The sequence below is a fragment of the Pantoea sp. S61 genome (assembly GCF_016625145.1).
Classification (GTDB): Bacteria; Pseudomonadota; Gammaproteobacteria; order Enterobacterales; family Enterobacteriaceae; genus Pantoea; species Pantoea rwandensis_B.
In genome coordinates, this window is record NZ_JACVUO010000012.1 from 57672 (window position 1) to 114880 (window position 57209).

The window sequence follows — 57209 nt, forward strand, 5'->3', positions numbered from 1 at the left end:
CCGGTCAGCATCTCGGCGGCGACGATCACCAGCCAGGCGATGCCCATCGACAGGCGCATGCCGGTGAGCACGGCGGGCAATACCGCCGGGAACAGGATGCGCCGCATCACCGTCCATTCGTTGAGTTGCAGCACGCGGGCGACGTTAAGGTAATCCTGCGGAATACGCTGCACGCCCTCGGCGGTGTTGATCACCATCGGCCAGATCGAGCAGATGAAAATGGTCCAGCTGGAAGCGGGTTCCGCACGCTGTAATAGCAGCAGACCAATTGGCAGCCATGCCAGTGGGCTGACCGGACGCAGCAGCGCGATGATTGGATTAAACATGCGCGCCACAAAGGTGAAACGGCCAATCAGGAAACCGGCAGGAATACCCACCAGCGCCGCCAGACCAAAGCCCACCGCCACGCGTTGTAGTGAGGCCACCACGTTCCAGCCAATACCCTGATCGTTAGGACCGTTGTTATAGAAGGGATCGGCGAACAACGTCACGGCCGCCTGCCAGGTGGCAAAAGGCGTTGGGAAGCCTTTGCTCGACATCGATGCCAGTTGCCAGACAAACAGCAGCAGAATGACGCCGCAACTCGCCGGGATCAGTCGCTGTAGCAGCGGCCGCAGCCAGCGCTGACGTGCGCGCGGTTTCTGTGGCACGTTAAGCGCAATCACCTGCGCCGGTTGAGCGACGACTGGCGTCGCGGCGTTCAGCGTACGAGCTTCAGATTTCATGCTGACCTCACTTAACTACGTTTGATGGTGAAACTGTCGGCATAGGCGGCAGGGTTGCTGCCATCCCACACTTTGCCGTCGATAAGCGTGCTGCTGCGCATTTCGCTGGCGGGAACAGAAATACCGCCGACTGCCGTGGCAGCCTGCTTATAGATATCGATACGGTTGATTTGACGGGCAACAGCAGCGTAGTCCGGTGCGGTTTTCACCATGCCCCAGCGCTTCATTTGCGTCAGGAACCACATGCCGTCAGACAGCCACGGGTAGCTCACTTCGCCATCGTGGAAGAAACGCATGGCATGGGCATCCTGCCATTGCTGGCCCAGTCCGTTTTCGTACTGGCCGAGCATGCGCCCTTCTAAGGTTTCAACTTTGGTGTTGATCCATGCCCGCCCGGCTAACACAGCAGCGGTCTCTTTACGGTTTTCATCAGAAGCATCGATCCAGCGCGCCGCTTCCAGTACCGCTGCCGTCACCGCACGCGCGGTATTGGGGTTTTCTTTGACCCATTGCGCACGGGTGGCGAGAATTTTTTCCGGATGATCGGGCCAGATTTGCTGGGTGGTGGTGGCGGTAAAACCGATGTTGTCGCTGATGGCACGCTGATTCCATGGCTCGCCCACGCAGAATCCGCTCATGTTGCCCATCTTCATGTTCATCACCATCTGCGGCGGTGGCACCACAACGGTGCGCACATCTTCAAACGGATCGATGCCGGCATTTGCCAGCCAGTAATAGAGCCACATCGCGTGGGTGCTGGTGGGGAAAGTGTGCGCAAAGGTGTAAGTGCCTTTGGCCTGGCTGGCGATCAGCTTTTGCAAGCTGGCAGCATCTGTAATCTTCTGCTCTTTCAATTGATTAGCGAGCGTGATGGCCTGACCGTTGTTATTCAGCGTCATCAGGTTGGCCATGTCGTGTTGTGGCCCTGCCACACCCAACTGTAAGCCGTAGATCATGCCGTAAAGCGCGTGCGCGGCATCCAGTTCACCGGCCGTGAGTTTGTCACGCACCGCCGCCCAGCTGGCTTCTTTACTCGGTTGTAACGTCAGCCCGTATTTTTTGTCGAAACCTTTAACCGACGCCATCACCACCGGAGCACAGTCAGTGAGTGGAATAAAGCCGACGCGCACGCTGCTCTTTTCGGGCGCATCTGAACCGGCGGCCCACACCGCATTACGTAAGCCTGGCAGTAAATAACTGCTCCCCACCACCGCGCTACCCAGCAGGAACTGACGACGTGAGACTGCAAACCGCGTTTTACTCATCATGCGCTTCCTGAAAAAAAGAAATAAAAAAAGGCGTCCTCCCGCATGTCGTTAAAACATGGGGCCGGACGCCTTTATCCAAAGCACTCGCTTCACCGCCGTTGGCGAAACAAATGCGCAATGTCTATGAATTAGTGCAAAGCCTGTGCCAGAAAATTTTTCACTGAAAAATCAATATTACCGCGGGCATGACGCAGGAATCTGACCACGCTTTGCACTGCCCTGACGCACAATACGCACAAGGTTTGTGCAACTACCTCCTTTGGGTTATGGCTTCAGCGTCGCCGCCACGGCGAGGATCGCCTGCGCAATATCCAGCATGCGTTTGTTCTGATTCATGGGCACTTTTACGCAGCGCTTGCCAGGCATCTTGCTCGCTAAAACCGTGCTGCTGCATCAGCCATGCTTTGGCCTGATCGATGATTTTGCGTTCATCCAGAGAAGCACGCATGGTGGCAAGTTCATCCGCCTGCGCCTGTAAACGCTGCGCCTGCTCACGGATCAGCGACAACACCGAGCGGCCGAGTTGAGGGGCAAGGCCGTTACTGTCCAGCGTTGCTTCCTGCTCGCCCAGCCAGCTGGCGCCTGCGACATACAAGGAGAAGCTCGCGTCCTGATTGGTCGCGAGGTGTTGCGGTTCAGCTTGTTCGCTGGTGGCAATGGCGCGCTGGCAACACGCCATTAATGTGCTGCATAACCCATCCTCGATCTGTTTCATTTGATCGAGACGTTGGCTCAGCAGCGTGAACCATTGCAACACACCATTTTCACCGCACTGCGCACCGGTGCAGGCAATGCGACGCAGACGCTCAATCTGGCTGTCCGCATCCGCCATCAACAGCCATTGCTGCTGATTTTGCGCATCCGCGAACTGACTAAAGGTTGCGAAGCTTTGCTCCTGGGCGGCGATCAACATTTGAATCCGCTGACGCTGTTCGGGAGTAAACTGCCCGGCAGCAAAACCGGCAGACCCCGTGGCGCGCTCCTGCCCCGCCAACTCCTTACCCTGCATAAAGCTAAAGAGCGCAATCAGTGCACGGGAAATTGCGGGCTCACTGGCGGTATCCGTAGCCTCGAAGACCAGATTCAGTAAGGTACGAATAATGTGATTAAAACCCTCCATCGCCTCTGCATGGCTGTATTGCCCCTCCCGAATATGCCGACGTAGTGATGGCAGACTCTCTAACGACTGCAGTGCTGCCGCAATCAGCATACAGAAACGGCTGTAACCCGGCTGTGCCACCGCTTCCGGCAGGACTTTTAAGGCAATTTCCTGCCGCTGCTCTACCTCACGCGCGCGCGCGTCCAGCTCATCACCAAACAGCCGTCCGGCTGAACAGATCCAGATGTTGCTGGCACCGCGTTCACGTTGCAGCACGTGAATCAACTCACTGATGGCGAGAATCTGTTCGCCTGTGCGCATTAGCCGTCGCAAGCTGGCAATTTCGCTGGCGCGGCTGGCATGCAAATACTCTAGGGCCCGGCTCATCACGTTTTCTCGCGCAAAATAGACATAACGATTTTAAGCAAAAGCCGTGCCGGACTGGCTTTAGCACTGGCGGAAATGCGCGCGGAAATTCCGAAAGTAAGAAAATTGTTTACCTGCGCAATCTTTTTTCAACCTTAAGAAAAGATTAAGATCACTTATCAATTTCGAGACATCTTTCTGCAGCTCTTCGGCTTTATCGCCTGCGTCACACGCTTACACGACTAAATAAGTAAACTCAGCTTATCTATCACTAAAGGCACAGGTTTTTTATCCCCCTGATATGCGCTATTTTCGCCCGATAGCACGGGTTTTCTCGCTATGCAATGGATTGAATTCTCAAAAGTCTTAGGTAGACTGAGCACAGCACTATCTTTCTGTAATCTGACTGTTTTTTGATGGCTTTCCCGCTGCATACTCTGCCCGCCTTAGATGCGTGTGCCACATATTAATCTGCAGCTAATCTGATGAAATTTGAGGTTCATGGTGAATAAGAGTCTGTTGCTCACTCTGCTGGCAGTATTGACGTTGGCGGGTTGTAAAGCGCCACCACCGCCGATGACTGATGACACCCTGGTCACCAGTGAGGTCAATGGCGTCAAGCTAGTCCACCGTCATGCGGTGGCAGCGCCAGGCGAATTCACGCCGGTTAATGAGAGTTTCCGCGCACTCTATGCGGCGTCGGTGATGACCACGCCAGATTATGGCGGCAAGGTTGTTCGTTATCTCGATAACGCGAAACCGTTTGAAGTACTGGGACGTGTCGACCACAGTTGGTTAGCCGTTGCCGATGAACCCAATGGACAGCTGATTGGTTACATCCCGCCGAAAGCCGGGGTTGAAAGTAGCCGTTATGACGCCACCGTGCGTAGCGACCGTCCACGTCCCCGCCGTACTAAACAGGTCTGCGTGGCCGTTGGCGGTGCCAGCAAGGCTTGCCGCACCAACGATACCGCGACCTGGATCCTAGACTGATAATGCAATATGGCGCAGATTGTTCACAGCAAGGTCGCACTCTGTGGACGCTCCCTGGCGCCATTGCCAGGAAAAAAGATATTTAATGACCCAGGATTCTGTTGTCCGCGATGGCATTGTCGCGGGCAACGATAACCTTTTGCTTAATGCCGCAGCACCGATATTGAATGCCGTTGTCCGTATACGGCAGGCTGCTACGCATGACGATCCCGCCGGTTTACGTCAGTTACTGATTGAAGAGATCCGCCAATTCGAACATCGTTGTAAGCAAGCCGGTTTGCCGTTTGAGATGATTATTGGTGCACGCTACTGCTTATGCAGCGTACTGGATGAAGCCGCCGCGCAAACCCCGTGGGGTACGCGGGGTGTGTGGTCAGGGAACGGCATGCTGGTCACTTTCCATAATGAAAGCTGGGGCGGCGAAAAAGTATTTCAGCTGCTTTCCCGCGTCTCGCAAAGCCCGCAGCAACACCTGTGGTTGCTGGAGCTGATCCATTACTGTCTGCTGCTGGGTTATGAAGGCCGTTATAGCGGTAGCGATAACGGCCGTGCACAGTGTGAAGGGATTCGTAAACGTCTCGCTCAACTGATCCAGGAAACCCGCCCGTCGACGGCTAACCCGGCCGCGCCACTGGTGGAAGTGCATCCCTTAGTCAGTCGCTTAACCCGTCCGATGGTGCCGTTATGGGCCTGTGCGATGCTAGCGGCCCTGATTGCCTGCCTGATTTACAGCGGCCTGAACTGGCGGCTGGGCAATGCGGCCGAGCCGCTGCTGCGCGCCATCTATCAAACTCCGCTGCCACAAATTATGCCCGGTCGTCGACCTACCTCTCCACAGGCGTTGCTGGATTTGCATCAGCGTTTGAATGATGTGATCGCCGCCGGTCAACTGGAAGTCAGCGATGGCGCATTTGGCAGTAAGGTGATCATTCCCGCCGATAAACTCTTCTCCCCGGACGGTACCGTGGTCAATCAGGTCGGTCGCGCGCTGCTGGCACACGTTGCCAGCGCCATGAAAACCGTTAAAGGCACGGTACTGGTGTCGGTGTATACCGATAACAGCCCGGTGGATGGGCGTTTTGCCTCAAGCTATGAATTTTCCTTTGCGCGCGCACGCGCCGTGACCCAATTGCTGAATCCGCAACTGGCTGAAGGGCAAAGTGTGAAAGCGGAAGGCCGCGGCGACAGTAATCCGTTGCTGCCCAATGACAGCAATGAAAACCGCGCGCGCAACCGGCGTGTGGAGATCACCCTGTTTGCCGCACCGGAAACCCTCGGCAATCATCCAGGAGGTGAGTGATGCGCGCATCGCTGCAACATCTGTTAACCCACCGCCTATTGTGGAGCCTGATTGGTGTCACCGCCTTAAGCTGTGTGCTGTGGATGCTCGGCCCGTTGTGGAGTTGGGGAGATACCCGTCCGCTTGAGCCGGTTTTTCCTCGTCAACTGCTGGTCGGTTTGCTGTTCTTTTGCTGGGTGCTGTTCCAGTTTATCCCGGCGATCTGGCGTGGCTGGTTTAACAGTAAACTCCTCAACCGTTTGCAGGAGATGAGTCACGAAGAGCTGTCCGATCGTCAGGCCACTGATGCGCTGCTGGCTCAGCGCTTCAGCGAAGCCGCATTGCGCCTGAAACGCACACAGTTTGGTCGTCGTCATCAACAGAACTGGCTGGCACGTTTTCAGAGCCACTATCTCTACCAACTGCCCTGGTATGTCATGATTGGGGCGCCCGGCGCAGGGAAAACTACCGCCCTGCTCAATGCCGGACTGGAGTTTCCGCTGACCGATAGCCTTGGCAAAGCGGCGATTCGCGGCGTCGGCGGCACGCGGCACTGTGACTGGTGGTTTACCGACAGCGCGGTGATGATCGATACCGCAGGGCGATATGCCCTGCAGGAGAGCCAGCGTGCACGCGACGGCGCCGAGTGGCAGAGTTTCATTAACCTGCTGAAACGCTATCGCACACGCCAGCCAATCAACGGCGTGATCATGACCATCAGCGTGGCTGACCTGCTCACCGATTCCGCGGAGGCGCGTCATGCGCAGGCCAGCGCGTTGCGAAGCCGGATGCAGGAGTTGTATCAGCAAACCGGTATTCATTTCCCGGTGTATGTGATGGTGACCAAGACCGATCTGCTGAAAGGTTTTTTAAGCTTCCACGAAGGCTTGAGCAAACCACAGCGCGACGCCATTTGGGGATTCACCTTCCCATGGGAACCCGGCAAACCGCACAAAGATGACTGGCATAACAGTTTTAGCCTGCAATATCAGCATCTAGAACAGCGCCTAAAGCAGCAACTGCCGATGGTGATGGCAAACGAACGCGATCTCACCCTACGTGCGGACTGTTTCCTGTTTCCACAGGAGTTCAGCTCCCTGCGCCCGCTGCTGAATGAGTACCTTGATGTGGTGTTCTCACGCCATGAGGATGAGATTGCCTGGTCAGCGCGCGGCTTATTCTTTACCAGCGGCACGCAGGAAGGCTTACCGTTTGACCGTATCATGGGCGAACTTAACCGTAAGCTGCAGTTGCCGCACACCGGTGAGAGTCGCTTCGCAACCTGGGATAGCGTGACTCGTAATAATCCCATCCCTGGCAACAAAGGCCAGAGCTTCTTTATCCGTGACCTGCTGAGCGATCTGGTGTTCCGCGAAAGTGGCCTGGCGGGCAGCAACCGCCACTGGGAATACCGCAACCGCCTGTTTCACTGGATTGGCTACGGTGCGCTGACCGGCGCACTGCTCTTGCTCTCCGGTTTATGGCTGGCCAGCTATTTCCAGAACCAGCAATACCTTAACCAGGTCGCCGCGCGTATTGAGCCAATGAATCGTCAGAGTCAGCAGGTGATTCATCAGCCAGCCGATAATATCTTTGATCTGCTACCCTTCTTAAATAACCTGGTGAAGTTGCCTTTGTCGGAGCGCTTTTCCCTCGACAATCCACCGCTTAGCATGCGCGCGGGCCTGTATCGTGGCAACCAGGTAAGCGATGCGGCATGGGTGCTTTATCAAAATGCGCTTAAGTCTCTGCTGTTACCGCGCGTGGCCCAGCAAATCACCAATTTGCTGCGTGATGATCCCGGTAACGACAATGAATACAGCCGCAATGCGCTGCGTGCCTATCAGATGTTGTATCAGCCGCGCAATTACGACGGCGAATTCCTGCGTGCCTGGCTGATGCAGAATCTTCAACGCAATCTGCCAGATGATGTCAGCGCCCGGGATTTGCAGCAGCTTGACTGGCATCTTAGCCAGCTTCTGGATCAGCAGATTCAGTCGTCACCTTATGCGCGGGATAACGCACTAATGATGCGCAAGCTTGCAGAAAATCTGAAAATTGCTGGTGCGAATGGCAGTTCGCTGGCGATTGCACCACAGCGGGCTTCGCAGCGATTGACCGGACACAGTGAGTAATGGTGAGGTAACCATGGCGACGCACACCGCGCCGGGTTGGTACGGCAAATTGCCGGCCACCGGCGATTTTCTGCGCCAGCGCCTGAGTGAGAATACTGTGACGCCCTGGAGCCATTGGTTTCAACAGGGGCTCATGCACTGGCATCAGCAACCCGATGCCTCCACTCAGCTGTTTCTGCGCGCACCTGTCTGGAATTTTGTTCTGCCGCTGTCGCCGCTGCGTCAGCAGGTGCAGATGGGCTGCCTGCTGCCCTCGTGCGATCGCGTAGGGCGCAGTTGGCCGCTGCTGGCCTTGCGAAGTTTTCCGCTCAGCCACTGGCACAGCGCTCAGCTGGCCATGTCGGGCGACTGGTTTCAGGAGCTGGGCACGCTGCTACTGCGCGGCGTGCGTGACCGGCTGAACCCCGATGCGCTGGAGCAGCAGATGCAACGCGTGACGCCGCTGGTGGTCCCGGATAATCAGCGCAGCGATATTATGGATGTAATTGGTTTTGATGATCTGCCCTGTACGCTGAGCTGGCGTGAAGTGGCGGATAAATTTGATCCCCAGCAGCACATTAGCTACTGGTGGAGTAATCGCAGTGACGGTTTTGCCCACGCCACACATAAACACAGTGGGCCGCTCACCGCGCAACTTTTTGCGTTACTGTTTAACCCGGCGGCAGGTGCACAGCCGGGACGCAACGGCCTCTATCCACCCATGTTTGAATGAGCCGCAGCGTTTGCCTTGTTAACAGGATGACTCATGCAATTTACCATTGTGCAGTGCAATACGGATGTGCCAGCAAAGACGGTTGCTTTTAAACCGCCTGGGGGAACCATTGGCCGCAGTCAGGATAACGATCTGGTACTGCCTGACGAATCGCGCGCCATTTCACGCTTGCAGGCGTTGGTGCATATCTCCCCGGAAGGAGAGTGCCGTCTGACCAATCAGGGCAGTGTGACCTCAGTGGTATTGAACGGCGTGGCGCTACAGCGCGGTTCACAAGTGCAATTACAGCATGGTGATGCACTGCAAATCGGCGATTATGGCCTTGAGGTGCGCGATCCTGCCTGCCAGAGCACCCAGCAGGATGACCCGCTCACGTTCTTCGCGGACAGTGCGGCCGATCCACTCGGTATGCAGCAGGCATTCGACGTGGTGCCGGAATCCACTGCGGCGCGTCCGGAGCGCCGTACTGACCCACGCCTGGGTATTGACCCACAAAGTGATGCTTCTTCGGCTCCCGCCACGTTGCCGCATGCGGATCAGGACAAGTTGATGGCCGCGCTGCTGGAAGGCATGGGGTTGAATAATGGCCATCTCACGACGATCACCGAAGAGCAGATGCGCGTGACGGGCCGCATGCTGAGCCTGTTCTCGCAAGGCACTGTTGCCCTGCTCTCTTCCCGTTCGATCCTCAAACGCGGCGTGAAAGCCGATATGACGATGATCCTCAATGAAGCCAACAATCCGTTTAAAATTTTGCCTTCGGGTAAAACGGTATTGATGCAGATTTATCAGAGTCAGATGCCCGGTTTCATGCCGCCAGAAGCGGCAGTGCGCGATGCACTGGTGGATTTGCAGGCGCATCAGTTGGGGATGATTGCGGGCATCCGCGCGATCATCGCGGCGATGCTGCAATCCTTCAATCCGCAACGGCTGGAAGAAGAAGCACGTAAAGATGGCGTGTTGCCTAAGCTACCGTTTAACGGCGGGCGTAAAGCGGCCTTGTGGGATTACTTTTCACGCCACTACCAGCGCACTGCCGGTGAAATTGAAGATGACTTCCATACCCTGTTTGGTGAAGCCTTCCTGCATGCGTATGACATGGAAGTGAATCAATATAAAGATTCCCAGACTCGGACCGAAGACGCATGAAAATGATGTTTGCCAGCCGTTGCCAGCAGGGAATGCGCGATGAAAACCAGGATCGCACCGGGGCCGAGCTGGATGAGCGCAAAGCCTGCTTTCTGGTTTGCGATGGCGTGGCCGGTTTGCCTGGCGGTGATAAAGCGGCGCAAATCGTGCGGGATACGCTGCTGACACAGTTACACAACAGCCCGACGTTCACGCCCGAAAGCACACGCGCAGCGATTGAGCACTGTCAGCAGGTGTTGCTTGAGGCGCAGGGAAAAAATCCGAAATATGCACGCATGAGCACCACGCTGGCCGCGCTGTTTATTGACCGCGAGACACAGCGCGCATGGTGGGCGCATGCAGGTGACAGCCGGGTTTATCACTTCCGTCATGGGGTGTTGAGTCAGGTGACACGTGACCATAGTCTGGCCCAGCAGCTGCGGGAAGCAGGCTATGAAAATACCGGAATTAACAGTAATTTACTCTATAATGCGCTCGGCGTTGAGCCTGCACGTCCCGCAACCTTCAGTGAAGTGATTCCCTTAACGGATGGCGATGCGTTTCTCGTCTGCACGGACGGGTTCTGGCTCAATCTGACCACTCACGAGATGGAACAAGCCCTGCGCATGGTCAATGCCTGCGAAGAGTGGCTGACTTTGATGGAACAAGCCGTTAACCGCAGTGTAAAAAGCGACAATCTCAGCGCTCTGGCCATCTGGATTGGCGAACCGCAGGAAGCGACGCTGCTTTATTCCCAGGCTGATGCGGCACGTTTTCTGCCGACACGTTATTGATCCCAAGGACCCTTATGAAAGTGTGGTTGCCGGGCTTAGCGACCCTGTTGCTGGCTCTAAATGCACAAGCTGATGATTATCGTGTGGTCTATTCGCCGAGTCTGTCGCTTGAAGTCTATATCGATAATGTGGCCAGCAATTCACCCAACGACTGGTGCAAAGAGACCTTGCCGTTGCGTATTGTTTCCGGCAAAAGCACCGATTCCAGCATTCTGACCAGCTTCTTGCCACGCGTTGGCACACTGCTGGCGAATCAATGCGGCACGCTGGACGAAATCCCATGGCAGATGACTAACAAAGACGGCAGCGTACTGGCCAACGGCAGTGCAGCAAAACTGCAGAACTGGCGGCCAATCGTGATCAACGATGCCACCGCCAGCGCCAGTGCCAGCAATGCCGCCCCGCTGGATCTCTCGCGACCGGCAGATAACAGCCCTTTGCAACACTTCGCTTTACCCGCAGGTTGCCATTTCCGCACCTCCTGGGACGAAAACGGCGACTCGCTGTTTATTCCGGATAACCCACAACAGCACTGTTCTACTGAAGGCTGGCTGGAAGGCCCCAGTGAGTTAACACTGATGAGCGGAGACAAAACGCGCTCGCTGGCGGTGAATTTCTATCAGGGCTATCCCATTGCCAATCTGAAACTCAGCGGCCCGGCACTGGAAGTGGTGGCAGTGAACAAACAGCGCATGATTGTGGCGCGTCCGGATGCCGAAGATAGCTGGCTAGTGCTGCCGTTCGACAGCCAGCAACATGTATGGCGATTCACTGGCAACCTGCTGATTAAAATGGATAAGACAGCAGGACAGGACAGTGATGCGGTGAAGAGCCGGGTTGAAACTTTACGCGGCGCCTGGTCGTCGCAGTTTATGCCACAGCAAAAAGTGACTGTGTTACTGATTGACACCCTGCATGCGGATCTTGCCGATCCGGCGATTGGTGCCTGGCGTAACATTAATTAATTAGCGGTCGTCGCCTGACGTCGACAGACTGACAGGCGCTACAGGACGTGTTCAGAGAGTTCACTATGTCGGCAAACGAAAACCACACACCGAATGCCCTGCCTGCGGGTTACCGGTTTAATGAATTTGAAATCAAGGAAGTGATTGGCGGCGGCGGCTTTGGCATTGTTTACCGTGCCTGGGACCATCAGCTGGAACGCACCATCGCCATCAAAGAGTACATGCCCGTCTCGCTGGCAGTACGTGCCGCGGATCTGTCACTGGAGTTGCGCGGCGAACGTTTCCAGAAACTGTTCAATGCCGGACGAAACAGCTTTATTCAGGAAGCCCGTCTGCTGGCACGCTTCAATCATCCCGGCCTGCTGCACGTGTTGCGCTTCTGGGAAGAGAACGGCACCGCCTACATGGGCACACTCTACTACAGCGGGATGACATTAAAAGAGTGGCAGGTGACCAGCCCGGACAGTATCGATGAGTCCTGGATTCGTCGGCTGTTACCGCCGCTGTTTGGCGCAATTAACACCATCCATACTGCCGGTTATCTGCACCGTGATATTTCGCTGGATAACATCCAAATCCAGGAAAATCAGCTGCCGGTGTTACTCGATTTTGGTTCAGCTCGTAAGGAGATCGGCAATCTCTCTGATGAAACCGAAATCATGCTGAAGCCCGGCTTTGCCCCGATTGAGCAATACAGCGAAGAAGGTGAGGTAGAGCAAGGCCCCTGGACCGATATCTATGCGCTAGGCGCGGTGCTGCACAATCTGATTACCGGCCACGCGCCGCCTGTCAGCGTGGTGCGCTGCATCGAGGATAACTATCAACCCTTGGTTGAACGCAAGCCAGCAGGCTATTCGCTGCCGCTACTGCATGCCATCGACTGTGCGCTGGCAATGAAACCCGGTGACCGTCCGCAGAGTATTGATGCGTTTGCCAGCCTGATCGATCTGCCGGTGAGTGATGTTGAAGCACTCGTCACCACCTTCCCGGTCGCCGTGGAAGCCCCAACGCCTGAACCCGTCGCCGCAGTGCCGGTGCCTGAACCGCAGGTGATGGCGGTGAATCATGCCGCGGCGGCGATTGAACCTGTCACGCCACGCAACGTGCGTCGCCTTTCGCCTGGTCTGGTCGCCGCCGCTGCCATTGCCATTCTGGCCGTGGTGGTGGTGGTGTGGAAAACTAATCGCCACAGTGAAACCGCTCCGATAGCCGCTACCCCTTCTGCCTCAGCGCCGGTGGCGAGTCAGAGTGCAGCAGCCAGCGCGCCAGGTATGGCAACCGTCTATCTGCGCTTGCAGGAGGGCGAGAAAGTGCTGCTCAACGGCGAAGCGAAGGATGTGAAACCCACCAGCAGTGGCTTTGCTTCACTCAATCTGGCGGCGGGAAGTTATCGAATTGAAGTGCAAAATGGCAGCCAGGTACTGAGCCAATCACTGACCATCGACAAACCCGGAACCTGGCTGATTAATCCGGGTAAACCGTAGTTAACGCGCTGCAGATTGCTGCAGCGCTCTCACCTCAGCGGCCAGACGCGTCAACGCGTCTTCCTGCATGCCCCGTTTACCCAACTCCTGTTCGAGGGAGTAGAGATACTGAGCATTGGTGCCCAATGGTCCGCTGGCCTGGGCAATCAACGGTGCGATGGTGCTGCGACAGGAGTCTGCTTCATACAGCGGGTGACGCGGATCCATGATAAATACCAACGCCGTCACTTTGCGAGCATCGTCCAGTTCCAGTTCGCACCAGGTGGGCAGATAACAGCCGGTGATCATCTCGCGCTTCCACAACAGTTCCAGCTCGTCATGCAGCCGCGCTTCGGGTAAACGGAAAGCCAGACCACTGGTTGAACCGCCTTCTTTTAGCGCCAGCATACGACCGGGCGTCGAGACCGTGCCCCTGCCGGCGGTCAGACGCAGACAGAAAGCACGATGCCAGCCTTCGAGTCGTCCGGAAGCCACTTCTTCCGCCTCAAAAACCGGGTTCCACATCAGGGAGCCATAGCCAAAAATCCACACCGGGCTCTGGTCAGGGCGACAAGCCAGTGTGGCAGCGAGTGACGCGGCACGCTTTTCACAGCTCCACAGCAGCGCTTCGTCGATATCGCCAAACGATGTTTTACAATCCGCTTTTAAAAGAAATTCCCGGGTTAACAATGCGACCTCCTCTACTGCGCTGACATCCTGTCGGTTCGGCTCCTCAAAGATGATGTCTTACAGGCAACACGCGTTGCGTCGACTTAAGAGAAGACATTAATGCATTTTTAACAAAAGTTTCAAGATTGACCCCGATCACAAAGGGGAAATTCTTTGTAAATAGCATCGGCTGCCTGGCAGATAACTTGAATAGGGGGAATGAAAACAGTGAAGCGGGTCGCTATGACCCGCGAGTGTGGCTAGTGCTTAGGATGCCATTTGTCGTCATCGCCTTTGGCGTACTCATGCTTGACTGCTGCCCAGGCAACTTTGTGCGCAACCTGCTCACGTGATTCATCACCACGGCGGTCTTCTTCATCTTTATACTGATCCCAGGCGCTATTGAACGCCTTTTGATAAATGGTCTGAGCGTGATTTGGCAGGACATGGCGCACGCTGTCAGGCAATTCACGATTGGATGAATACGGCATGATTCCTCCTGATTTATGGATCCTATTAAGTCTGGAAGATAGCGGAAAAATTGCAAACATGTACTTTAGTTACACAAGGTTTTTTTAACCCCCAAAGCGCCAATAAACCGCATTCCAATTAGGTAAAAACAGGAATTATTTTATCCAAAGAGTGACATTACTATTTTTCAACAGCATGAAAATTAGATGTTATTGGTTGATAACACCTAATTTTGACCTGTTAGCATTAAAAACCTGACTAAGTAAAGTCGCGTAAAAAGCCTGAAACACAACTGTTGAAAAGTTACACTGCGCTGCGTCAGAAAAGTCATTATATTTATCAGGCACTGATCGCCTGTTTTGTTCTTTTTGCCGGAGAGGATGGTGAATGGCTACACATGAGAAAACCCGACATACCGAGTACTCACTGATTTTCCCGATTGTCGCGCTGACGGTGCTGAGCTTCTTTGGCGGTCAGACGGCATTATTGCCGGTTATCGGCATCAACCTGTTGGCGCTGGTCGCCATCCTTTGCAGTGCTTTCAGCGTGGTGCGTCATGCTGACGTGCTGGCACACCGCCTGGGTGAACCCTATGGCTCGCTGATTTTGAGCCTCTCCGTGGTGATTCTGGAGGTCAGTTTGATCTCCGCCTTGATGGCCACCGGTGATGCCGCACCTGCGCTAATGCGCGACACGCTCTACTCCATCATCATGATTGTGACCGGCGGACTGGTGGGCTTTGCGCTGCTGCTCGGCGGACGCAAATTCGCCACCCAATATGTCAATCTGGCGGGCGTAAAGCAGTACATGATTGCCATCTTCCCGCTGGCGATTCTGGTGCTGGTGTTTCCGAATGCGCTGCCAGGCGGTAACTTCACCACGGCTCAGGCGTTGATCATTGCCGCGATCTCCGCTGCGATGTACGGCGTGTTCCTGCTGATTCAGACCAAAACGCATCAGAGCCTGTTTGTTTATGAGCATGAGGATGACGGTGACGATGGCGACCCGCATCACGGTAAACCTTCCGCGCATAGCTCACTGTGGCACACGGTATGGTTGATCATTCATCTGATCGCCGTGATCAGCGTGACCAAGATGAACGCCAACACGCTGGAGCATCTGCTGACAGAACTCAATGCACCTGAGCAGTTCACCGGTTTCCTGGTGGCGTTGCTGATTCTGTCGCCGGAGGGGTTAGGGGCAATCAAAGCGGTGTTAATGAACCAGGTACAGCGCGCGATGAACCTGTTCTTTGGTTCGGTATTAGCCACCATCTCCCTGACGGTGCCGGCGGTGAGCATCATCGCTACCCTGACCGGTCAGCAGCTGATATTTGGTCTTGAGCCACCACATATGGTGATCATGAGTGCCGCGCTGATTTTGTGCCATATTTCGTTCTCAACCGGGCGTACCAATGTCCTGAATGGCGCCGCGCATCTGGCACTGTTCGCCGGCTATTTACTGACAATTATGCTGTAGCGTGCGACGCTCAGATTCAAAGCAAAAAAAGGCGCCCATCGGCGCCTTTCTTACATCTGGATAGCGCAATTAGTTGCTGGTATCCAGCTCCGGGAAGCTCTTCACCAGATCATCAATCGCTTTCATCTGCACCAGGAATGGCTCCAGCTTATCCAGCGGCAGCGCGGAGGGACCGTCGCATTTCGCGCTGTTCGGCTCTGGGTGCGCTTCAATAAACAGACCCGCGATACCCACCGCCATACCCGCGCGAGCCAGTTCAGCCACCTGTGCGCGACGTCCACCTGAAGCCGCGCCGAATGGATCGCGCGTCTGCAGAGCGTGGGTCACGTCGAAGATCACCGGGCTGTTGTTGGTGACGTTCTTCATCACGTTGAATCCCAGCATATCAACAACCAGGTTGTCGTAACCGAAGTTGCTGCCACGATCGCACAGGATCACTTTGTCGTTACCGCCTTCCGCGAATTTATCGACAATGTTACCCATCTGGCCTGGGCTAACGAACTGCGGTTTCTTAACGTTGATGACTGCACCGGTTTTCGCCATCGCTTCCACCAGATCGGTCTGACGCGCCAGGAACGCAGGCAGCTGAATCACATCAACGACATCCGCCACCGGCTGCGCCTGTGAAGCTTCATGCACATCAGTGATGATTTTCACGCCGAACGCCTGTTTCAGCTCCTGGAAAATCTTCATGCCCTCTTCCAGACCCGGACCACGGTAGGATTTGATGGAAGAGCGGTTAGCTTTGTCAAAAGAGGCTTTGAACACGTAAGGGATACCGAGTTTGTCGGTCACTTTTACATAGTGTTCGCAAATACGCATGGCGAGGTCGCGCGATTCCAGCACGTTCATGCCACCAAAGAGAACAAATGGCAGATCGTTTGCGACCTTGATATCGCCGATATTTACTACTTTCTGAGTCATGCCCTTTCCTTATTGTCGAGATGACGCTTAGTGCAGCGTCACCTGTTTCTGTTCAATTGCGTGAATCTGCACTTTAATCATTTCGCTGACCGGGTCTTCTGGACACTGTTCAACGAAGTAGGTCAAATCGGTCAGTGCGATATGTTCACACTCAAGCTGAGCGTAGATTAACCCCCGATCGCGGATTTCATAAGGGTCATCGGGATCAATTTGCAGCAGTACCTGGCTGACATTGAGCGCCAGTTCCATCTGCTTCTCTTCCATCAGCGCCGCTTTCAACGTATCCAGCATTTTACGCATCACGTTGATGGTTTTGGCTTCATCCAGATCATCATTGTAGAGCTTCGCGGTCGGGCTGATATTGCCCTTCAGCCACACTTCCAGCGTATGTGTATCCAGCGTTTCGCCGTTGAAAGGGTTGATCAACCACATTTCACCGTCCAGCCAGTCTGCACGCAGAATCAACTGGGTGGGGAAAATCACCGGGATCAGCGGCAGCTCCAGCTCGTCGGCGATGTGTAACAGAATCACCCCCAGCGATACGGCGGTGCCCTGTCGGCTCTTCAGCACTTTATCGATCCACAGCGCATCGGACAAATTGTAGACGCCGCTGGCGCCACCAAAGCCCCACTGGCGATAAAACAATTCAAGCAACTTGCCCAGTTGCAAGTCGGCATCCTGTTCGCTGCTGACGTATTCCCGTGCTTCTTCAACTAATGCCGCCAGCTGTTGCTGAACGGATGGCGCAGAAAAATCATTGCGTATGGCGCAGGTTGCGCCAATCACCGCTTCACTCAACGGTGTTTCACTGTAATCAACTAGCTCTGGCGAGGTCATACTATCCCCAATAACGGCATTTTGGTCATCGCCAGCTTAATCACAAACAGCAGTGCTACGATTGCAATTAGACAAGCGATCCAACGTGTCCCCATCTTGCGTGGGCGACGGCTCAATGCCACGGAACCTAAGGCGATGTAGATAATAACCCCTAACAGCTTCTCCGTCAGCCAGCTTCCTTGTGGTGAGAACGGATAAAAGTGTGTGATCACCACCAGCCACACGCCACTGAGCAGCAAAAAGGTGTCATTAATATGCGGCGCAATGCGTACCCAGCGGCGCTGAAGCATCGCTGAGCCGGTGGTTAACCAGTAAAAGCGCAGCAGAAACAAGCTGATCGTCAACGCTACCGTCAGCAGGTGAAAATGTTTAACCAGCGGATACCAGCTTGCCATGGTGCTTCCTCAAATCAAAAAAATTGCCCAAGTGTGACGCGCGGATTGCCGCCATAATCGTTAATGCTGCTGACCTGCTGGTACCCGTGCTGCGTCATGATCTCGCGCACCGCTTTATCCTGCTGCCAGCCGTGCTCCAGCAACAGCCAGCCGCCAGGCTGCAACCACTGCGGCGCAAGGTGAATAATCAAACGTAAATCGGCCAGCCCGGCCTCGTCGGCGACCAGTGCGCTGAGCGGTTCAAAGCGCACATCTCCCCGCTGCAGATGTTCATCGGCGGCGTCGATATAAGGAGGATTACTGACGATGACATCGAAACGCTGAGCGGGAATGTCATTAAACCAGTGGCTAAGCAGGAAACGTGCATTGCTGATGTGCAGCCGCTGAGCGTTCTCTTCGGCTAACGTTACAGCAGGTGGGATTCGATCACACCCAAGCACCTGGCAGTCAGGACGTTCGCTCGCCAGCGCTAACGCGATAGCACCCGTGCCGGTGCCAAGATCGAGTAAGGAGGATGCGGTTGCAGGTATGCGCAGTAGCGCCTGCTCCACCAGCACTTCGGTGTCCGGTCGTGGAATCAAGGTGGCATCATTAACGCGCAGCGGCAGCGACCAAAACTCACGTTCACCCACCAGATGCGCAATCGGTTCGCCGTTTACCCGACGCGCCAGAAGCGCATCGAGCTGGGCAAGCTGGGAGGCGTCCAGTTCGTGATCGTCAAACGCCACCAGCCAACTGCGTGATTTTCCCGTTACGAACCCCAGCAAAATCTCCGCATCCCGTTTAGGGCTGTCTCCGCCACAGAGCGCGACCACTGCGTGCTTGAGCCAGTGGCGAATCATCATCAATCCTGTCCAGCCAGCGCGGCCAGCTGATCGGCCTGATACTCCTGCACAATCGGCTCAATCAGCGTATCCAGCTTGCCTTCCATGGTTTCATCCAGGCGGTATAGCGTCAGGTTAATGCGGTGATCGGTCACTCGTCCCTGCGGGAAGTTGTAAGTGCGGTTGCGGTCGGAACGATCGCCACTGCCTAACAGGTTACGGCGGGTTGAGGCTTCTGCCGCATTACGCTTAGCGGTTTCGGCGGCATGAATACGCGCACCCAACACCGCCAGCGCTTTGGCTTTGTTTTTGTGCTGCGAACGTTCGTCCTGGCACTCCACCACAATACCAGTGGGTAAGTGGGTAATACGAATCGCCGAGTCGGTGGTGTTAACGTGCTGACCACCAGCCCCTGAAGAACGGAAGGTATCGATTTTCAGATCGCCCGCGTTGATTTCTGGCATTTCTGCTTCAGGCAATTCCGGCATCACCGCCACGGTACAGGCAGAGGTATGAATACGGCCCTGTGATTCGGTTTCCGGTACACGCTGAACGCGATGACCGCCGGATTCAAACTTCAGGCGACCATAAGCGCCTTCACCATTAATACGCGCGATCACCTCTTTATAGCCGCCGTGCTCACCTTCGTTGGCGCTGATCATCTCAACCTGCCAGCGGCGTGCTTCAGCATAACGGCTGTACATACGGAACAGATCGCCCGCGAAAATTGCCGCTTCGTCACCGCCGGTTCCGGCGCGCACTTCAACAAAGCAGGAACGTTCATCGTCAGGATCTTTCGGCAGCAGCAGCACCTGAAGCTGCTGCTCCAGACCTTCACGCTTCTCACGCGAGATTTTTAACTCTTCGTTAGCCATTTCGCGCATTTCAGGATCGTCGAGCATCATTTCAGCTGTTTCGATATCTTCCTGCACCTGCTGCCAGTCGCGGAAGCAACGGGTCACATCGGTCAACTGTGCATATTCGCGTGATAACGCGCGAAAACGTTCCTGATCGCCAATGACGCCGGCATCGCCCAGCAACGCTTCAACTTCTTCGTGGCGTTCCTGGAGGGCTTCCAGCTTGGCAACAATAGAGCTCTTCATGTAATAGAGGGTATCCCAGTGATAGGTCGTGACAGATCAGATTACTCTAAACCGAGGCTGTCACGTAAGATCTGCAGGCGTTCGCTGTCGCCATCGCGCGCGGCCTGCTGCAGTGATTTGGTTGGTGCATGAATAAGACGGTTGGTCAGCTTATGCGCTAACTCTTGCAAGACTTTCTCGGCATCCGCGCCCTGACGTAGCGCGGCAATCGCACGCTCCTGCAACTCGGCACGCACGTCGTCAGCCTGTGAGCGGTATTCGCGAATGGTGTCGCCCGCGCTTTGCGCACGCAGCCACGCCATAAATTCGCCACTTTCCTGTACAACAATGCTTTCGGCCTGGACGGCAGCGGCTTTGCGTTGTGCCATATTCTGCTCGATGATCGCTTGCAGATCATCGACGCTATACAAATAGGCGTTCGCCAGCTTGCCCACTTCAGGTTCGACATCACGTGGTACGGCGATATCCACCAGCAACATCGGCTGGTTGCGACGTGCTTTCAACGCGCGCTCCACCATGCCTTTGCCAATAATCGGCAGCGGGCTGGCGGTAGAAGAAATAATGATATCCGCATCGGCGAGGCGCGTTTCAATATCGCCCAACCCAATCACCTCGGCGCCCACTTCATCGGCCAGCAACTGCGCACGCTCGCGCGTGCGGTTGGCGATCATCAACTTCTGCACTTTATGTTCACGCAGATGACGCGCCACTAACTCGATGGTTTCCCCGGCGCCCACCAGCAACACATTTACCGTGCTGAGTGATTCGAAGATTTGACGCGCCAGAGAACAGGCGGCGAAGGCGACAGAGACCGCGCTGGCACCGATTTCAGTTTCGGTGCGAACACGTTTGGCGACGGAGAAGGTTTTCTGGAACATGCGTTCCAGCTCGCTGCTTAGCGCATGGTCACGCGAAGAATCAGCATGGGCCTTTTTAACCTGGCCGAGAATTTGCGGTTCGCCCAATACCAGCGAATCCAGACCGCTGGCCACGCGCATCAGATGGCTGACGGCGGCGTTGTCCTGATGCCAGTAAAGGCTGGCGCGGACATCCTCTTCACGCAGATCGTGATACTCGCACAACCAGCGCACCAGCCTCTCCTGCAAATCTGTCTGCTGCTCTACGCTGAGATAGAGTTCAGTACGATTACAGGTTGAGAGCACCACACCACTCTGAACCATCGGCTGAGATAGCAGGCTGTTCAGAGCCTGATCCAGCGTGTCTGGCAGAAACGCAACGCGTTCGCGCAGCGCAACAGGTGCGGTTTTGTGGTTGATTCCGAGAGCAAGCAGCGTCATGGTGATTCGGGTTGGGATGTCCCAATATTTGTCAGGGCTTTGTGAAGCGCATTCTACAAGATGCCACAGATCAAGAAAAGCCATACAAAGGCTATGACTGTAATAAGATTAAACTGATCGTGCGCAATTATCCTTACATCGGCATTGACGGCATAGTAATGGATGGTTAGCGTTAGTGGTTACGAAGTAAAAACGTGTCTGAGGAGACGACCACGTGATGCATTTGCCCCCGCGCAAGCTGTTGCGCCTTTTGCCCCTTGCCAGCGTATTGCTGGCTGCTTGTAGCATCAACAAACCACAAGGTCCTGGCCCCAGCACCACCTCACCGCAATGGCAGCAGCATCAACAAGCCGTTGAGAAAATAACCCAATATCAAACGCGTGGCGCCTTTGCTTATCTCTCTGACAAGCAAAAAGTTTATGCGCGCTTTAACTGGCAGCAAACTGCCGCCGATCGCTATCGTCTGTTATTAACCAATCCATTGGGCAGCACCGAGTTGCAACTTGATGCGCAGGGTTCGGTGGTGCAAATCGTCGATAACAAAGGCAAGCGCTATGTGAGCAATGACGCTGAGAAGATGATTTCACAGTTGACCGGCATGGATATCCCACTGGCGAATCTGCGTCAGTGGATGATGGGTCTGCCGGGTGATGCCACGGATTATCAGCTCAACAGCAGCTATCAGTTGCAGAGTGTGAATTACAGCCGTAATGGCCAGCAGTGGAAAGTGAACATCTCTGATTACGACAGCAAGGTCAATCCACCGCTGCCGGCCAACCTGGAACTGACCGAAGGTGGTCAGCGTATCAAACTGCGTATGGATAGCTGGACCACGCAATGATCACCACCTGGCCTGCTCCGGCAAAACTGAACCTGTTTCTCTACATTACCGGCCGTCGTGCTGACGGCTACCACAATCTGCAAACGCTGTTTCAGTTTCTTGATCACGGCGACACGCTGGAAATCACGCCTGATAGCAGCGGGAACATTACGCTGTTGACGCCTCTGGCGGGCGTTGCCGACGACGAGAACCTGATCGTGCGGGCGGCGCGGATGTTAAAACAGGCAGCGGCCGTTCGCGGTACGCTGCCCGAAAACGCGGGTGCGCAAATTGCGCTTGAGAAACGCCTGCCGATGGGTGGCGGTCTCGGTGGAGGCTCATCTGACGCCGCGACCGTGCTGGTGGCGCTCAACCATTTGTGGCAAACCGGTCTTAACGTGGATGAGTTAGCCACGCTGGGTATCAAGCTCGGTGCCGATGTTCCGGTGTTTGTGCGCGGTCACGCTGCCTTTGCTGAGGGGGTTGGCGAAGAGATTCAGCCCGCCGAACCGGAAGAAAAATGGTATCTGGTGGCGCATCCTGGCATCAGCATCGGCACGCCGGATATCTTTCGCGATCCTGACTTGACGCGCAATTCACCGATACGCACATTAGATGAACTGTTACAGCGTCCTTTTCACAATGATTGTGAAGCTGTGGCAAGAAAACGTTTTCGCGAGGTTGATGCGCTGCTTTCCTGGCTGCTAGAATACGCGCCGTCGCGCCTGACCGGGACGGGAGCTTGTGTGTTTGCTGAATTTAACACCGAGTCCGCTGCTCGTCAGGTGCTGGAGCTTGCCCCGAAATGGATTAACGGATTTGTGGCTCGCGGGCTTAATCACTCGCCGTTGCAACGTACCCTTTCCGGGCTCTAAGCGTTTGCGTGACAGTGCCACCCTGTTCCAGGCACTGCACGTGACGCATTAACACACCCGTATGAACGACTTCAAAAGCATTCGCCGGTTACTTTTGAAACGTTCATTCTCTGGACGCCAAGCCTGAGGTTCTTCTCGTGCCTGATATGAAGCTATTTGCTGGTAACGCCACCCCGGAACTAGCACAACGTATTGCCAACCGCCTTTACACTAGCCTCGGAGACGCCGCTGTCGGCCGTTTCAGTGATGGTGAAGTAAGTGTACAGATCAACGAAAATGTACGCGGTGGTGATATTTTCATCATCCAGTCCACCTGTGCCCCCACCAATGATAATCTGATGGAGCTGGTTGTGATGGTCGACGCGTTGCGTCGGGCTTCTGCTGGTCGTATTACTGCTGTTATCCCTTACTTTGGTTATGCCCGTCAGGACCGCCGCGTGCGTTCTGCTCGTGTGCCTATCACCGCCAAAGTGGTCGCCGATTTCCTCTCCAGCGTAGGTGTTGACCGTGTTCTGACGGTTGATCTGCACGCCGAACAGATTCAGGGCTTCTTCGATGTCCCGGTTGATAACGTGTTCGGTAGCCCAATCCTGCTGGAAGATATGCTGCAGATTGGCCTGGAAAACCCGATTGTGGTTTCTCCGGACATCGGCGGCGTCGTGCGTGCGCGTGCTATTGCTAAACTGCTCAATGACACTGACATGGCTATCATCGATAAACGTCGCCCGCGTGCGAACGTTTCTCAGGTGATGCACATCATCGGTGACGTGGCGGGTCGTGACTGTGTACTGGTCGACGATATGATCGACACCGGCGGTACGCTGTGCAAAGCAGCTGAAGCGTTGAAAGAGCGCGGTGCGAAACGTGTCTTCGCTTACGCGACTCACCCCATCTTCTCTGGCAACGCGGTGGAAAACCTGCGTAAGTCAGTGATCGATCAGGTTATCGTGTGCGATACCATTCCACTGTCAGACGAGATGAAAGCGTTGCCAATCGTGCGTACCTTAACGCTCTCTGGCATGCTGGCCGAAGCGATTCGCCGTATCAGTAACGAAGAGTCCATCTCCGCAATGTTCGAACATTAATACATTGCATGAAACCGGGCCCCGCGCCCGGTTTTTATTTCTGACCATCCGCTTCATTTACCGATTAAGCCGCTTTCTGCGCAGATATTTTCGCGATAAATTTCGTTAAAACTCGCTATTCTCCCTGCCTTACACTCTTTTCAAACGACATGCGATGCTTCGCTTTAGCGGGCCATTGATTAGTGGTATTTTCTCCACACTTTTTTCTGAGAACTCCGACCACTATGACTCTCGACATCTACACGCTGTTTGTTTGCGAGCTCTATGTGCTGGGGTTTTTGAGCATTATTTTGGTGTTCGCCTGGGTAGGTGCACAGTACGATCGCGTGCTGGGGTTCACTACGCTGGCGCTCACATTGACCCTGATGGCGGTCTTCCTCAGCAGTCTGCGCAGTGCTGGCTTTGTTTTTCTCCCTATTGCAGTCGGCAACGTGGTGATGCTGCTGGCCTACGGCAATCTGCTCAATGCTTTTCGTGCTTTCTGCAATAAACCCTTAGGCTTCAGCTGGTTAGCAGGTGCACTGTTATGGGCCATTCTTTGCACGTTCCCACAGTTTTATGCCAGTCAGCCTAAACGCGTTTTAGTGCTGTGCCTGCTGTGCATCATATACACTGGCGCACTGATAAGGTTGTTATGGCAATCGCGCGATGCCCTGCAAGTGACTTTTTGGCCCGCGCAGATGTTGCTGTGGATCCATCTGTTGTTTCACGTGGCGCGTATTTTCCTGGATGACGCCATCGCTACGCCAGTGCGCGGCGCAATAGCAGGCTCGAGTTTTTCGGTTTATGTGATTCTGGAGTCCATTCTGTTTGTGATTGGCCTGACTTTTACCATTCTGGCGATGGTCAACGAACGCACGCAGATAGCTCACAAACGCGCTTCGCTTCACGATCCCCTGACCAGCGTCTGGAATCGTCGCGCCCTGTTCGAGCAAGCCGACAGATTAGTGTTACGCAACACGCGTAATCCGCAACCCCTGGTTTACTCGGCCGTGCTGTTTGATCTCGACCATTTCAAAGGCATCAACGATCGTTACGGCCATCTGCAGGGTGACCGCGTATTGATCGATTTTTGTCAGGTGGTGCAGGCGTTATTACCCGCAGAGGGTCACTTCGCCCGTTTAGGTGGCGAAGAGTTTGCGGCGATTTTACCCGGCGATAGTGAAGCTGCGGAACGTGTGTGTGAGCGAATCCGACTGGCCACGCAGCTCTCACAGCCTAACGATGTTTGCTACACGGTGAGTATTGGCTATGCCACCGCTCATCATCGCGATCACACCTTCCCAATTTTACTCGGGCTGGCAGATGAAGCGTTGTATCGTGCCAAAGCCAGTGGCCGTAACCGCGTCGAGCGTTATTTCATGCAGTTACAGCCTATGCAGGAAGCGGCTCTCTCTTAATGTGAGGAGTGATCGCGGCGGCAGCGTTTGTCACCGTAATGGCGCAACCAGAAGTAACGGTCTTCAACACGCTCACGTCCACTGACACGCGCGCCGACCAGCCACAGCAGTGCCCCGACAAAGATACTGAACATGGCACCATGGGCAAGGAATTGCGGCAGGTTTAACGCAGGCAGCTGATTAATAATGGAATAGCCGACGCCTAACACCATCGTCAGTAAACCTAAACACATCAGGCCATTACCTAAATAGCGGCATTGTTGACGTTTCATGATTCACCCCCATCCTTATGAAAAAGCAAAACAGCACGTATGGTTAACTTGTCATAAGTTTAGGCAATGACCGCAGGTTAAGTTGCGGACAGGATCACACATCCTTCACAATCTCTGACATTTCTTTACGGCCAGAGGCTTGATTTCGATAGAAATTGATAAGTCACTCAGAGGTATCATCTGTGCTCAGCACCCTTTGTCATCGCCGCTTGCAGGCAGTAAACTATCGCCCTTTCCGCAGCAAGACAGGATAAACATCGTGAGCAGCATTAAACTGATTGTGGGGCTGGCCAATCCCGGCGCTGAATACGCCGCAACGCGTCATAACGCGGGTGCCTGGTATGTGGATTTGCTGGCCGAAAGACATAATCAGTCGTTAAAAGAAGAGCCAAAATTTTTCGGCTATACCGCGCGCCTGTCACTGGCGGGTGAAGATGTGCGCCTGTTGGTGCCCACCACCTTTATGAATCTCAGCGGCAAAGCGGTGGGCGCGATGGCGACGTTTTATCGCATCGCAACGGAAGAGATTTTAGTGGCACACGATGAACTGGATCTGCCTCCGGGCATCGCCAAATTTAAACAGGGCGGTGGTCACGGCGGACACAACGGTCTGAAAGACATCATCAGTAAACTGGGCAATAACAACAATTTCCATCGCCTGCGGGTTGGCATCGGCCATCCCGGCGATCGTAATAAAGTCACCGGCTTCGTGCTGGGTAAACCCCCAGCCAGCGAGCAAAAGCTGATTGATGATGCCGTGGAAGAAGCGGTGCGCTGTACTGAGTTGTGGCTGAAAGAAGACAAAATCAAGGCGATGAACCGCCTGCATGCGTTCAAGGCTGGCTAAGGCCAATTCCCGCGCCGCAGAAGGCAATTCTGTGTATAATGCGCGAAATTTTTTGAATCTGTCGGCGCTGCCAGCCAGTGCCGCACACTCAGTGAGAAAGGTAATCAGACCATGGGATTTAAATGCGGTATTGTGGGCCTGCCGAACGTCGGTAAATCCACCCTGTTCAACGCGCTGACCAAAGCGGGTATCGAAGCAGCCAACTTTCCGTTCTGCACCATCGAGCCTAACACCGGTGTGGTGCCAATGCCCGATCTGCGCCTCGATCAGCTGAGCGAAATCGTTAAGCCGCAGCGTGTTGTGCCGACCACCATGGAGTTCGTCGATATCGCCGGTCTGGTGAAAGGCGCATCCAAAGGTGAAGGTCTGGGTAATCAGTTCCTGACCAACATCCGTGAAACCGAAGCTATCGGCCACGTAGTGCGTTGCTTCGAGAACGACAATATTATTCACGTTTCCGGCAAAGTGAACCCGGCGGAAGATATTGACGTCATCAACACCGAGCTGGCGCTGTCCGATCTGGATACCTGTGAACGTGCCATTCAGCGTTGCCAGAAGAAAGCCAAAGGCGGCGACAAAGATGCTAAAGCTGAACTGGCTGCATTAGAGAAGTGCCTGCCGCACCTGTCCGAAGCTGGCATGTTGCGCGCGCTGAAACTGGATGCAGACGAGAAAGCGGCCATCCGCTACCTGAGCTTCCTGACCCTGAAGCCAACCATGTATATCGCCAACGTGAACGAAGACGGTTTTGAAAACAACCCGTACCTCGATCAAGTGCGTGCGATTGCGGAAGCTGAAGGTTCAGTGGTGGTGCCAGTGTGCGCAGCCGTTGAATCCGACATTGCTGAGCTGGATGACGAAGAGCGTGACGAGTTCATGGCGGAGTTGGGTCTGGAAGAGCCGGGTCTGAACCGCGTGATCCGTGCGGGTTATGCCCTGCTCAACCTGCAAACTTACTTCACCGCTGGCGTGAAAGAAGTACGTGCCTGGACCATCCCTGTGGGTGCCACCGCGCCGCAGGCTGCCGGTAAAATTCACACCGACTTCGAGAAAGGCTTTATCCGCGCACAAACCATCGCGTTTGATGACTTTGTTACCTACAAAGGTGAGCAAGGCGCGAAAGAAGCCGGCAAGATGCGCTCGGAAGGTAAAGAGTACATCGTGAAAGATGGCGACGTGATGAACTTCCTGTTCAACGTCTAAATGAGTTTTGTTGTCTCATGAGGTTTCGCTTAATCTCATGATGTTCACGAAACCCTATTAAATCCACGCATTTGCGTGGATTTTTCATTTCATAGCGTCTCATATGATTTCAATGGGTTATACCTCGAAGTCAGCCCTGACGGTAAAAAGGCGTGGCATTATCGATTCATTTTCCGTTTAAGATGACGCAACAGCACTCGCCCTTCCGGCATAAATTCTGTTCCGTAACGAACGACGCCGATGTCTTTCAACTCGGCATCAATGGCGTAGCGTAGCTCACCGGGAATACTTTGTTCCAGCAGCACTACGTTAATGCTCTTGAGACGTGGTTCATATTCAAGCAGCACTCTGGTGAGTGTATTTAGAAGTTGATGCGCGGTGCCGGGCATGCCTTGCAAAATACGCGTCATGTCGGGTAGGCCGAATTCAGGGATGTGTGAGAGAGATCCTGCGCGAGTGTTGAGAATGCGCTGCATATTGTCGAGTACCGAAAGAATGACTTGATCTTCCTCTGTAATAGACTCTACTGATAATTCCCCAGAAAAATTACCAAATAAGCATTCATATAAGGAGGGAAATTGATTGTTCATTTTAATATAACCAAGCTCTCTTCAAATCTATTTAAAGACACTTCCATTATCGTCTCGTTTCACAAGAGACCAACATGCATAATGTTTTTTGCCATCAGTATCTTCGAACTCAGGCATTCTCTGACCTTCGTTAGCTTGAAAGTATTGAGTCACTCCATTAACCGTCGCTGCCCATTGCCCTGCATAAATTGCGATATTGCCACTCCAGCAGGTATATCGTATAGACGCATCTAATTGAAGACCTTCCTCGACATCTAATAATGCGCTGGCTTCATCGAAGCGTTCATACCCTTTTTTTAGTTGATTCTTCTTCAAATTGCAGGTTTTCATACTCAGAATAGAAATGAAAAGAACGCTGAATATTCAGACGAATAGGTTTTATTATCTGATTAACTTTAACAAGCAAAGGTGGTAAAGCTTCGCTGTTTACTTCGCCTAATGCAGGCGGGAGTTCTCCGGCCTTAATTATAATTCCGCTCTCATATGGCAGAACATCAACACCGTTCGTATTTTGCACAGATTTTTCAACTCTGTGCCTACCACCAAGCTTATCAAGCCAATGCTGTCCAAGCATGGTGTACCAGCATGCGTCTTTTATTCCTATTACGGCCCCTCCACCTTCAAGAGTACCTAAAGAATCAACCATAACACCAGGAAAGCGCTGGGCCAGGGCATACTCATAAGGAAACATTCTTTCTCGAGCATAGGGCAATACGAATGAAATCCCTGCATAACCGCTCTCAACGTTAAAAGTATTGCATATCCACACCAGCCAATTTTCGTAATTTTCCCTGCCTGATGGTTCATTCAATATTGAAAGTGGAAACGTTAGCTTTATGACCGATCGGTCACTTTCGTTGTGAAAGATCCGGCTTCCCATGATCAGAATATTGTATTCAGGTGCCAAATAGGATTCTGACGCTGAACTGATTACCCACGAAAATATTTCTTCCGGCTCTGATTCCAAAATATTTTTCCGTTGTTTAGCAAAGTTTTTTCTGATAATGACACCCATTTATAATTCGATAAAGTACTTTTTAAGTATAGTCGAAATTCAGTATAAAAACGTTCAGCACACTCCACCATTTTGCGACGAACCTCTGGCATATGGCCATCTTTAAAAAAACAGTGATGATTAAACCAAGATTTACAGCTGGACTGCCATCCTTATATTTTACAGATGCTTCAGATAACCACTTTTCAATGTAGTCCAGTTCATAATTTTTCATATTCATACTTTTTCCTGTTCAGCCTGTCACAAGCGCAGCAGTGCCCGCACCTGTACCTAAAATAGTAGCCAGAGTTCCCCAGCACTTATTGCCAGACGAACGATAAGTATAAACGCACCAATTAGCGCCTCGGAAATACCCAAGGTAACGACAAGCACTCCGATCCCTACCGCTACCAAAATCACGCCAATAACTCTCGCCACGTCGGTTAATACCTGCACCTAGTCAACTATTCTGAAACACACTTATCGGATGTTTTTTTTAGTTCAACAGAATCAATACCTTCATTGGTTGGAAAAAAAAGCTCTCTTTTATTTAACGTGGAGAATGACATATCACCATAAATTAAACTAGAACTTACCCCATAATAAAATGGCGGCTTATAAACCTCATGCCCGCACGAATCATAAACAGCGAAGAAATAACCATTGTCATCAAACGCCTCATAGATTGAGTATATAGAAACTGGAATGTATTTATATATAACAACCTCATATTTTTTGTCTGGGCTTAGCATCCTGTACTTTTCATTGAAATCACCGTAAAAAAATGATGATGGGGAGAAAAAGAACAAAGTAACGACTAATACGAAAAGAAAGCGCCATATGTATTTACAATTAATAGCTTTCACAATTCAATCATCCTATCTTTAGGGAAAGGTTCCATCCAGAGCACATCGGATAGAACAATAAAATCCCCACCTGAATTATGTTTTTTTGCCAGATTCTAAAGTCTTCATTAAAAACAGGTACAAAACCTGAGAAATCCCTTATCAACTCACCCCACAAACTTGATGCGTATGAGCTAAGATAAAATGCGGATTCAGTTTTATCCAAAATCCTATTTTCACTCCAAATACCTAAAGGCTCTGATATTGAACCCTCATCAACAAAGTCATAGGTATCCTTCAAATAAAAACCAATCCTTTCAACATTGAAATTGTCTTTAGATTCAGTGAGTGAAGTAAAGCCTTGCACACAGACTTTCAATGTGCCATTACCCATTGCACCATACCATCCATCGACGGTGTCGAATTTACTCCCGATTCTTAGAATGTTTACTTGGGCTTCGGCATCAAGTTTTTTAACACAATTAACATAACCAATCTTTATGCACTGTTTTTTTATAATCGCCAATTTTAGCAAGCTTCTCTTTTAGCTCGCCCCTTCCCCTTGAACTATTCCAAGTCATTCTTAGCTTCTCAATACCTTCCTGTACTCGTTTGTATGAACTGGCCCATGACATTTTGACAATATCTACATTTATCCTTTGCGAATCAATTAACTCTGGACTTTCATTTAAAAGGTCTCGCTTTATTTTTTCCGTAAATTCAAATGCGGGACTAATACTGAACCAATGGCGCATTAGCTTCGCCGCTGTATGCCAATTCATTTTATCCATAGCGTCTGGAATCATGTCTATATGAAAAAAGTCAACTTCATACGCGATTTCCCCAAACAATGTCGGCTTGCTGCCAGAGCGGAAGCTTACGACTCATTAGTGGAGTTTCATTTTTATAACGACTCAGGGCTATTTCATGTGCCTTTACATATGCAATTATCGCGTCACGCGTCTCTGCATAATGCTCAGGTGAGGTAAAACGTTCCAGCAATTAGCATTCTTGCGGGTGTAAAATCGCCATCATTTATCCTTAGGTTCGTACCAGTTATGAGTATTTTCAAGGCGAGTGAGACCTAAGTAAGGATATTCAGGATCATTTTCAACATCCCCGTATCCCCATCCGGTTTTTTGGCGTGGGCTGGTGTATTCTTTTTTCAATTGTGAAGGCTCAATAGCCATCTGATTATAAAATCTTTAGTGGGTATCGACTTAAGATTTTTATTACATAATTTCAGCGATACACTACACTGCACCTGCTCGCTTCAGCCTGAATAGACTGATAACACATTTAGATTCGTCAATATAAAAAACTTTAAATCGAAAAACATTTAAGTAATCATAAATGAATTAAGACTTAATTACACAAGCGGCTATCGGATAGGAGCAATGAATCAACGCCATCATTAGTCGGGAACATTAGTTCATTTTCACTATAAAATTTGAAACCACCATAAACCACGGCCTCATCCATTCCAAATGAAAAATTCGGCTTGTAGATCTCACGCCCACACTTATCATACACAACAAAATAATACCCTTCTCCTTCAATTACTTTGTATAGCGAATAAATTGTAAATGGGTTGAGCTTATATACTTTCACCTTATATGATTCATTAGGACTGTTAGCTTGAAAAATATAATTATTAATCATATCTAACAGTGAAGTGGGGAATAAAGAAAAAACACACACAACAATAATGATGATGAACTTCATCAGCGAGCTTGATTTTTTTAATTTCATAATTCTATCAATTTATCCTTCATATGGGGTTCATCCAATACACATCGGATAGTATGATAAAATCCGCACCAGTGTTATGTCTTTCCTGCCAAGACCTGAAATCCGAGTTAAACACTGGGACGAACCCCGAAAACTGACGAACAAGCAAACCAAAAAGATCTGAAGCATATGAATTCATGTATAGTATCGACTCTGCCTTATTTAGAATCCTATCCCGACTCCAAATACCTAAAGGCTCAGACATTCTCCCTTCATCAACAAAATCATAGGTATCTTTAAGATAAAATCCAACAGATACAACGTTAAAAAAATATCGCCCGTCAACTTGTGAGGTTGTACCTCTTACGCATACCTTTAATGTACTGTTACCCATAGCACCATACCAACCATCAACTGTGTCAATTTTCTTTCCTATCCCTAGGATATTGATTTGCGCATCGGCATCAAGTTTTTCTATGTCGTCAGTATATCCCAGCGATAATTCTTTAGATCTAAAATCCCCTTTCTTTTTAACTGATATAACAATCGCTCTTTTCCTTTCAAGCTATTCCAAGTTTTCATTAGTGAGTCAATTCCTTTTGTCACTTGATGATAATTCATTGCCCAACTCATTTTCACAATATCTACATTTATCTTCTTAGAATTAATTAGGTAAGCATCGGTTGATAAAAGAAGATTTTTTTCATCCTTAGTAAAGGAATGTGCAGGCTCCATACTAAACCAATGATTCATCAGTCTTGAGGCCGTATGCCATACCATTTTTCTCATGGCATTTGGAATCATATCGATATGGAAAAAAATCCTCTTTAACTATTTTTAATTTTTTATCCATATCAATTGATGACTTAGTGTTTTCCATGGCCATTATCTAATTCCTGCTTTAGTTTGAAATACATAGTTCAGAGTAATAATCTCTTCATTATTTGTATGAATATCACTGGTCATCGAGTTACATGATTTACCATATACAACTCAAGTCTCAGTAGTGACACACCATGCAAAATCAATCACTTGGGAATTAGCATTAATATCTACCACCTTAAAGCAGCATGAATGTAATCCGCAGGCCAAAACTGGTAACACTGATTGCATTGAACTTAGCTTGGTTTGCATTTCTCGAGGAACCGCCTTATACGTCTTTCTGGTCCGCCGCAAATACCGCGCCTCAGTGCCGTATTCAATCTTCCCGTCTTCCAGCTTCAGATAACTCCCGCCGCCAGTCAGCACGATGCGTTTTTTGCCCGCGAACAGAATGTCCGACTCCGCGCTCATGCTCAGCTTCTTCGCGGCCACCAGCTTCATCTTCGCGTTCTGCGCCTGCACCGTCAGCGCACCCTGCCCGGCAATCACGCTCAGCTTTCCTGCTCTCGCGAACAGCCCAGCCTTTTGCCCCGCCAGCAAATTAATGCTGCCCGTCGCGCCCGCGCTGATGTCGCCGCCCGCATTCACCGCCACGTTCTTCGCAGCCGCCATCTGCAAACGCTCGCCGCTGCTGAACGCCATGCCTTCCGGCGCGGAGAAATGGATGAGCTCATTCAGCGGTTTCAGCCGCTCGCTGAACATCCGCCGCTGGCTGCCGATGTCCGCGCATAGCGCTTCCGCCTGCGTTGCCGCCAGATTCAGCTGCTCCATCTGCTGTAGCGCAATGTCGATTTCGCGCAGCACCGTCGTCCTATCCAGCACCTCGCCGACGGCTTTCTGCTGCCCGTCGGCACAGACGAACAGCCCTTTCGCCACACGTATCACGCCGTATTCGTCGGTGCGCAGCTCAAAGCCGCAGCCGCGCGGCTTCTCCTGCGCGTTGATGATGTAACCCTGATTGAGCTGGGTTTTGCCGTATTCGGTGGAGGTAGCGATGTGCTCTTCGCCGCGTCTGTCCTCCATGCGCATCAGGTTATTCGCCGGAGTGCACAGAATGTTCTGGCTGCGGTTGTCGCGGTTCACCACGTCGGGATGTTCGGAGTCGTGAAACGCATGCGCGATATAAGGACGATCCGGGTCGCCGCCGTCAAACGCGATGCCCACTTCGGTGCCCTGCACCAGCGGCGCGTGCAGGCCGTAATTCGCGCCCGCATACGGTTTTGCTAATCGCACCCACAAGTAGCTGCAGCCGGATTCGCTGAACTCGCGGTCAACGTCGAGCTTCACGCGGTAGCGCCCGCTTTCGTCCAGCCACGCGTAGATGTCTTTTTCATCGCGGCTTTCCACCCGCGCCGGATGTGTGCCGGACACTTCCGGACGCGCGATTTCATCCGGGCGGAAGCAGAACTGTTCGCTGTACGGCAATCAGATCAAACAGCGGCGGGAAACTTTGCGCAGGCTCGTCATGCTGATAGCCAGGAATGGCATCGACATCATGATCCAGCGAAAACGTCATAATGCTGCCCGCAAAACGCGCCAGCTCCGCCCAAACCTGTTCAGGATGGCGCGCCGGAAAACGCTCGAATTCGGTCAGCACGCGCGCATGAGAATTCAGCGCATTGAGCAGCCAGAACAGTGATACATCCGCTACAGCAAAATCCGCCAGGCGTTCGTTGCTTTCGCGACGCATCGCCATCAAACGCTGACGGCGGGATCGTAACTGACGATTCAGGAGCACCAATCGTTCGCGCAGTGCCGCGCTGGATGAAAACAACGCCAGCGGCGGAATGAAGGCGTGATCAATGCGCCAGCCGCCTTGCCCATCGGCAACCAGGCGACACAGCGGACAGGTTTCCCACGCATCATTGTTCTCATGCTGATAGCGCAGCGAAAGGTTGAAGCGCGCTACCGCAATCGACTCTTCCTCTGGGCCAAAAGCGTCCTGCACGTTCACCCATTCCTGGCGGAAACGCTGCGGTCGCTCTGGCGTGGCTTCGGTTTCACAGACATTGCCGCCGCCTGATTGCATCAGCGGTAGCGCCAGCAACAACGTAATGCTGTCTTTGCCCGCTAATGCATCCGCGCGCAAATCACGCGGCGCAGGCGCGACGTCACTCTGCTGTGTATCAACCAACGTGCCGTCGGGCAGCCAGAGACGCAGTTTTTGCACCAGCGCACGACCGGAAGAGAGCTGCGCCTCGTCAAGTTCAACCTGCTCGACGCCCCAGGGGAACGGTGAAGTCAGCGCGGCCAATCCCGCATTGGTGAAGGATTCCCACGCTGACTGTTGCTGGAACTGCTGAGGGGACAGCAAAGCCCCCTCGTTCCAAAGTGGACGATAAATTTTCATCCCTGATGGCCGCCTTACGCCTTCGCCTTCGGCATCTGCGACACCAGCGACAGGTTCACGTCCATGCCTTCCACCTGGAAGTGCGGTACCGCAAACAGGCGCACTTTGAAGAAGCCCGGGTTGTCTTCGATGTCTTCCACCACCACTTTCGCGTCGCGCAGCGGGTGCGAAGCCTGCAGCTCGTCGCCCGGATCGGTCATTTCAGTCACCAGACCGCGCACCCAGGTGTTCAGCTCCAGCTCCAGCAGACGACGATCCTTAGTGGTACCGATGTTTTCGCGCTGGATCAGCTTCAGGTAGTGCGCGATGCGCGACAGCAGGAAGATGTATGGCAGGCGAGCGTTGATGCGGCTGTTGGCGGTGGCTTCCGGCGTGTCGTACAGCGCGGCTTTCTGCGTGGAGTTAGCCGAGAAGAAGCAGGCGTAATCACGGTTTTTGTAGTATGACAGCGGGATGAAGCCGAGGTTGGCGAACTCAAACTCGCGGGTTTCCGGGATCATCACTTCAGACGGGATTTTCACCTGGTTGCCGGTGCCGAGGTCATACAGATGGATTGGCAGGTCTTCCACCGCGCCGCCCGCTTGTGGGCCACGGATCTGCACGCACCAGCCGTTGTTGATGAAGCTTTTCACCATGTTGGCGGCGAAGGCGAACGAAGCGTTGGTCCACAGATACTTGTCGTGATCCGGGCCTTTCACCTCTTCGACGTAGTTGAAACTGCGCACCGGCACGGTGTCCGGACCGTAAGGCAGACGACCCAGAACGCGCGGCATGGTCAGGCCAATGTAGCGTGAATCATCGGTGTCGCGGAACGATTTCCACTTGATGTATTCAGCGCGGTCGAAGTAGTTGCCGATGTCTTTGATCGCCGCGACGTCTTCCATCGAATCTTTCAGGAAGAACGCCGGGCCCGCCGAGCCGATGAACGGCATGTGCGCTGAGGCTGCCACTTTGGAGATGTTACGCAGCAGCGCCACGTCCTGCGCCGAGGCATCAAATTCATAGGCTGAAATCACCGCACCAATGGGCTCGCCACCCGGCGTGTCGTACTCGGCGACGTACGTCTGTAGGTACAGACCGCTCTGAATGATTTCCGGCGCATCTTCAAAGTCCTGGCGCAGGTCCTCTTTCGACACATCCAGCACTTCCAGTTTCACGTTCTGACGGAAGTCGGTTTTATCCACCAGCGACTTCTGGCCACGCCATACCGACTCCACCTGCTGAAACGCATCGTGGTGCATGACGGCATCCAGCTGACGGCTTATCTGGTAGTCCAGCTCTGCGATGTGATGATCCAGCAGGTGCTTGTCGAGTTTGTCCACTTTCGCGCCGCTGATTTTCAGGCGCGCGAGGAATACCTGCATCGCGGCGGTCACGCGCTCATCGGCAGACGCATCAGACATCGCCTGGCTGTCCTGCCAGACGTTCAGATCACTCAGGCGCGATACGGGGCTCAGGTTGATTTTATCGAACAGGGAGGCGTATACGCCCTCTGCCGCCGGGCGCTCCAGCACGGTGGTGTCACCGGCAGACATTTTTTCATTCTGAACTGACATCAGCATTGTCTCTCGTTTAGTCCGTTAAAAGGGTTCAGCCGTTGTCGCAGGCCAGGGCAGACAGCTCGGTGCGCAGCTCAGCGCTGAGCGCAGGGTCTTTCAGGATAGTTTCCAGCTCTTTGCGGAAGGTCACGTTGTCGAGCAGGTTGGATTTGAGGTCGCGCAGGAGATTACGCATGGCGAGCATGGCCTTGAGCTGCGGGATCTGACGGGCAACCTGTTCCGGCTCAAAGTCCTTCATGCTGCTGAACGTCAGATTCACGGCCTGTTCGCTGCCGTCGGCGGCGAGCGTGTCCGGCACGTTCAGATTCAGGGAAGGGGAAAAGTCGGCCAGCACGCTGTCGAAGTTGTTTTTATTGACGTTGACTTTTTCACGCTCGGACAGCACGCGGGTTTCCTGACCGTTGCTGAAGTCACCGGTGACCAGCAGCTTCAGCGGAAGTTCGGTTTTCTTCTGCGCCGTCCCGGTGTGCAGGTCGAGCCGGAGGTTAATACGTGCTTTAGGGATTTCATTTTGATAAGAATTGCTCATATTTACTCCTGTAAAAATGGCGAAAGAAAGTACGCATAGGCACACCTTCCCTGTGGATGCTGCGCGGATAGTAAGGTATGTTATTTCAGAAAAGCAACAACCTGGCACGATCTTTGACGACTGATTTAGTTGAGAAAATTCCTATAATTTGGCTTTAAGTCATTGAAATAACATTGCGAAAAATGGGATTGATCTGAAATATTTTTTTATTTCAGCCATTAGAACGAGAGGACTAAAACCGAAGAAAATCCTAAAAAGGTAAAATATATCTGACCATTTTCTGCTAGGGATTATTTTGAAGAGAAATCACCGCTCACGCTGGACGCTGGCCGAGCTGAGATGGGTTGAAAAGCACTATGGTGTTACGCCGACGAAGGAGATTGCCCGCAAACTGGGAAGAACACCCAGCGCCATTAACGCAGCAGCGATGGGACTGGGGGTTTCTGCGGATGCCAGCACTCTGTGGAGCGAAGAGGAAATGGACGTGCTGCGTAACGAGTATGCCAGAGGCGAAGGCATCCGCCTTGTGATGTCGCTACTCCCCGGCAGAACGCGCATCACCATCTTTCAGAAAGCCAGAATGATGGGCATCACCAGTGCCCGAAGCTGGAGCGATGAAGAGTGCCGGGTGCTGGCTGAACATTATCCGCAGTTGGGCACCAAAGTCGCTGGAATGATTGGCAGGACTGCAGAAGCCGTGAAGATTAAAGCCTGTGAAATGGGCATTGGTGTGGCGGGTTTAACCAAGGCGCGCAAGTGGAGCGAGGAAGAAATTTCATTGCTAATCATAAATCTCGATAAATCTCCAGCAGAGATAAGGTTGTTGTTTCCGAACCGAACGTCCAAATCTGTCGATAAGGTCCGGTTCAAATATCTATCTTCACGTCGATGATTTAATCCCGATGGATTAAGCACCGCAAAAAAATCCACGCCTGCCGTGGATTTTTTATTTCTCATTGAGTAAATTCTTCCGCATCGCGCTCGCGTAGCGTCACTCTCACTTTGCTTACGTCGCTGGCCTATTCCACCGTCACCGCCCGCTTTTCCGCATGAATGCCCCCTTCTGACAGCCCTGATCCAGAGTGTGAGCCCGCTCATGAAATTGGCTCATGCAGCTTTGAAATTTAATCACTATCAATCGCTGAGGGACTCTGGCATAAAATTCGCATTGTTATTGACTTAAGACAATGTGAAATCTTCCGCAGGTGATAAGCCGCAGTATCAGGTTTAACAACTTAAAGTCGGAAAGGTTTTGCAGCAGAAATCAGGATACCCGAGCATCATGAGCAACGATTTTGCATTTTCAATTAAGAGCAGCGTTTTCGATGAGCACTACAACCCCTCTGAGAATACGCGTATCACCACGAACTTCGCTAACCTGGCACGAGGAACCAACCGCCAGCAGAATTTGCGCAATGCCTTAATGATGATGAACAACCGTTTCAACTCTCTGGCGCACGCGGATAACCCAAAAGGCGATCGTTATGCCGTTGAGCTGGAAATCATTTCTGCGGAAATTGATATTGAAGGCAATGGTAAAACCTTCCCGGTTATTGAGATCCTGAAAACCAATATTGTTGATCGCAAAACTCAGCAGCGTACCGACGGCATCGTAGGCAATAACTTCTCCTCTTACGTGCGTGATTACGATTTTAGCGTGCGTCTGCTGGCGGCCAATAACAACCAATCCGGTTTCAGCCTGCCGGAAGGTTTCGGCGATCTGCACGGCAATATCTTTAAAAGCTTCGTTAACTCGGCGGCTTATCAGGAGCGCTTTAATAAAAAGCCGGTGATCTGCCTGAGCGTGTCGAGCAAAAATACCTATCACCGCACTGACTATCAGCATCCGGTGTTGGGCTTTGAATATCAGCAAGATGAACTGTCCCTCACCGACCACTATTTCGGCAAAATGGGCTTGCAGGCGCGCTATTTCATGCCTGAAAACAGCGTCGCGCCATTAGCCTTCTATTTCACCGGTGACTTGCTGAATGATTACACGGATCTGGAACTGATCGGCACCATCAGCACCATGGAGACGTTCCAGAAGATTTACCGCCCAGAGATTTACAATGCCAACTCTGCCGCAGGCCAGTGCTATCAGCCAAGCCTGACGCATGGCGACCATTCATTAACGCGCATTGTTTACGATCGAGAAGAACGCAGCCAGTTGGCAATTGAGCAGGGGAAGTTTACGGAAGAGCACTTCATCAAACCCTATCAAGAGATTCTTGAGCAGTGGTCTGCACAATACGTTCTTTGATTAAGCCAAAATAAAAGGTTATTGATTATGAAATTGTTATTGCCTACTTCAACGGCAGGAAGCTTACCGAAACCGGCCTGGCTTGCTCAACCTGAAACGCTGTGGTCGCCATGGAAACTGCAGGGTGATGAATTAATCGAGGGCAAAAGAGATGCTCTGCTGTTATCCCTGCAGGATCAGCAATTAGCGGGCATTGATATCGTCAGTGATGGCGAGCAAACGCGCCAGCACTTCGTCACCACCTTTATTGAACATCTGAGCGGCGTTGATTTTGAAAAGCGTGAGATTGTGAAGATCCGCAATCGCTATGACGCCAGCGTGCCAAGTGTGATCGGTGAAGTGGTGCGTAAAAAGCCGGTGTTTGTTGAAGATGCTAAATTCTTGCGCCAGCAAACCAAACAACAGATTAAGTGGGCTTTGCCAGGCCCAATGACCATGATTGATACCCTCTATGATGGTCACTACAAAAGCCGCGAAAAACTCGCTTGGGAATTTGCCAAAATTCTTAACCAGGAAGCCAAAGAGTTAGAAGCAGCCGGCGTTGATATTATTCAGTTTGATGAACCCGCATTTAACGTGTTCTTCGATGAAGTGAATGACTGGGGCATTGCCGCACTGGAAAGAGCCGTTGAAGGTCTGAAGTGCGAAACCGCCGTGCATATTTGCTATGGCTATGGCATTAAAGCGAACACCGACTGGAAAAAGACGCTCGGCACCGAGTGGCGTCAATATGAAGAAGTGTTCCCTAAACTGCAAAAGTCTTCTATCGATATCATTTCACTGGAAGCCCAGAATTCGCGTGTGCCAATGGATCTGATTGAGCTGATTCGTGGCAAAAAAGTGATGGTCGGTGCGATTGATGTGGCGACCAACACCATTGAAACCGCGGAAGAAGTGGCTAACACCTTGCGTAAAGCGCTGCAGTTTGTGGATGCCGATAAGCTTTATCCTTCGACCAACTGCGGTATGACGCCACTGTCGCGCCGCGTGGCCAGAGGCAAGCTGGAAGCCCTGAGCGCGGGTGCAGCTATCGTACGTAACGAACTCACCGCGTAATGCTGATCGACTCACCGCCCAGCAGGACGGTGAGTACTTTACTTCGGTGCCCAGCGATGTTCATCCGGGCACCGTCTTCCGTCTCCTGCCTGCATCATTCAATCCTGAAAAAACTTCATCACGCCCTGTGCGCATATCTGTCGGCCAGTAACTGATCGACGAAAGCGACGATTTCCGGTTTGGTTTTCTCAATCTCGGCAATTTTACTGGCGAACTTCGGCAGATAGTCTTTATGGGCATACAACAATTGATCCAGCACTTTTATCGCCGTATCGCCCGCTGGAATAAGCGGATTAATCGTGAAGGCGTGTAATGCTGCGCCGTAATCGCCACTGACGGCCGCTTCAATCACCGTTTCTTCCATGGCTTTCATTAACTGAATCATGCCGCGCGCCGCAGGTGGTAACGCTCCCCAACGCAGCGGTTCTGCGCCATGAGAAGTGATGGCAGCGGTGACCTCCACCACGCAATCAAACGGCAAATCGGCAATCGCGCCGTTATTGCGCGTTGAGACCACCATCAGTTTTCCGCTGTTATTTTGAATCGAAGCAATCAGATCGCAAGCCGCATCGCTGTAATGCGCCCCGCCCCTCTGACTTAACTCTTCAGGCTTGTAGTCAAGATTGACGTCTTTATATAACTCGAACAGCCGCGCTTCGGTTTTCTTCACCACTTCAGCGCGGGTTTCATACTGTTCGAACTCTTCAATGGCATGAGCCAGCATCGGTTCCTGCAAATAGTAATAGCGGTGATAACCACAGGGCAGCAGGCCGAGATGTTTCACCTGATCGTAATTAAAAGGAATCTGATGAATATTTTTCAGCCCTTCATCGCTTTTTTCCTGCTGGTCTGGTGAATAGATTTTATCAATCAGTTCGGCGGTGCGTTCATTGCCCTGCTGATCCCAAACGCGATGCCAGTGGAAATGGTTGAGCCCGGCAAATTTGAAATAGAGATCTTTCTCTTCCACACCGAGTACGCTGCTGGCCTGAGTGATATGACCGAACGGCACATTGCACAGGCCGACGGTTTTTTCCCACTTGCCATATTTAATCGCCGCTTCGGTCACCATGCCTGCCGGATTGGTGAAATCCACCAGCCAGGCGTTGGGGCACAATTGACGCATATCCTCGATAATATCGAGAATCACCGGAATCGTACGAAACGCCTTAAATATCCCGCCCGGGCCGTTGGTTTCCTGGCCCAGTAAACCATTGGCTAACGGAATCACTTCGTCTTTTAAGCGCGCATCCAGTAACCCCACGCGGAACTGAGTCGTTACGTAATCCGCATCCTTTAACGCTTCCTTGCGATCGAGTGAAAGATGCACCTGCCAGTCGAGTTTAGCGGCCGCAATCATCCGCTTCGCCATACTGCCAACAATTTCCATCTTCTCTGCGCCGTCCTCAATATCCACCAGCCACAACTCGGCAATCGGCAACTGCGCCTGACGCAGGATAAGCCCTTCAATCAACTCTGGCGTGTAGCTGGAACCCCCACCGATAGTGACAATCTTGATCTTATTTGGCATAGGATATAACTCCGTTTGGTTGCAATCAGGTGAGTCAACAGCGCCGTTTCAGGCAGCATTACGCCTCACCGCATGGATGATATTTTTCCTGGCTCAGGTTCATGTTATTTAATCAGCCTGCCTGCGCAGGCTGGAAAGGATATTCACTGACGAAGAGATGACACATCTGTTTTACCCGGGCTTCTTGCCCGGGCAATGTGAATTAAAGGGCTTCACCTTGCGAGGCGATGACCTTTTTATACCAGGCAAAACTCTTCTTCTTCGAGCGCGAAAAATCGCCGGTTTGATCGTCATTGCGGTCCACGTAAATAAAACCGTAGCGCTTGCTGTATTGGCCGGTACCAAAAGAGACGCAATCGAGGCAGCCCCAGGGCGTAAAGCCCATCAGGTCCACGCCATCTTCCAGTACAGCTTTTTTCATTTGCTCGATGTGTTCACGCAGGTAGGCAATACGATAGTCATCATTTACCTCACCGTTGGCCTCACGTTGATCAACGGCGCCAAAACCATTTTCCACAATAAACAGCGGCTTCTGATAACGCTCATACAGCGCGTTCAGCGTGTAGCGCAGACCAACTGGATCAATCTGCCATCCCCAATCTGACGCCTGCACGTGTGGATTTTTTCGGCTGCCAGGGAAAGCCTCGAGTGCGCTGTCCATGCGGGTCGCACTGGCATACTCCACGGCATTACTCATGTAATAGCTAAAGCCGAGATAATCGGTGCAGCCTTCACGCAGTGTTTGTGCATCCTCCGCTGCCATCTCAATGTGGAAACCGCGCAACGCCCACTCTTTCAAGATGTACGACGGATAGGCGCCGCGCATGTGCACATCGCCAAACAGATAACGTTCCTGCATCGATTTTTGCGCGTACATCACATCATCAGGATGGCATGACCACGGATACAGCGGCACCATCGCCAGCATGCAACCGATCTTAAATTCAGGATTGATTTGATGCCCCAGCTTCACCACTTTGGCACTGGCCACAAACTGATGATGCAGCACCTGATACATCACCTCTTCCGGCTTTTCATGTTCGGTGAAAATCACCCCTGAGTTGCTGTAACCGAACAGCGGGCGGCGCCAGTTACGCTGGTTGTTGATCTCGTTAAAGGTCATCCAGTATTTCACTTTGCCTTTGTAACGCTTCATCACCACTTCGCTATAGCGCACAAAGAGATCGATCAACTCACGATTGAGCCAGCCGCCATACTCCTTCACCAGATGCAATGGCATCTCGAAGTGCGACAGCGTGATCACCGGTTCGATGCCATATTTGAGCAGCTCATCAAACATGTCGTCGTAAAACTGCAGGCCCGCTTCGTTAGGTTGTTGCTCATCGCCTTTCGGGAAGATGCGTGTCCAGGCAATCGACGTACGGAAGCACTTAAAACCCATTTCGGCAAACAGCGCGATATCGTCTTTGTAGTGATGATAAAAATCAGTGGCCTGATGGTTGGGATAGTGTTTCCCTTCGACAATCCCATCGGTAATTTCACGTTCAACCCCATGCGCACCGCCCGTTAACACATCGACGATGCTCGGTCCTTTACCTCCTTCGTTCCATCCACCTTCAACCTGATGCGCGGCAACGGCGCCGCCCCATAAAAAATCAGCCGGTAACTGAGACATAATCCATCCTTTTATGTGATTAACAGCGTCTTACTGCACGTGGGTTTTCGACAACGCCTGCACCTGACGATGCAGATAAATCAGCTCTTCGACTAAATCACGGCACAGCATGGCGTTCATCAGATGATCCTGCGCATGCACCATAATCAGATTGACGGGAATCTTGCCGCAGCCTTCATCGGCGCCGATTAAGGCAGTTTGAATTTTGTGGGCTTCGCGTGCGGCATCTCGGGCACTGGCCAGCAGCGCATCGGCTTCCTGCCAGTTGTGTTTTCGGGCTGCTTGCAGTGCCTGCATCGATGATGAACGGGCTTCACCGGCATGAATAATCAGCTCCATCACCGTGCTTTCCATTTCCTGCATCTCTTGCATTACTTCATCTCCTCAGCCAGTTGTTCCTGCGCCATCTCTTCTTCCTGCGCAAGCAGTTGGCGTTCATACATTTTGAAGAACGGGTAATAAATCAGCGTTGATAAACAAATCAGGAAGGCCACCAGCACTACCGCGCGCCAGTCCCAGCCGGTTGACCATGCCGCACCAATCGGTCCCGGCGTGGTCCATGGCGCCAGTGAAATGACATGATTAACCAGATTGGTGCGGGTGGCTGTCCAGGCGATAACCGCGTTGATCAACGGCGTGGTGATAAAGGGAATAAACAGTAGCGGATTCATCACCACCGGCGAACCGAAAATAATCGGCTCATTGATGTTAAACATACCGGGTACAAAGCCGAGGCGGCCGATGGCGCGCAGATGCGCGGAGCGGCTGCGCAGATAGAGAATCACCAGGCCCATGGTGGCGCCCGAACCGCCCACGGTGATGAAGAATTGCCAGAACGGCTCGATAAAGATCTTAGGAATATCCTGGCCGGCATTTAGCGCTTCCTGGTTCAGCCCCAGATTACTCAGCCAGAATGCCTGTAAAATCCCACCGACAATCGCCGCACCGTGAATACCGGCAAACCACAGCAGATGACAGAGCAAGACGGCGATAAGCACGGCGGGCAGTGAATCGGCTGCGGAGATGATTGGCGCAAACACCGACATAATGGCCTGAGGAATGAGTAAGCCAAAGTGGCTCTCCATAAACAGGTTCAGCGGATAAAGCGTCAGGAAAATCACCATAATGGGGATCAGCAGGTCAAACGACTGACGAATCTTCGGTGGCACCTGTTCTGGCAGTTTGAAGCCAATGTTGTATTTCACCAGCCAGTGCATCACTTCCGTGCAGTACAGACTGATCAGGATGGCGGTGAATATCCCTTCCCCGCCCAGCGAGGCGACGGACAATGCACCGTTCTTTTCCGGTGCAGCCACCACCAAAAAGGTCATCAGCGACAGCAGCGCCGCCATCAGGCCATTCAGTTTGTAGCTTTGCGCCAGGTTGTAGGCAATTGCGCCAGTAATAAACACTGCCATGATGCCCATCGTCATGTTGTAGGGCATCATCAGCTGGTCGTTGTACTGCTTCACCATGCCCAGCCACCACTGGGCAAAGCCCCACTGGCTGTCCTGACTGAAAGGAGGATGTGAGAACAGCAGCATAAATGAACCGACAATCAGGAACGGCATCGAGGCAATAAACCCGTCCTTGATGGCCACCACATGCCGTTGCGAGGAGAGTCGTGCTGCAATCGGACTGATGCGGTTCTCAATCACGCCAAATAAAGAATCAGCCAGTGTGCTCATCATGCCCCCTTATTGGCATCAATCAGGGCGAGCGCCGACTTCAGGATTTTTTCGCCATTTAACATCCCGTAATCCATGGTGTTAATGACGGTGACCGGTTTGTGATATTCCTGCGCCTGACGTTCGAAATCTGCCAGCTTATATTTGATCTGCGGGCCTAACAGACAACAGTCATACTCCGCGATTTTTTCATTGAACTCTTCCATGCCAACGGCATCAATTTTGGCTTCTAAACCCAGTTGCGTAGCGGCTTTCTGCATTCTTTGTACTACCATGCTGGTTGACATACCTGCGGAACAACACAATAGAATTTTCATCATGATACCCTCCGTTTTTTTAAATAATTACGCGTCGAGAACCGTTTCTGCAACCGGTTACAGATTCAATTTGTTCTTTTTGTGATCCATAACTCAAACCGTTAAACCTTATTTAAAGAGTGAAAATATTATTAATCTGAGACCGGTTTCATATTATTTTTATGTTAGCCTTTTAAATATGTGATGAAATCGGATGATAATGAGAAAAAACGTTATCGGTTAGAAGAGCCTCACTCTGCGGTTTTCAGATTGAGCTTTTGCGCTACAATGCGCGAGAACGCTGAGAAGGAAGATAAATGACGACAATGCTTGATGTCGCAAAACGCGCAGGAGTGTCAAAAGCCACGGTGTCACGGGTGCTGGCTGGCCATGCTTATGTGTCTAAAACGGTGCGGGATCGGGTGATGCTGGCCATAGATGAGATGGATTACCGTCCTAATCTGCTGGCACGAAGTCTTGCGACCAACCGTTCGCACAGTATTGGTCTGATGGTGCCCAACACGCTTTACAATGGTCCTTTTTTCACCGAGCTGTTATTCCAGGCCGCGACCATGACGGAAAAACTCGGCTCACAACTGGTGCTGGGCGATGGTAAACACAATGCTCAGCAAGAGCGTGAAGCCATAAACTTTTTAATCGATAGCTATTGCGATGCCGTGATCATCTATCCGCGCTATTTAAGCGTGGAGGACATTGATGCGCTTATTCCCAGCATGAGTAAGCCGTTAATCGTTTTAAACCGCCGTTTGAAGCAGCATCCACAATATTCGGTGTGTGCCGACCACGAAAATGACACGCTCAACGCTGTGAATCATTTGATTGCTCAGGGCCATCGCGAGATCGCTTTTATCAAAGGGATGGGCAGTTCCCACACCGGATTAAGCCGTCTGAAAGGGTATATTGCCTCGTTGATGGAAAATGGCATTGAATACGATGAAAACCTGATGCTGGATGGCTGCTGGACCAGCGCCAGTGGGCAACTGGCGGTGGAAGCGCTGTTACGGCGTAAAGTCAGGTTTTCTGCGATTGTTGCCAGCAATGATGATATGGCGATTGGTGCCGCCTGCGCGTTGCACAATGCGGGTTTGCGCCTCCCTCAGGACGTCTCATTACTGGGTTTTGATGACATCCCGGTTGCGCCCTATCTTCTGCCCGCGTTAACCACGGTGCATGTTCCCGTTGCTGAGATGGTGTCGAGTGCGTTAACGCAACTGTCTAAAATGCTGGATGGTGAAAGCGTGACGGCGCAGCCGCTTATGCCGGGCAGACTGGTGCTGCGTAATTCGATCACCCAGGGACCGTATTACCAGCAAAAATAACGCCGCCGTGCGATAATCTGGCTTATTTTGCCACGATGAGCATTTTGCGCCATGAAAAACTTTCTCGTTATCGTCCCCGATGGCGGCATGCTGTTTGAAGCCGCCGGTATTGCCGACATCCTGATGCACGCCAACCTACACCTGCCCGTTGGCGTCGATCAGCCACGTTATCGTGTCAGTATCGCCACCACGCAGTCGCATCAGGTGATTCACGGTCAGTCGGGCCTCAACCTGCTGGCTGACCTGAAGCTGGCCGAAGTAGATCCCCGCACCGCCTGGGATACCATCATGATTACCGGACGCGGTGACAGCGTCGAAGAGGGCAACATGGTGGTGGATTTCATCAGGCTGGCGGCTCCGCAGGCCCGGCGTGTGGTGTCAATTTGTGGTGGCGCGATGCTGCTCGCTGAAGCGGGTTTGCTGGATGGACGCCGTGCCACGTCACACTGGCGTCTGCTGGAAACGCTGCAAACCCGCTTTCCCCGCGTCCAGGTGGAAGGAGGCCCGCTGTACATCCAGGATGGCCCAATCTGGACGTCCGGTGGCGTGAGTTCCGGCTTTGATCTCACGCTGGCGCTGGTTGAGGAGGATTTCGGTTTCAGCGTGGCACGCGATATCGCTCAGGATATGGTGATGTATTTGCGCCGCCCCGGCGGACAGATGCAGTTCAGCCGCTACCAGCTACAACAAACCAGCACCGGCCCGATCCACGATCTGCAAAGCTGGATACGCGCCAACCTGGCGGAAGATCTGTCGGTTGAGAAGCTGGCCGAACGTGTCGCGATGAGCCCACGCAATTTCACCCGCGTATTCACCCGTGAAACCGGTGCGTCACCGGCGCGCTATGTCGCAGAGGCGCGACTGGCTGCCGCACGCGAATTGTTGGAGCAGAGCCGCGCGACGCTGGAACGCATCGCCCTCGACACCGGATTTGGCAGCAGCATCAATTTGCGCCGCAGTTTTGAGCGCCAGTTGCATCTCACGCCCGGTGAATATCGCCAACGCTTTCACTGCCGTAAAATGGCGTAAAGTGATCCTTTTTTGTCGTTTACGCCAATCCCACATCGTCCTACATTGACTGCAACCACTTCGGATAAGGAGTCAATAATGATCAAGGTAGGCATTAACGGTTTTGGCCGTATCGGACGTAACGTATTCCGCGCCGCACTGGGCAGTGATGATATTGAGATTGTGGCGATTAACGATCTCACCGACAGTAAAACCCTGGCGCATCTGCTGAAACACGACTCTCTGCTGGGCCGACTGCCTGCAGAAGTGGAAGCGGGTGAAGGTGAACTGCGCATTGATGGTAAGCCAGTACGCGTGTTCAGCGAACGAGATCCCGCCAATATTCGCTGGAGCGATGTGGGTGTCGATATTGTTATCGAAGCCACCGGATTCTTCACTGAACGTGACAAAGCAGCGGTGCATATCACCAGCGGTGGCGCGAAACGCGTCATTATCTCCGCGCCGGGTAAAAACGATGATTTGACGATAGTGTTGGGCGTGAACGATCAGCGCTACGACCCTCAACAGCATTTCGTCGTGAGCAACGGCAGCTGCACCACCAACGGCTTAGCCCCGGCTGCACAGGTTCTCCATCAGGCCTTCGGTATTGAGCATGGTCTGATGAACACCACTCATGCTTATACCAATAGCCAGGTGCTGCACGATCAGCCGGAGAAAGATCTGCGCGGCGCGCGCGCGGCGGCGCTGTCAATCGTGCCTTACTCCAGCGGTGCGGCTAAAGCGTTGGGGCGTGTTATCCCCGAGTTGGATGGACGTTTGACGGGCTATTCACTGCGCGTACCGGTGCCGGTGGTGTCAATTGTCGATTTAACCGTGACGCTTAAACGTGATGTCACCGCCGAGGAGGTCAATGATGCCTTTAAAGCCGCAGCAGCAGAAGGTCCGCTGAAAGGGATTTTGGGGTACAGCGATGAACCACTGGTTTCCAGTGATTATCAGGGCGATCCTCGTTCTTCCATCATCGACGGCCTTTCCACGCTGGTGATTGGCGGCAACCTGGTGAAAATTCTTGCCTGGTACGATAACGAGTGGGGCTTCTCGAACCGTCTGGTGGATCTCGCGCGTTTGATGGCACAGCGCGGATTGTAATTCACCTTCCTCCTCAGCTAAAAAAATCCCCGCTGATGCGGGGATTGTCGTTGCTGACGGGCGCGGTTACTTAATGCCCATTGCATCCTTCAGCGTAAAGAACAAGTCCGTCTGATCGGTCAGGCCCACCACGTTAGCCGCATAAGGACCATAGGCCGCGATACGCAGCTGTGTGCCGGTATGCCCCTGAGAATCCTCTTCAGAGTTACCGTAGCTGATGGTCATGACCGCACCATCTTTGGTGTTCACCGCCTGCGTCAGGCCCGGCGCTTTGCTGCCATTTTCAATAATCTGGCTGCTGTGCGCATGATCTGCGGTTACCACCACCAGGGTATCGCCATGCTCGCGTGCAAAGGCCAGCGCCTGCTGCACGGCCTCATCCAGATCCACGGTTTCACCAATCTGACCACATGGGTTTGCTGCGTGATCCTGTTTATCAATCGACGCGCCTTCCACCTGCAGGAAGAAACCTTTCTCATTGGTGCTCAGCAAATCAATTGCCTTTTTGGTCATCTGCGCCAGTGTCGGTGTTGATGCCGGGCGATCTTTATTCACTTCGCAGGTCACTACGGGTTTATCAATGTTGCCGTGATAGCTGGCTTTTGGCCCTTGCCAACGAACCGGCATATTGCCGTCGGAGAACAGACCCAGTACCGGTTTGCTTTGGTCGGCCTGTTGGATGGCATTCATGCCATCCAGGTTATCGACCAGCTGGAAGCCCAGCGCCTGAGCCTGCTCGCGCAGTGTTTTTCCCTGATACTCACCGGCTTTGGCGCTTTCCGTGAACGATTTCGCCCCGCCGCCGAGCGTGACGTCTGGACGAGTCTTCAGCATCTGCTCGCTGATCGACCCTTTACCGCCCTGCTCCAGCGCATTGGTTGGACAGAGTTCGCTGGTTTTCTCCGGGCCATAACATTTACGCGACGTGACATGCGCCATCAAAGCCGCGGGCGTGGCATCCTGCAATTCTGCGGTTGAGACGTTGCCAGTGGCTTTGCCGGCAGCTTTCGCCAACTCCAGAATGGTGACCTGATCCTTGCCATTGACGTCTACGCCGATGGCACCGTTATAAGATTTGGTGCCCGTTGCCCAGGCGGTAGCGGAGGCAGCGGAATCTGTCACGTAGTTCGGTTTGTGGGTTTTCTTGTCTAACGAGTAGTGGGTGTACTGGCCGGTTAACGGCAGCGCATCAATGCCTGGGAAAAAACCACCTGCGCCCATCGCCTGATTTCGTGCGGCGGTGATTTCCGAGTCGCCCATGCCATCGCCGATCAACAAGATGACGTTTTTGGCCGTGGTATTGATGAGTGAGGCTTTCAGCGCTTCCGTCTGGTCGCTGCTGAGGCGGCGCGCGCCACCGTGTTCGGTGATATCACCGGTGGCGGCGCGGCTATACGTTGTTGAATCTGCCACTGCTGACGTTGCGATGAGTGAAGCCAGCAGAGAAACCGTGAAAAGAGGTATGTGTTTCATTTATAAGCATCCTTATCAGTAAATATAACCAAATGTTTCCGCAGACAAGTCTGCGACAGTCTGGTGACACTTTTGTGGCAGAGAAGGAATAATTTGATGACAGAACACGCAGTTCGGCGAGAGATGCAGCAAGCTGCACAGAGCTTAAGCGGATAGAACAAAAGGAGAAAATAGGGCTTGACCGTTTTCAGGTAACTCCCTATAGTAGCGCCCCGTTGACCCAGTGCGGTTGGCAGAAAAAATGTGGTGAGATGTCCGAGTGGCTGAAGGAGCACGCCTGGAAAGTGTGTATACGGCAACGTATCGGGGGTTCGAATCCCCCTCTCACCGCCATCATTTTGAAGAAGAGCCTGAACGAAAGTTCAGGCTTTTTTTTGTCTTCAGATCAGCCACATCATTAACTTACCTGGCCATCCCCGATTACCATCGCCAGGAACTTGTCTCTGAGTGGGTCTTTGATCTGTGCGTTCCAGGCCAAACCTGTTTGCCAATGCGTATGTTCACCCTCCAGCGGCAATAGCCTGACGCCAGCAGGAAGGATGTGTTTCACACTCGCCGGCAATAACGCGACACCATCCCCTGCCGCCACTCGTGCCAGCAATGTCTGGATATCATCGGCGGCTGCAACCCTACAAGGCGGAAAACCTTGCCCGCACAGATAGCGCTGCGCCTGAGCCGTTAAGCCATTGCCGCGATCGGGTGAGAGCTGGAGCAGTTGGTGAGTTTCAATAAACACCTTCGCTTCCGCCAGATCGGAAGGCTGGTCTGCCGCGATCGCCAGCACTAAGCGCTCCTCATCCAGCACAAGACTTTGCAACGGTTCGGTTACCGGCAAGCGCACAAATCCAATCTGCAGTCGCCCTTCCATCAGTTGCTGGCATTGCACCGCAGAAGGCATGTCGTTTAATAACACCTGCACGCCAGGATACGCAGTGCGGAACGCCGCTACCCTTTCAGGTGCCATGCGAAAGGACGAGATACCAAATCCAATGGTCAACGTTCCCGTCTGGCCCTGCTGCCGTTCCGCTATCCAGGCACAAAACTGCGCATGACGCTCCACGATATCCCGCGCACCGGACAAAAACTGCTCTCCCGCCACAGTGAGGCGGGCGCCATGCCGCCCGCGCTGGAAAAGCGTGACACCCGCAAGGTGCTCAAGCGTTTGGATTTGTTTCGTTAGCGCGGGTTGCGTCACGCACAACTGTTCAGCAGCAGTGTGATAAGCATGGGTTTTAGCCAACGTAACGAAGGCACGGAGCAGTTTAATATCCATTCCATTCGGTTATCGAAGTGAGCGAAGTTGTGATTATACACGGTGGATTTCTCTCTGGTGAAATAGCACGCCATCCCCCTACGAGAGAAACCACCATGAACAAACAGCTTCGTGTTGCCACCGTACAGTTTTGTCATCGCGCCGGAGACAAGCAGTACAACTTAGCGCTGATGGAACAGTTTATTGATCAGGCCGCTCAGACAGATACTCAGGTTTTGGCTTTTCCTGAGATGTGTATCACGGGTTACTGGCATGTGCCTCAGCTATCGCATGATGAAGTGGCAGCCCTCGCCGAGCGCAGCGATGACAGCCCGTCACTGGCACGGATAGCGGCGCTGGCAGAGCGCTATCAGATGGCGATCGGGGCGGGCTATATTGAAAAGCATCAAAACGGCCAGCTCTACAATGCTTACGCGGTTTGCATGCCTGATGGTCAACGCCATGTACATCGTAAGATCCACGCTTTCGAGCATCCATCCATTTCCCAGGGGAATGCATTTACAGTGTTTGATACGCCGTGGGGTGTGCGAATAGCGATTCTTATCTGCTGGGACAATAACCTCACCGATAACGTTCGCGTCACCGCCCTGCTGGGTGCCGATATTTTGATTGCGCCACATCAAACGGGCGGCACGCACTCGCGCAGCCCCTTCGGCATGAAACCCATCCCTGTAAGCCTTTGGGAAAACCGACAGCAAGCCCCTGAAGCGCTGGAAGCCGCATTAATGGGTGACAGCGGGCGAGGCTGGTTGATGCGCTGGCTGCCCTCACGTGCACACGATAATGGACTGTTCATCCTGTTCAGTAATGGCGTAGGACTGGATAACGGTGAGATTCGTACCGGCAATGCGATGGTAATTGATCCCTATGGTCGCATCGTCAACGAAACCACTTCATTCAGAGATACGCTGGTGAGCGCCGATCTGGACCTTTCGTTACTGGCGATGTCTACCGGGCGCCGCTGGATCCACGGCAGACGGCCAGAACTTTATCACCTGCTCTGTGAACCACAAGGTTATGAGCGGGATGCACGCACCGCACGATTTTCCGAAGATGTTCCTGTGTTCGATCACAAAATGGCGCATAAAACATCTTTGGATAAAACATAAAGCCACACGAGGCGTAAACCTTTCGCGTTTTATTTATACCGACGCTGAAGATATTTGGTTGAGGTAAATACCAACTTAGGAAAAAACAAATGAAAGGATTCATGCATTATGGGGTTTTTATCTTCATACTGACGTTCACATCATTAGCTGAAGCAGTCATTAAAATCCCCTTTAAATTAGATGAAAGTGCATTACCGATTGTCACGCTGAATATTAACGGCCAGGAGGGCGAGTTTATGCTGGATACCGGCTCTGCATTTGCTTTCCATTTTGATCCGGCGTTTATACGACAGGTGCCGTGGCTAAAGCCGTTAAAGGATAAAGTGCGCACCACCGATCTGACCGGCGAGGTGTTCCTGAATGATAAATTCATGTTTCACCATGTCTCGGTTAATGGCATGAGCTTTGAGAACGTTGAAGGTGTTTCCCTGAGCCCATGGGGGCTGACGCTGCAGCCTGACGGCAAAAGACCGGAAAGTATGGTCATCGGATTGGGGCTTTTCCGGCAAAAGGTCCTGATGATTGATTACCCGCATCGCCTGTTCACCGTGGCGAATCGGCTGGACGATTTCACTATCGACCGCCAGCAATGGTTAACGCTGCCTTTAACGATCACAGATGAAGGCATAATCATTGAGGTTATGAAAAATAATGAGAGTTTTAATATGCTGCTGGATACCGGTGCAACACTCTCAATGTTATGGAGTAAACGTTTAAATAGAACAGATAACGTATTTCCTTGCAAAGAAGTCATAGCGGAAATGGATGATGAAGGTTGTCAGGCGACGCAAATCAATATCAAACAGGCCACATCCGGGAAAATAAATATCGCGGCGATCCTGGTGGAGGATATTGATTCACAAATGGTAGCGGATGGTTTATTGGGAGAGAATTTCTTGCGACATCATTACATCCTGATCGATTTCCCTCATCAGCAGTTATTGATACGCGCCAATGAACCTGGCTGAGCAGCCATAAAAAAACCCGGCTTGCGCCGGGTTTTGCTTCGCTACACTCTCAATCAACTTCTTAATCGTTAACCGTAAGCCAGCAGCGTGCGCTGGCAAAGTGCCGAACGGACGCAGTCGTTTTTGTCGAAACGCACCACACCAATCATCTCGTCTTCTTCGAAACGCGCCAGCGCATCGGCCAGACCGGACTTGACGTGGGACGGCAAGTCACACTGGGTGATATCACCGTTGACGATAACCGTCACGTTCTCGCCTAAGCGTGTCAGGAACATCTTCATCTGTGCCGCAGTGACGTTTTGTGCCTCATCAAGGATCACTACCGCATTCTCAAACGTACGTCCGCGCATATATGCGAAGGGCGCAATCTCTACCTTGGCAATTTCAGGCCTCAGGCAGTACTGCATAAAGGAAGCGCCGAGACGTTTAACCAGAACGTCGTATACCGGTCGGAAATACGGGGCGAACTTCTCGGAAATATCCCCAGGAAGGAAACCGAGGTCTTCATCCGCCTGCAGAACCGGGCGCGTCACAATAATCCTTTCGATATCCTTATTGATCAGGGCCTCAGCCGCTTTGGCTGCGCTAATCCAGGTTTTACCGCAACCGGCTTCACCGGTGGCGAATATCAGCTGTTTCGTTTCTATGGCATTAAGATAGTGCGCTTGAGCTTCATTTCTGGCTTCAATCGGACCACGATCGCGTGAATCACGCGCCATGCCAATTGAGTCCAACCCACCCATCTGCACCAGCGAAGTGACCGATTCTTCTTCGCGCTGACGGTGACTGCGAGAATCACTACGAACGACTCTTCTTGCTTCACGACGCGCTTTGATCACTGCTTTCTGTCTTCCCATAGTGGCACCTTACAGTTGGTTTCATTTATCGCGGCGGATCACCCGCGGCGATGACTTGAACGCTTTAGAGGTTTGTTTGGCTTCCTTGTAAGCCGGGTCTGGCTATTGAGAGTAGTGTGCAACAACGACGAAGCGCTGATGCGCACCGGTAAAGAAATGGCGATAGTTCGGGAACGATAATTGAAAAGTGAAGAGGATACTTTGGAGGGAAGAAATCCCCCGCAGTGTACTGCGCTAGCTGAAGTGTATTTAACTGTCCATAGAAGGACCGGGTCATGCGCGAACTCCAGTGGACTTAGCCACACAACTGACAACGCTTATGAGTAAAGTGCATCATATTAACCATGCTTTGCAACAGTATTTTTACGTCACGACAAAGAAAAAGAGATAAGCGAAGCATGAGAATTTTCGTCTTAAATTAAATTATCTCGCTTTTTCAGTGAGATGGATTATTTGACGCGCGACGAACTTTTTCGGAACATTCGGAAGTGGATGCGACCAGGGGAAAGTTTACGGTCGGTGAAAAAAGCGCCAGCGCAACCTTATCGCTGCGCTGGCGCGGTGCGTTTATTAATCAGGCCTGCAGTAAAGACTGGCCAAGGTAATGTTTTTCGTCAGGGACGCCCGGCAAAACGAAAAAGTATCCGCCGCCAATCGGACGAATATATTCTTCCAGCGCTTCGCCATTGAGACGTTTTTGCACCGTGATAAAGCCTTTAGCTAAATCATGCTGATAGCAAACGAACAAGAGTCCCATATCCAACTGCCCCGAACCGGTAATCCCTGAGGAGTAACTGTAGCCCCGGCGCAGCATTAAACTGCTGTCGGTTTCCGGCGTGCGTGGGTTGGCGAGACGGATATGCGCATCCAGCGCGATGACATCACCATCCGGATCTTTACTGTAATCCGGCACGTCATGTTCTTCTTTCATGCCCAGCGGCGCACCGGAAAGTTTCTCACGACCGAATATGGTTTGCTGTTCACCCAGCGGAGTGCGATCCCACATTTCAACGTGGAAACGAATGATACGCACCGCCTGATAACTCCCGCCCTGCGTCCAGGCAGGTTCCTGCTGATTCGCCGTCACCCATAGCAATTGATCCATGAGCGCAGGGTTATGCGTATCAGGGTTGGCGGTGCCATCTTTGAAGCCCAGCAGATTGATCGGCGTTTCCTTGCCATGGCTGCGTGCGGCATGATCGGCAATAAAACCATCACGCCGCCAGCGCACGGCCAGCAGATCGGGCGTGTACTTAATGATGTCGCGCAGTGCGTGAATCACCGTGTCTTGCGTATTGGCGCAGATTTGCAGCAGTAGATCGCCGTGACACTGATCGGCATCCAGCGAATCATTGGGGAAGCGCGTCATGCTTTGCAGTTGCGTCGGTTTGTGTGCACTTAAACCAAAGCGCTCATCAAACAACGAGGTGCCCACGGACAGCGTCATGGTGAGATTATCGGGTGCGATATCAGCGCCAAGAATGCCGGAATCCATTGGCGGCAGCTGCGGGTTGGTGACAACTGGCGCAGCGCCTCCTTTGGTCAGGAAAGCGAAGCGCTCTGTGAGCAGACGGAACAAACGTTCGAGGTCACTTTTGTCACTGGCTAAGACGTCAAAAGCCACCAGCATCATGGAAGCCTGCTGCGGGGTGATAATGCCAGCCTGATGCGGGCCATAGAAGGGTTGCGCCTGCTGGCGCGCATCGGGTGCAACCGTGCCGGGAGAGAAGCTGTCAGCCGCGGCTGCCGTATGGAACGGACAGCCGCCACTCAGGGCGGCCGCGCCGCCCAACATGCCTAATCCCTGCAATAAACGACGACGCGACGGCTGCGCCGCGTCATTTTTATGGCTCATGATTAGTCGAGACCTAAAGTACCGCGCAGCAGGGAGAGATCTTCCGCCAGAGTGGTGATCGGCCCTTTCAGCGCATTGCGGTCAGCGGTAGTGAGTTTCTCGTAAGATTCGAAACCGTCTTTGGTGCGGTATTTACTGAGGATGCTGTCCACTTTCTTGAAGTTGGCATCGACTTTCGCCAGCAGCTGCGGGTTAGCTTTTTGCAGTTGTGGGCGCAGCAGATCAACGATTTTCTGTGCACCGTCGATATTGGCCTGGAAGTCAGACAGGTCGGTACGGCTGTAACGATCTTCTTCACCCGAGATTTTGCTGGCTGCCACTTCTTCGATCAGGCCTGCTGCGCCGCCAACAACTTTCGCCGGTGGGAATGCCAGTTCTCTGATGCGGGTCTGCAGATCCAGCACGTCCTGATTCAGCTTAGTGGCAAACTCTTCAGCACCTTTGGTGGTTTTGTCGGCCCAGAGGATTTTTTCGATACGGTGGAAACCGGTGAATTTCGGATCGTCGGCTTTCTTCTCGAAGTCATCTTCACGGGCATCGATGCTGCTGTCCAGATCGGAGAACAGTTCAGCAATCGGCTCGATACGCTCGTAGTGTGCACGGGTCGGTGCGTACAGCGCTTTGGCTTTTTCCAGATCGCCCGCTTTTACTGCATCGGTGAAGGCCTGAGTGCCCGCCACCAGCTCTTTGACTTCGCTCATCACGTAGGTTTTGTAGTCCGTGATTGGGCCAGCCAGCTGCATGATGTCAGTTTTGCCTTTGGCAGCGGTTTTCGACTCACCCGATACCACCAGTTTGCCTTTCGGGTTGGTCAGCAAGCCACAGGTCATGTCATATTCG

Annotated in this window: 53 protein-coding genes, 1 tRNA gene and 7 pseudogenes (2 of these 61 cut by a window edge); 24 read left to right on the forward strand and 37 right to left on the reverse strand. The window is 52.5% G+C overall.

The features are described 5' to 3' along the window. From ntrB to IAE30_RS20075, 3 genes and pseudogenes are all read right to left on the reverse strand, one after another. Positions 1-725, reverse strand: the 5' portion of a protein-coding gene (gene ntrB, locus IAE30_RS20065; protein WP_200680816.1) for a nitrate ABC transporter permease. 151 nt of this gene lie to the left of the window's left edge; the window shows 725 of its 876 coding nt (coding positions 1-725); it begins with the start codon at positions 723-725; the stop codon falls past the left edge of the window. An 11-nt stretch (positions 726-736) separates the two neighbouring features. Next, the gene (locus IAE30_RS20070) at positions 737-1993 is read right to left on the reverse strand and encodes a CmpA/NrtA family ABC transporter substrate-binding protein (protein WP_370585624.1); all 1257 of its coding nucleotides are present in this window, start codon (positions 1991-1993) and stop codon (positions 737-739) included. Positions 1994-2257: 264 nt separating this feature from the next. Then, positions 2258-3479 (reverse strand): annotated as a pseudogene (locus tag IAE30_RS20075) (nitrate- and nitrite sensing domain-containing protein). Positions 3480-3959: 480 nt separating this feature from the next. Between IAE30_RS20075 and IAE30_RS20080 the strand changes: the two are divergent. From IAE30_RS20080 to IAE30_RS20115, 8 genes are all read left to right on the forward strand, one after another. Further along, positions 3960-4451, forward strand: coding sequence for an SH3 domain-containing protein (locus tag IAE30_RS20080; protein ID WP_197080211.1), 492 nt, complete (start codon positions 3960-3962; stop codon positions 4449-4451). Positions 4452-4536: 85 nt separating this feature from the next. Then, positions 4537-5751: a type IVB secretion system protein IcmH/DotU gene (gene icmH, locus IAE30_RS20085; RefSeq protein ID WP_200680817.1), complete on the forward strand. Its 1215-nt coding sequence runs from the start codon at positions 4537-4539 to the stop codon at positions 5749-5751. After that, on the forward strand, positions 5751-7865 hold the full coding sequence (tssM, locus tag IAE30_RS20090; RefSeq protein ID WP_200680818.1) for a type VI secretion system membrane subunit TssM: 2115 nt from the start codon (positions 5751-5753) through the stop codon (positions 7863-7865). The genes icmH and tssM overlap by 1 nt, the downstream gene beginning before the upstream one ends. Before the next feature lie 13 nt (positions 7866-7878). Then, complete coding sequence (gene tagF / locus IAE30_RS20095) at positions 7879-8577, forward strand: type VI secretion system-associated protein TagF (RefSeq protein WP_200537905.1); 699 nt, start codon at positions 7879-7881, stop codon at positions 8575-8577. 33 nt (positions 8578-8610) lie between these two features. Next, positions 8611-9726, forward strand: coding sequence for a type VI secretion system-associated FHA domain protein TagH (gene tagH, locus IAE30_RS20100; RefSeq protein ID WP_200680819.1), 1116 nt, complete (start codon positions 8611-8613; stop codon positions 9724-9726). After that, a complete protein-coding gene (locus IAE30_RS20105) occupies positions 9723-10499 on the forward strand; it encodes a PP2C family serine/threonine-protein phosphatase (RefSeq protein ID WP_200680820.1) in 777 nt (258 codons plus the stop codon). The genes tagH and IAE30_RS20105 overlap by 4 nt, the downstream gene beginning before the upstream one ends. A gap of 14 nt (positions 10500-10513) precedes the next feature. Continuing rightward, positions 10514-11464 (forward strand): hypothetical protein, encoded by a 951-nt coding sequence (locus IAE30_RS20110; protein ID WP_038646453.1) that lies wholly within the window; start codon positions 10514-10516, stop codon positions 11462-11464. 65 nt (positions 11465-11529) lie between these two features. Then, the gene (locus IAE30_RS20115) at positions 11530-12948 is read left to right on the forward strand and encodes a serine/threonine-protein kinase (protein WP_200680821.1); all 1419 of its coding nucleotides are present in this window, start codon (positions 11530-11532) and stop codon (positions 12946-12948) included. Here the strand turns inward: IAE30_RS20115 and IAE30_RS20120 are convergent, their stop codons facing one another. Both IAE30_RS20120 and chaB read right to left on the reverse strand, forming a co-directional pair. Continuing rightward, the gene (locus tag IAE30_RS20120; RefSeq protein WP_038646448.1) at positions 12949-13617 is read right to left on the reverse strand and encodes a gamma-glutamylcyclotransferase; all 669 of its coding nucleotides are present in this window, start codon (positions 13615-13617) and stop codon (positions 12949-12951) included. Positions 13618-13856: 239 nt separating this feature from the next. Continuing rightward, complete coding sequence (gene chaB / locus IAE30_RS20125; protein ID WP_038646446.1) at positions 13857-14087, reverse strand: putative cation transport regulator ChaB; 231 nt, start codon at positions 14085-14087, stop codon at positions 13857-13859. Positions 14088-14454: 367 nt separating this feature from the next. Between chaB and chaA the strand changes: the two genes are divergently transcribed. Continuing rightward, entirely contained in the window at positions 14455-15546 is a 1092-nt protein-coding gene (gene chaA / locus IAE30_RS20130; protein ID WP_038646443.1) for a sodium-potassium/proton antiporter ChaA, read from the forward strand. 69 nt (positions 15547-15615) lie between these two features. Here chaA and kdsA read toward each other — a convergent pair whose 3' ends face one another. Genes kdsA through hemA form a run of 6 tightly spaced genes read right to left on the reverse strand, consistent with a single transcriptional unit; the run spans position 15616 to position 20927 of the window. Next, a complete protein-coding gene (kdsA, locus tag IAE30_RS20135; RefSeq protein ID WP_038646441.1) occupies positions 15616-16470 on the reverse strand; it encodes a 3-deoxy-8-phosphooctulonate synthase in 855 nt (284 codons plus the stop codon). Positions 16471-16497: 27 nt separating this feature from the next. Further along, on the reverse strand, positions 16498-17307 hold the full coding sequence (gene sirB1, locus IAE30_RS20140) for an invasion regulator SirB1 (protein WP_034824266.1): 810 nt from the start codon (positions 17305-17307) through the stop codon (positions 16498-16500). Continuing rightward, entirely contained in the window at positions 17304-17702 is a 399-nt protein-coding gene (locus IAE30_RS20145; RefSeq protein WP_034824269.1) for a SirB2 family protein, read from the reverse strand. The genes sirB1 and IAE30_RS20145 overlap by 4 nt, the downstream gene beginning before the upstream one ends. Before the next feature lie 14 nt (positions 17703-17716). After that, positions 17717-18547 (reverse strand): peptide chain release factor N(5)-glutamine methyltransferase, encoded by an 831-nt coding sequence (prmC, locus tag IAE30_RS20150; RefSeq protein ID WP_200680822.1) that lies wholly within the window; start codon positions 18545-18547, stop codon positions 17717-17719. Next, complete coding sequence (gene prfA / locus IAE30_RS20155) at positions 18547-19629, reverse strand: peptide chain release factor 1 (protein ID WP_200680823.1); 1083 nt, start codon at positions 19627-19629, stop codon at positions 18547-18549. Before prfA ends, prmC begins: the two co-directional genes overlap by 1 nt. Positions 19630-19670: 41 nt before the next feature. Continuing rightward, positions 19671-20927, reverse strand: coding sequence for a glutamyl-tRNA reductase (hemA, locus tag IAE30_RS20160; RefSeq protein ID WP_038646436.1), 1257 nt, complete (start codon positions 20925-20927; stop codon positions 19671-19673). Positions 20928-21144: 217 nt separating this feature from the next. On the opposite strand from hemA, the gene lolB reads away from it, so the two are divergent. The 4 genes from lolB (at position 21145) to IAE30_RS20180 (ending at position 25107) form a co-directional block, all read left to right on the forward strand. Beyond that, the gene (lolB, locus tag IAE30_RS20165; protein WP_034824277.1) at positions 21145-21768 is read left to right on the forward strand and encodes a lipoprotein insertase outer membrane protein LolB; all 624 of its coding nucleotides are present in this window, start codon (positions 21145-21147) and stop codon (positions 21766-21768) included. After that, on the forward strand, positions 21768-22622 hold the full coding sequence (ispE, locus tag IAE30_RS20170) for a 4-(cytidine 5'-diphospho)-2-C-methyl-D-erythritol kinase (RefSeq protein ID WP_200680895.1): 855 nt from the start codon (positions 21768-21770) through the stop codon (positions 22620-22622). Before lolB ends, ispE begins: the two co-directional genes overlap by 1 nt. A gap of 137 nt (positions 22623-22759) precedes the next feature. Then, positions 22760-23707, forward strand: coding sequence for a ribose-phosphate diphosphokinase (gene prs, locus IAE30_RS20175; RefSeq protein WP_034824282.1), 948 nt, complete (start codon positions 22760-22762; stop codon positions 23705-23707). Positions 23708-23931: 224 nt separating this feature from the next. After that, positions 23932-25107 carry a GGDEF domain-containing protein gene (locus IAE30_RS20180; protein WP_200680824.1) on the forward strand — a complete coding sequence of 392 codons (1176 nt, stop codon included), beginning with the start codon at positions 23932-23934 and terminating at the stop codon, positions 25105-25107. Here the strand turns inward: IAE30_RS20180 and ychH are convergent. Further along, positions 25104-25379: a stress-induced protein YchH gene (ychH, locus tag IAE30_RS20185; protein WP_045816019.1), complete on the reverse strand. Its 276-nt coding sequence runs from the start codon at positions 25377-25379 to the stop codon at positions 25104-25106. The genes IAE30_RS20180 and ychH overlap by 4 nt on opposite strands. A 259-nt stretch (positions 25380-25638) precedes the next feature. On the opposite strand from ychH, the gene pth reads away from it, so the two are divergent. Both pth and ychF read left to right on the forward strand, forming a co-directional pair. After that, positions 25639-26226 (forward strand): aminoacyl-tRNA hydrolase, encoded by a 588-nt coding sequence (pth, locus tag IAE30_RS20190; RefSeq protein ID WP_200680825.1) that lies wholly within the window; start codon positions 25639-25641, stop codon positions 26224-26226. Between the two features lie 111 nt (positions 26227-26337). Then, entirely contained in the window at positions 26338-27429 is a 1092-nt protein-coding gene (gene ychF / locus IAE30_RS20195; RefSeq protein WP_034824290.1) for a redox-regulated ATPase YchF, read from the forward strand. A 158-nt stretch (positions 27430-27587) separates the two neighbouring features. Here ychF and tssE read toward each other — a convergent pair whose 3' ends face one another. The 15 genes and pseudogenes from tssE to tssB form a co-directional block, all read right to left on the reverse strand. Then, entirely contained in the window at positions 27588-28019 is a 432-nt protein-coding gene (tssE, locus tag IAE30_RS20200; RefSeq protein WP_200680826.1) for a type VI secretion system baseplate subunit TssE, read from the reverse strand. Between the two features lie 27 nt (positions 28020-28046). Next, positions 28047-29254 (reverse strand): annotated as a pseudogene (locus tag IAE30_RS20205) (DUF3396 domain-containing protein). 12 nt (positions 29255-29266) lie between these two features. Continuing rightward, positions 29267-29469, reverse strand: a pseudogene (locus tag IAE30_RS30065) (VRR-NUC domain-containing protein); the annotation flags it as partial. Positions 29470-29477: 8 nt separating this feature from the next. Beyond that, positions 29478-29879 (reverse strand): DUF6201 family protein, encoded by a 402-nt coding sequence (locus tag IAE30_RS20210; RefSeq protein WP_200680827.1) that lies wholly within the window; start codon positions 29877-29879, stop codon positions 29478-29480. Next, positions 29876-30393, reverse strand: a pseudogene (locus IAE30_RS30440) (DUF6402 family protein). Before IAE30_RS30440 ends, IAE30_RS20210 begins: the two are co-directional and overlap by 4 nt. Then, positions 30341-30649, reverse strand: a complete 309-nt coding sequence (locus IAE30_RS30445) for a DUF6402 family protein (protein WP_370585627.1) — start codon at positions 30647-30649, stop codon at positions 30341-30343. Before IAE30_RS30445 ends, IAE30_RS30440 begins: the two are co-directional and overlap by 53 nt. Positions 30650-30689: 40 nt before the next feature. Next, positions 30690-30860: pseudogene (locus IAE30_RS30075) on the reverse strand (type VI secretion protein ImpA); the annotation flags it as partial. Positions 30861-30889: 29 nt separating this feature from the next. Continuing rightward, positions 30890-31048, reverse strand: coding sequence for a hypothetical protein (locus IAE30_RS20220; RefSeq protein WP_200680828.1), 159 nt, complete (start codon positions 31046-31048; stop codon positions 30890-30892). Between the two features lie 175 nt (positions 31049-31223). Next, positions 31224-31610, reverse strand: a complete 387-nt coding sequence (locus IAE30_RS20225; protein ID WP_200680829.1) for a hypothetical protein — start codon at positions 31608-31610, stop codon at positions 31224-31226. A gap of 19 nt (positions 31611-31629) precedes the next feature. After that, a pseudogene (locus tag IAE30_RS30450) lies at positions 31630-32393 on the reverse strand (DUF6402 family protein). Beyond that, positions 32326-32475, reverse strand: a complete 150-nt coding sequence (locus IAE30_RS30090; protein ID WP_234472823.1) for a hypothetical protein — start codon at positions 32473-32475, stop codon at positions 32326-32328. The pseudogene IAE30_RS30450 and the gene IAE30_RS30090 overlap by 68 nt, the downstream one beginning before the upstream one ends. A 107-nt stretch (positions 32476-32582) precedes the next feature. Then, entirely contained in the window at positions 32583-33896 is a 1314-nt protein-coding gene (vgrG, locus tag IAE30_RS20235; RefSeq protein ID WP_200680830.1) for a type VI secretion system Vgr family protein, read from the reverse strand. After that, positions 33868-34821: pseudogene (gene tssK / locus IAE30_RS20240) on the reverse strand (type VI secretion system baseplate subunit TssK); the annotation flags it as partial. The pseudogene tssK and the gene vgrG, both read right to left, overlap by 29 nt. 14 nt (positions 34822-34835) lie before the next feature. After that, positions 34836-36383, reverse strand: a complete 1548-nt coding sequence (gene tssC / locus IAE30_RS20245) for a type VI secretion system contractile sheath large subunit (protein ID WP_200680831.1) — start codon at positions 36381-36383, stop codon at positions 34836-34838. 28 nt (positions 36384-36411) lie between these two features. Further along, positions 36412-36909 carry a type VI secretion system contractile sheath small subunit gene (gene tssB / locus IAE30_RS20250; RefSeq protein ID WP_200680832.1) on the reverse strand — a complete coding sequence of 166 codons (498 nt, stop codon included), beginning with the start codon at positions 36907-36909 and terminating at the stop codon, positions 36412-36414. 295 nt (positions 36910-37204) lie between these two features. On the opposite strand from tssB, the gene IAE30_RS20255 reads away from it, so the two are divergent. The 3 genes from IAE30_RS20255 to IAE30_RS20265 all read left to right on the forward strand — a co-directional run bounded on the left by IAE30_RS20255 (position 37205) and on the right by IAE30_RS20265 (position 40225). Continuing rightward, entirely contained in the window at positions 37205-37801 is a 597-nt protein-coding gene (locus IAE30_RS20255; protein WP_200680833.1) for a hypothetical protein, read from the forward strand. A 390-nt stretch (positions 37802-38191) separates the two neighbouring features. Then, positions 38192-39169 carry a DUF1852 domain-containing protein gene (locus tag IAE30_RS20260; RefSeq protein ID WP_045832951.1) on the forward strand — a complete coding sequence of 326 codons (978 nt, stop codon included), beginning with the start codon at positions 38192-38194 and terminating at the stop codon, positions 39167-39169. 27 nt (positions 39170-39196) lie between these two features. Next, positions 39197-40225, forward strand: a complete 1029-nt coding sequence (locus tag IAE30_RS20265) for a methionine synthase (protein ID WP_045832952.1) — start codon at positions 39197-39199, stop codon at positions 40223-40225. Positions 40226-40343: 118 nt separating this feature from the next. Here IAE30_RS20265 and IAE30_RS20270 read toward each other — a convergent pair whose 3' ends face one another. The 5 genes from IAE30_RS20270 to IAE30_RS20290 form a co-directional block, all read right to left on the reverse strand. Continuing rightward, positions 40344-41756, reverse strand: coding sequence for a 6-phospho-beta-glucosidase (locus IAE30_RS20270; protein WP_200680834.1), 1413 nt, complete (start codon positions 41754-41756; stop codon positions 40344-40346). A gap of 202 nt (positions 41757-41958) precedes the next feature. Further along, entirely contained in the window at positions 41959-43392 is a 1434-nt protein-coding gene (locus IAE30_RS20275) for a 6-phospho-beta-glucosidase (RefSeq protein WP_038646416.1), read from the reverse strand. A gap of 30 nt (positions 43393-43422) precedes the next feature. After that, entirely contained in the window at positions 43423-43755 is a 333-nt protein-coding gene (locus IAE30_RS20280) for a PTS lactose/cellobiose transporter subunit IIA (protein WP_038650038.1), read from the reverse strand. Between the two features lie 8 nt (positions 43756-43763). Continuing rightward, positions 43764-45080, reverse strand: a complete 1317-nt coding sequence (locus IAE30_RS20285) for a PTS sugar transporter subunit IIC (RefSeq protein WP_200680896.1) — start codon at positions 45078-45080, stop codon at positions 43764-43766. Continuing rightward, complete coding sequence (locus IAE30_RS20290; RefSeq protein WP_200680835.1) at positions 45080-45400, reverse strand: PTS sugar transporter subunit IIB; 321 nt, start codon at positions 45398-45400, stop codon at positions 45080-45082. The genes IAE30_RS20285 and IAE30_RS20290 overlap by 1 nt, the downstream gene beginning before the upstream one ends. 293 nt (positions 45401-45693) lie before the next feature. On the opposite strand from IAE30_RS20290, the gene IAE30_RS20295 reads away from it, so the two are divergent. The 3 genes from IAE30_RS20295 to gap all read left to right on the forward strand — a co-directional run bounded on the left by IAE30_RS20295 (position 45694) and on the right by gap (position 48834). Then, positions 45694-46716, forward strand: coding sequence for a LacI family DNA-binding transcriptional regulator (locus tag IAE30_RS20295; RefSeq protein ID WP_200680836.1), 1023 nt, complete (start codon positions 45694-45696; stop codon positions 46714-46716). Between the two features lie 51 nt (positions 46717-46767). Then, entirely contained in the window at positions 46768-47745 is a 978-nt protein-coding gene (locus IAE30_RS20300) for a GlxA family transcriptional regulator (RefSeq protein WP_200680837.1), read from the forward strand. Between the two features lie 78 nt (positions 47746-47823). Then, complete coding sequence (gene gap, locus IAE30_RS20305; RefSeq protein WP_200537980.1) at positions 47824-48834, forward strand: type I glyceraldehyde-3-phosphate dehydrogenase; 1011 nt, start codon at positions 47824-47826, stop codon at positions 48832-48834. A gap of 66 nt (positions 48835-48900) precedes the next feature. On the opposite strand, the gene phoA is transcribed toward gap, so the two are convergent. Continuing rightward, on the reverse strand, positions 48901-50307 hold the full coding sequence (phoA, locus tag IAE30_RS20310) for an alkaline phosphatase (protein ID WP_038646403.1): 1407 nt from the start codon (positions 50305-50307) through the stop codon (positions 48901-48903). Positions 50308-50552: 245 nt separating this feature from the next. On the opposite strand from phoA, the gene IAE30_RS20315 reads away from it, so the two are divergent. Next, positions 50553-50640, forward strand: a tRNA-Ser gene (locus IAE30_RS20315). Between the two features lie 64 nt (positions 50641-50704). Here IAE30_RS20315 and IAE30_RS20320 read toward each other — a convergent pair. Continuing rightward, positions 50705-51580, reverse strand: a complete 876-nt coding sequence (locus IAE30_RS20320; protein ID WP_200680838.1) for a LysR family transcriptional regulator — start codon at positions 51578-51580, stop codon at positions 50705-50707. A gap of 95 nt (positions 51581-51675) precedes the next feature. Here IAE30_RS20320 and IAE30_RS20325 point away from each other — a divergent pair, with 95 nt between their 5' ends. After that, positions 51676-52689, forward strand: a complete 1014-nt coding sequence (locus tag IAE30_RS20325; RefSeq protein ID WP_038646399.1) for a nitrilase family protein — start codon at positions 51676-51678, stop codon at positions 52687-52689. Between the two features lie 89 nt (positions 52690-52778). Beyond that, the gene (locus IAE30_RS20330) at positions 52779-53657 is read left to right on the forward strand and encodes a retroviral-like aspartic protease family protein (protein WP_200680839.1); all 879 of its coding nucleotides are present in this window, start codon (positions 52779-52781) and stop codon (positions 53655-53657) included. A 68-nt stretch (positions 53658-53725) separates the two neighbouring features. On the opposite strand, the gene phoH is transcribed toward IAE30_RS20330, so the two are convergent. The 3 genes from phoH to efeO all read right to left on the reverse strand — a co-directional run. Continuing rightward, positions 53726-54514, reverse strand: coding sequence for a phosphate starvation-inducible protein PhoH (phoH, locus tag IAE30_RS20335; RefSeq protein ID WP_034824330.1), 789 nt, complete (start codon positions 54512-54514; stop codon positions 53726-53728). A 574-nt stretch (positions 54515-55088) separates the two neighbouring features. Further along, the gene (gene efeB, locus IAE30_RS20340) at positions 55089-56369 is read right to left on the reverse strand and encodes an iron uptake transporter deferrochelatase/peroxidase subunit (RefSeq protein WP_200680840.1); all 1281 of its coding nucleotides are present in this window, start codon (positions 56367-56369) and stop codon (positions 55089-55091) included. A 2-nt stretch (positions 56370-56371) separates the two neighbouring features. Further along, positions 56372-57209, reverse strand: the 3' portion of a protein-coding gene (gene efeO, locus IAE30_RS20345; RefSeq protein WP_200537917.1) for an iron uptake system protein EfeO. It continues 281 nt past the right edge of the window; the window shows 838 of its 1119 coding nt (coding positions 282-1119); its start codon lies beyond the right edge, outside the window; its stop codon occupies positions 56372-56374.

What these genes read in the sequence shown, in the direction of transcription:
- IAE30_RS20070 (WP_370585624.1), bottom strand. Translation starts at nt 1,993, where the DNA reads ATGATGAGTAAAACGCGGTTTGCAGTCTCACGTCGTCAGTTCCTGCTG.
- IAE30_RS20080 (WP_197080211.1), top strand. Translation starts at nt 3,960, where the DNA reads ATGGTGAATAAGAGTCTGTTGCTCACTCTGCTGGCAGTATTGACGTTG.
- icmH (WP_200680817.1), top strand. Translation starts at nt 4,537, where the DNA reads ATGACCCAGGATTCTGTTGTCCGCGATGGCATTGTCGCGGGCAACGAT.
- tssM (WP_200680818.1), top strand. Translation starts at nt 5,751, where the DNA reads ATGCGCGCATCGCTGCAACATCTGTTAACCCACCGCCTATTGTGGAGC.
- tagF (WP_200537905.1), top strand. Translation starts at nt 7,879, where the DNA reads ATGGCGACGCACACCGCGCCGGGTTGGTACGGCAAATTGCCGGCCACC.
- tagH (WP_200680819.1), top strand. Translation starts at nt 8,611, where the DNA reads ATGCAATTTACCATTGTGCAGTGCAATACGGATGTGCCAGCAAAGACG.
- IAE30_RS20105 (WP_200680820.1), top strand. Translation starts at nt 9,723, where the DNA reads ATGAAAATGATGTTTGCCAGCCGTTGCCAGCAGGGAATGCGCGATGAA.
- IAE30_RS20110 (WP_038646453.1), top strand. Translation starts at nt 10,514, where the DNA reads ATGAAAGTGTGGTTGCCGGGCTTAGCGACCCTGTTGCTGGCTCTAAAT.
- IAE30_RS20115 (WP_200680821.1), top strand. Translation starts at nt 11,530, where the DNA reads ATGTCGGCAAACGAAAACCACACACCGAATGCCCTGCCTGCGGGTTAC.
- chaB (WP_038646446.1), bottom strand. Translation starts at nt 14,087, where the DNA reads ATGCCGTATTCATCCAATCGTGAATTGCCTGACAGCGTGCGCCATGTC.
- chaA (WP_038646443.1), top strand. Translation starts at nt 14,455, where the DNA reads ATGGCTACACATGAGAAAACCCGACATACCGAGTACTCACTGATTTTC.
- kdsA (WP_038646441.1), bottom strand. Translation starts at nt 16,470, where the DNA reads ATGACTCAGAAAGTAGTAAATATCGGCGATATCAAGGTCGCAAACGAT.
- sirB1 (WP_034824266.1), bottom strand. Translation starts at nt 17,307, where the DNA reads ATGACCTCGCCAGAGCTAGTTGATTACAGTGAAACACCGTTGAGTGAA.
- IAE30_RS20145 (WP_034824269.1), bottom strand. Translation starts at nt 17,702, where the DNA reads ATGGCAAGCTGGTATCCGCTGGTTAAACATTTTCACCTGCTGACGGTA.
- prmC (WP_200680822.1), bottom strand. Translation starts at nt 18,547, where the DNA reads ATGATGATTCGCCACTGGCTCAAGCACGCAGTGGTCGCGCTCTGTGGC.
- prfA (WP_200680823.1), bottom strand. Translation starts at nt 19,629, where the DNA reads ATGAAGAGCTCTATTGTTGCCAAGCTGGAAGCCCTCCAGGAACGCCAC.
- hemA (WP_038646436.1), bottom strand. Translation starts at nt 20,927, where the DNA reads ATGACGCTGCTTGCTCTCGGAATCAACCACAAAACCGCACCTGTTGCG.
- lolB (WP_034824277.1), top strand. Translation starts at nt 21,145, where the DNA reads ATGCATTTGCCCCCGCGCAAGCTGTTGCGCCTTTTGCCCCTTGCCAGC.
- IAE30_RS20180 (WP_200680824.1), top strand. Translation starts at nt 23,932, where the DNA reads ATGACTCTCGACATCTACACGCTGTTTGTTTGCGAGCTCTATGTGCTG.
- ychH (WP_045816019.1), bottom strand. Translation starts at nt 25,379, where the DNA reads ATGAAACGTCAACAATGCCGCTATTTAGGTAATGGCCTGATGTGTTTA.
- ychF (WP_034824290.1), top strand. Translation starts at nt 26,338, where the DNA reads ATGGGATTTAAATGCGGTATTGTGGGCCTGCCGAACGTCGGTAAATCC.
- tssE (WP_200680826.1), bottom strand. Translation starts at nt 28,019, where the DNA reads ATGAACAATCAATTTCCCTCCTTATATGAATGCTTATTTGGTAATTTT.
- IAE30_RS30445 (WP_370585627.1), bottom strand. Translation starts at nt 30,649, where the DNA reads ATGGATAAAATGAATTGGCATACAGCGGCGAAGCTAATGCGCCATTGG.
- IAE30_RS20220 (WP_200680828.1), bottom strand. Translation starts at nt 31,048, where the DNA reads ATGGCTATTGAGCCTTCACAATTGAAAAAAGAATACACCAGCCCACGC.
- IAE30_RS20225 (WP_200680829.1), bottom strand. Translation starts at nt 31,610, where the DNA reads ATGAAATTAAAAAAATCAAGCTCGCTGATGAAGTTCATCATCATTATT.
- IAE30_RS30090 (WP_234472823.1), bottom strand. Translation starts at nt 32,475, where the DNA reads ATGGCCATGGAAAACACTAAGTCATCAATTGATATGGATAAAAAATTA.
- tssC (WP_200680831.1), bottom strand. Translation starts at nt 36,383, where the DNA reads ATGCTGATGTCAGTTCAGAATGAAAAAATGTCTGCCGGTGACACCACC.
- tssB (WP_200680832.1), bottom strand. Translation starts at nt 36,909, where the DNA reads ATGAGCAATTCTTATCAAAATGAAATCCCTAAAGCACGTATTAACCTC.
- IAE30_RS20260 (WP_045832951.1), top strand. Translation starts at nt 38,192, where the DNA reads ATGAGCAACGATTTTGCATTTTCAATTAAGAGCAGCGTTTTCGATGAG.
- IAE30_RS20265 (WP_045832952.1), top strand. Translation starts at nt 39,197, where the DNA reads ATGAAATTGTTATTGCCTACTTCAACGGCAGGAAGCTTACCGAAACCG.
- IAE30_RS20270 (WP_200680834.1), bottom strand. Translation starts at nt 41,756, where the DNA reads ATGCCAAATAAGATCAAGATTGTCACTATCGGTGGGGGTTCCAGCTAC.
- IAE30_RS20275 (WP_038646416.1), bottom strand. Translation starts at nt 43,392, where the DNA reads ATGTCTCAGTTACCGGCTGATTTTTTATGGGGCGGCGCCGTTGCCGCG.
- IAE30_RS20280 (WP_038650038.1), bottom strand. Translation starts at nt 43,755, where the DNA reads ATGCAGGAAATGGAAAGCACGGTGATGGAGCTGATTATTCATGCCGGT.
- IAE30_RS20285 (WP_200680896.1), bottom strand. Translation starts at nt 45,080, where the DNA reads ATGAGCACACTGGCTGATTCTTTATTTGGCGTGATTGAGAACCGCATC.
- IAE30_RS20290 (WP_200680835.1), bottom strand. Translation starts at nt 45,400, where the DNA reads ATGATGAAAATTCTATTGTGTTGTTCCGCAGGTATGTCAACCAGCATG.
- IAE30_RS20295 (WP_200680836.1), top strand. Translation starts at nt 45,694, where the DNA reads ATGACGACAATGCTTGATGTCGCAAAACGCGCAGGAGTGTCAAAAGCC.
- IAE30_RS20300 (WP_200680837.1), top strand. Translation starts at nt 46,768, where the DNA reads ATGAAAAACTTTCTCGTTATCGTCCCCGATGGCGGCATGCTGTTTGAA.
- gap (WP_200537980.1), top strand. Translation starts at nt 47,824, where the DNA reads ATGATCAAGGTAGGCATTAACGGTTTTGGCCGTATCGGACGTAACGTA.
- phoA (WP_038646403.1), bottom strand. Translation starts at nt 50,307, where the DNA reads ATGAAACACATACCTCTTTTCACGGTTTCTCTGCTGGCTTCACTCATC.
- IAE30_RS20320 (WP_200680838.1), bottom strand. Translation starts at nt 51,580, where the DNA reads ATGGATATTAAACTGCTCCGTGCCTTCGTTACGTTGGCTAAAACCCAT.
- IAE30_RS20325 (WP_038646399.1), top strand. Translation starts at nt 51,676, where the DNA reads ATGAACAAACAGCTTCGTGTTGCCACCGTACAGTTTTGTCATCGCGCC.
- IAE30_RS20330 (WP_200680839.1), top strand. Translation starts at nt 52,779, where the DNA reads ATGAAAGGATTCATGCATTATGGGGTTTTTATCTTCATACTGACGTTC.
- phoH (WP_034824330.1), bottom strand. Translation starts at nt 54,514, where the DNA reads ATGGGAAGACAGAAAGCAGTGATCAAAGCGCGTCGTGAAGCAAGAAGA.
- efeB (WP_200680840.1), bottom strand. Translation starts at nt 56,369, where the DNA reads ATGAGCCATAAAAATGACGCGGCGCAGCCGTCGCGTCGTCGTTTATTG.